The sequence below is a fragment of the Nocardia sp. NPDC049190 genome (assembly GCF_040648115.1).
In the GTDB taxonomy this organism is placed as follows: Bacteria; Actinomycetota; Actinomycetes; order Mycobacteriales; family Mycobacteriaceae; genus Nocardia.
In genome coordinates, this window is the sequence record NZ_JBEZDE010000008.1 from 1 (window position 1) to 57,671 (window position 57,671).

General features: G+C 66.2%; 46 protein-coding genes and 2 pseudogenes (1 of these 48 running past the window's edge). 16 read left to right on the top strand and 32 right to left on the bottom strand.

What is annotated here, in order from left to right; translation table 11 throughout:
* Positions 1-8 precede the first annotated feature (8 nt).
* From AB0B25_RS09540 to dtd, 4 genes are all read right to left on the bottom strand, one after another.
* Complete coding sequence (locus AB0B25_RS09540) at positions 9-533, bottom strand: YbaB/EbfC family nucleoid-associated protein (protein ID WP_357176794.1); 525 nt, start codon at positions 531-533, stop codon at positions 9-11.
* Positions 530-991 (bottom strand): hypothetical protein, encoded by a 462-nt coding sequence (locus tag AB0B25_RS09545; protein ID WP_357071256.1) that lies wholly within the window; start codon positions 989-991, stop codon positions 530-532. Before AB0B25_RS09545 ends, AB0B25_RS09540 begins: the two co-directional genes overlap by 4 nt.
* 197 nt (positions 992-1,188) lie before the next feature.
* On the bottom strand, positions 1,189-2,748 hold the full coding sequence (locus AB0B25_RS09550) for a hypothetical protein (protein WP_357176795.1): 1,560 nt from the start codon (positions 2,746-2,748) through the stop codon (positions 1,189-1,191).
* A gap of 525 nt (positions 2,749-3,273) precedes the next feature.
* A complete protein-coding gene (gene dtd / locus AB0B25_RS09555) occupies positions 3,274-3,717 on the bottom strand; it encodes a D-aminoacyl-tRNA deacylase (RefSeq protein WP_357176796.1) in 444 nt (147 codons plus the stop codon).
* 300 nt (positions 3,718-4,017) lie between these two features.
* Here dtd and AB0B25_RS09560 point away from each other — a divergent pair, with 300 nt between their 5' ends.
* Positions 4,018-5,541, top strand: a complete 1,524-nt coding sequence (locus AB0B25_RS09560) for a hypothetical protein (protein ID WP_357176797.1) — start codon at positions 4,018-4,020, stop codon at positions 5,539-5,541.
* 607 nt (positions 5,542-6,148) lie between these two features.
* Positions 6,149-6,580, top strand: a complete 432-nt coding sequence (locus AB0B25_RS09565) for a DUF4254 domain-containing protein (RefSeq protein ID WP_357176798.1) — start codon at positions 6,149-6,151, stop codon at positions 6,578-6,580.
* Between the two features lie 64 nt (positions 6,581-6,644).
* Here AB0B25_RS09565 and map read toward each other — a convergent pair whose 3' ends face one another.
* The 11 genes from map to AB0B25_RS09620 form a co-directional block, all read right to left on the bottom strand.
* Positions 6,645-7,442, bottom strand: a complete 798-nt coding sequence (map, locus tag AB0B25_RS09570) for a type I methionyl aminopeptidase (protein WP_357176799.1) — start codon at positions 7,440-7,442, stop codon at positions 6,645-6,647.
* Between the two features lie 30 nt (positions 7,443-7,472).
* Positions 7,473-8,018, bottom strand: a complete 546-nt coding sequence (locus AB0B25_RS09575; protein ID WP_357071238.1) for an adenylate kinase — start codon at positions 8,016-8,018, stop codon at positions 7,473-7,475.
* Positions 8,015-9,337 carry a preprotein translocase subunit SecY gene (gene secY / locus AB0B25_RS09580; protein ID WP_357176800.1) on the bottom strand — a complete coding sequence of 441 codons (1,323 nt, stop codon included), beginning with the start codon at positions 9,335-9,337 and terminating at the stop codon, positions 8,015-8,017. Before secY ends, AB0B25_RS09575 begins: the two co-directional genes overlap by 4 nt.
* A gap of 180 nt (positions 9,338-9,517) precedes the next feature.
* The gene (gene rplO, locus AB0B25_RS09585; protein WP_357176801.1) at positions 9,518-9,961 is read right to left on the bottom strand and encodes a 50S ribosomal protein L15; all 444 of its coding nucleotides are present in this window, start codon (positions 9,959-9,961) and stop codon (positions 9,518-9,520) included.
* 3 nt (positions 9,962-9,964) lie between these two features.
* Positions 9,965-10,144, bottom strand: a complete 180-nt coding sequence (rpmD, locus tag AB0B25_RS09590) for a 50S ribosomal protein L30 (protein ID WP_029892543.1) — start codon at positions 10,142-10,144, stop codon at positions 9,965-9,967.
* Entirely contained in the window at positions 10,144-10,803 is a 660-nt protein-coding gene (gene rpsE / locus AB0B25_RS09595) for a 30S ribosomal protein S5 (protein ID WP_357071227.1), read from the bottom strand. Before rpsE ends, rpmD begins: the two co-directional genes overlap by 1 nt.
* 31 nt (positions 10,804-10,834) lie before the next feature.
* Positions 10,835-11,242 (bottom strand): 50S ribosomal protein L18, encoded by a 408-nt coding sequence (rplR, locus tag AB0B25_RS09600; RefSeq protein ID WP_357071224.1) that lies wholly within the window; start codon positions 11,240-11,242, stop codon positions 10,835-10,837.
* Between the two features lie 2 nt (positions 11,243-11,244).
* Complete coding sequence (gene rplF / locus AB0B25_RS09605; protein WP_357176802.1) at positions 11,245-11,784, bottom strand: 50S ribosomal protein L6; 540 nt, start codon at positions 11,782-11,784, stop codon at positions 11,245-11,247.
* Positions 11,785-11,798: 14 nt separating this feature from the next.
* On the bottom strand, positions 11,799-12,197 hold the full coding sequence (gene rpsH, locus AB0B25_RS09610; protein ID WP_357071218.1) for a 30S ribosomal protein S8: 399 nt from the start codon (positions 12,195-12,197) through the stop codon (positions 11,799-11,801).
* A gap of 1,208 nt (positions 12,198-13,405) precedes the next feature.
* On the bottom strand, positions 13,406-13,957 hold the full coding sequence (locus AB0B25_RS09615; protein WP_357176803.1) for a hypothetical protein: 552 nt from the start codon (positions 13,955-13,957) through the stop codon (positions 13,406-13,408).
* Entirely contained in the window at positions 13,954-14,469 is a 516-nt protein-coding gene (locus tag AB0B25_RS09620) for a DNA-directed RNA polymerase subunit beta (protein WP_357176804.1), read from the bottom strand. Before AB0B25_RS09620 ends, AB0B25_RS09615 begins: the two co-directional genes overlap by 4 nt.
* A 298-nt stretch (positions 14,470-14,767) precedes the next feature.
* Between AB0B25_RS09620 and AB0B25_RS09625 the strand changes: the two genes are divergently transcribed.
* The 4 genes from AB0B25_RS09625 to AB0B25_RS09640 all read left to right on the top strand — a co-directional run bounded on the left by AB0B25_RS09625 (position 14,768) and on the right by AB0B25_RS09640 (position 19,254).
* Positions 14,768-15,667, top strand: coding sequence for a helix-turn-helix transcriptional regulator (locus tag AB0B25_RS09625; protein WP_357176805.1), 900 nt, complete (start codon positions 14,768-14,770; stop codon positions 15,665-15,667).
* Positions 15,657-15,863: a DUF397 domain-containing protein gene (locus AB0B25_RS09630; RefSeq protein ID WP_357176806.1), complete on the top strand. Its 207-nt coding sequence runs from the start codon at positions 15,657-15,659 to the stop codon at positions 15,861-15,863. Before AB0B25_RS09625 ends, AB0B25_RS09630 begins: the two co-directional genes overlap by 11 nt.
* Positions 15,864-16,720: 857 nt before the next feature.
* On the top strand, positions 16,721-18,130 hold the full coding sequence (locus AB0B25_RS09635) for an FAD-binding oxidoreductase (protein WP_357176807.1): 1,410 nt from the start codon (positions 16,721-16,723) through the stop codon (positions 18,128-18,130).
* Positions 18,127-19,254, top strand: coding sequence for an FAD-dependent monooxygenase (locus AB0B25_RS09640; protein ID WP_357176808.1), 1,128 nt, complete (start codon positions 18,127-18,129; stop codon positions 19,252-19,254). Before AB0B25_RS09635 ends, AB0B25_RS09640 begins: the two co-directional genes overlap by 4 nt.
* 178 nt (positions 19,255-19,432) lie before the next feature.
* Here the strand turns inward: AB0B25_RS09640 and AB0B25_RS09645 are convergent, their stop codons facing one another.
* From AB0B25_RS09645 to rplN, 4 genes are read right to left on the bottom strand one after another with little or no spacing between them, the layout of a single operon-like run.
* Complete coding sequence (locus tag AB0B25_RS09645) at positions 19,433-19,618, bottom strand: type Z 30S ribosomal protein S14 (RefSeq protein ID WP_153338789.1); 186 nt, start codon at positions 19,616-19,618, stop codon at positions 19,433-19,435.
* Between the two features lie 4 nt (positions 19,619-19,622).
* Positions 19,623-20,186: a 50S ribosomal protein L5 gene (gene rplE, locus AB0B25_RS09650; RefSeq protein ID WP_357176809.1), complete on the bottom strand. Its 564-nt coding sequence runs from the start codon at positions 20,184-20,186 to the stop codon at positions 19,623-19,625.
* Between the two features lies 1 nt (position 20,187).
* Entirely contained in the window at positions 20,188-20,505 is a 318-nt protein-coding gene (gene rplX / locus AB0B25_RS09655) for a 50S ribosomal protein L24 (protein ID WP_357176810.1), read from the bottom strand.
* Position 20,506: 1 nt separating this feature from the next.
* Positions 20,507-20,875 carry a 50S ribosomal protein L14 gene (rplN, locus tag AB0B25_RS09660; protein ID WP_357176811.1) on the bottom strand — a complete coding sequence of 123 codons (369 nt, stop codon included), beginning with the start codon at positions 20,873-20,875 and terminating at the stop codon, positions 20,507-20,509.
* Between the two features lie 360 nt (positions 20,876-21,235).
* Here rplN and AB0B25_RS09665 point away from each other — a divergent pair, with 360 nt between their 5' ends.
* Complete coding sequence (locus tag AB0B25_RS09665; protein ID WP_357176812.1) at positions 21,236-23,284, top strand: M13 family metallopeptidase; 2,049 nt, start codon at positions 21,236-21,238, stop codon at positions 23,282-23,284.
* Positions 23,285-23,418: 134 nt separating this feature from the next.
* Here AB0B25_RS09665 and AB0B25_RS09670 read toward each other — a convergent pair whose 3' ends face one another.
* Entirely contained in the window at positions 23,419-24,297 is an 879-nt protein-coding gene (locus tag AB0B25_RS09670; protein WP_357176813.1) for a type IV toxin-antitoxin system AbiEi family antitoxin domain-containing protein, read from the bottom strand.
* 539 nt (positions 24,298-24,836) lie between these two features.
* Entirely contained in the window at positions 24,837-25,499 is a 663-nt protein-coding gene (locus AB0B25_RS09675; RefSeq protein WP_357176814.1) for a TetR/AcrR family transcriptional regulator, read from the bottom strand.
* A 37-nt stretch (positions 25,500-25,536) separates the two neighbouring features.
* Between AB0B25_RS09675 and AB0B25_RS09680 the strand changes: the two genes are divergently transcribed.
* Positions 25,537-25,740, top strand: coding sequence for a hypothetical protein (locus tag AB0B25_RS09680; RefSeq protein WP_357176815.1), 204 nt, complete (start codon positions 25,537-25,539; stop codon positions 25,738-25,740).
* A 142-nt stretch (positions 25,741-25,882) separates the two neighbouring features.
* Complete coding sequence (locus AB0B25_RS09685) at positions 25,883-26,830, top strand: ABC transporter substrate-binding protein (protein WP_357176917.1); 948 nt, start codon at positions 25,883-25,885, stop codon at positions 26,828-26,830.
* Between the two features lie 31 nt (positions 26,831-26,861).
* On the opposite strand, the gene AB0B25_RS09690 is transcribed toward AB0B25_RS09685, so the two are convergent.
* A complete protein-coding gene (locus tag AB0B25_RS09690) occupies positions 26,862-28,649 on the bottom strand; it encodes an MFS transporter (protein ID WP_357176816.1) in 1,788 nt (595 codons plus the stop codon).
* A 169-nt stretch (positions 28,650-28,818) separates the two neighbouring features.
* On the opposite strand from AB0B25_RS09690, the gene AB0B25_RS09695 reads away from it, so the two are divergent.
* The gene (locus tag AB0B25_RS09695) at positions 28,819-29,799 is read left to right on the top strand and encodes an ABC transporter substrate-binding protein (RefSeq protein WP_357176817.1); all 981 of its coding nucleotides are present in this window, start codon (positions 28,819-28,821) and stop codon (positions 29,797-29,799) included.
* Positions 29,800-29,844: 45 nt separating this feature from the next.
* Positions 29,845-31,224 carry a SagB family peptide dehydrogenase gene (locus AB0B25_RS09700; protein ID WP_357176818.1) on the top strand — a complete coding sequence of 460 codons (1,380 nt, stop codon included), beginning with the start codon at positions 29,845-29,847 and terminating at the stop codon, positions 31,222-31,224.
* A 157-nt stretch (positions 31,225-31,381) separates the two neighbouring features.
* Here the strand turns inward: AB0B25_RS09700 and AB0B25_RS09705 are convergent, their stop codons facing one another.
* From AB0B25_RS09705 to AB0B25_RS09745, 9 genes and pseudogenes are all read right to left on the bottom strand, one after another.
* The gene (locus tag AB0B25_RS09705; protein WP_357176819.1) at positions 31,382-34,879 is read right to left on the bottom strand and encodes an amino acid adenylation domain-containing protein; all 3,498 of its coding nucleotides are present in this window, start codon (positions 34,877-34,879) and stop codon (positions 31,382-31,384) included.
* A 40-nt stretch (positions 34,880-34,919) separates the two neighbouring features.
* Positions 34,920-35,927 (bottom strand): class I SAM-dependent methyltransferase, encoded by a 1,008-nt coding sequence (locus AB0B25_RS09710; RefSeq protein ID WP_357176918.1) that lies wholly within the window; start codon positions 35,925-35,927, stop codon positions 34,920-34,922.
* Positions 35,928-36,140: 213 nt separating this feature from the next.
* Positions 36,141-39,221: pseudogene (gene nbtC, locus AB0B25_RS09715) on the bottom strand (nocobactin polyketide synthase NbtC); the annotation flags it as partial.
* A 34-nt stretch (positions 39,222-39,255) separates the two neighbouring features.
* Positions 39,256-40,578 carry a polyketide synthase gene (locus AB0B25_RS09720; protein ID WP_357176820.1) on the bottom strand — a complete coding sequence of 441 codons (1,323 nt, stop codon included), beginning with the start codon at positions 40,576-40,578 and terminating at the stop codon, positions 39,256-39,258.
* Between the two features lie 15 nt (positions 40,579-40,593).
* Positions 40,594-41,352, bottom strand: coding sequence for an alpha/beta fold hydrolase (locus tag AB0B25_RS09725; RefSeq protein WP_357176821.1), 759 nt, complete (start codon positions 41,350-41,352; stop codon positions 40,594-40,596).
* Between the two features lie 126 nt (positions 41,353-41,478).
* A complete protein-coding gene (locus tag AB0B25_RS09730) occupies positions 41,479-46,041 on the bottom strand; it encodes an amino acid adenylation domain-containing protein (protein ID WP_357176822.1) in 4,563 nt (1,520 codons plus the stop codon).
* The gene (locus AB0B25_RS09735; RefSeq protein ID WP_357176823.1) at positions 46,038-51,092 is read right to left on the bottom strand and encodes an amino acid adenylation domain-containing protein; all 5,055 of its coding nucleotides are present in this window, start codon (positions 51,090-51,092) and stop codon (positions 46,038-46,040) included. The genes AB0B25_RS09730 and AB0B25_RS09735 overlap by 4 nt, the downstream gene beginning before the upstream one ends.
* 70 nt (positions 51,093-51,162) lie before the next feature.
* The gene (locus AB0B25_RS09740; RefSeq protein WP_357176824.1) at positions 51,163-52,098 is read right to left on the bottom strand and encodes a methionyl-tRNA formyltransferase; all 936 of its coding nucleotides are present in this window, start codon (positions 52,096-52,098) and stop codon (positions 51,163-51,165) included.
* Positions 52,099-52,168: 70 nt separating this feature from the next.
* Entirely contained in the window at positions 52,169-53,455 is a 1,287-nt protein-coding gene (locus tag AB0B25_RS09745; protein WP_357176825.1) for a SidA/IucD/PvdA family monooxygenase, read from the bottom strand.
* Between the two features lie 173 nt (positions 53,456-53,628).
* Between AB0B25_RS09745 and AB0B25_RS09750 the strand changes: the two genes are divergently transcribed.
* Together AB0B25_RS09750 and AB0B25_RS09755 are read left to right on the top strand one after the other, a co-directional pair.
* On the top strand, positions 53,629-54,099 hold the full coding sequence (locus AB0B25_RS09750; RefSeq protein ID WP_357176826.1) for a hypothetical protein: 471 nt from the start codon (positions 53,629-53,631) through the stop codon (positions 54,097-54,099).
* Positions 54,100-54,190: 91 nt separating this feature from the next.
* Entirely contained in the window at positions 54,191-54,892 is a 702-nt protein-coding gene (locus AB0B25_RS09755) for a siderophore-interacting protein (RefSeq protein ID WP_357176827.1), read from the top strand.
* 253 nt (positions 54,893-55,145) lie between these two features.
* On the opposite strand, the pseudogene AB0B25_RS09760 reads toward AB0B25_RS09755, so the two are convergent.
* Positions 55,146-55,399: pseudogene (locus AB0B25_RS09760) on the bottom strand (ABC transporter ATP-binding protein); the annotation flags it as partial.
* Positions 55,400-55,519: 120 nt separating this feature from the next.
* Here AB0B25_RS09760 and AB0B25_RS09765 point away from each other — a divergent pair.
* The 3 genes from AB0B25_RS09765 to AB0B25_RS09775 form a co-directional block, all read left to right on the top strand.
* A complete protein-coding gene (locus tag AB0B25_RS09765; protein ID WP_357176828.1) occupies positions 55,520-55,972 on the top strand; it encodes a TIGR03667 family PPOX class F420-dependent oxidoreductase in 453 nt (150 codons plus the stop codon).
* A gap of 297 nt (positions 55,973-56,269) precedes the next feature.
* Positions 56,270-57,199 carry an RluA family pseudouridine synthase gene (locus tag AB0B25_RS09770; RefSeq protein ID WP_357176829.1) on the top strand — a complete coding sequence of 310 codons (930 nt, stop codon included), beginning with the start codon at positions 56,270-56,272 and terminating at the stop codon, positions 57,197-57,199.
* Between the two features lie 264 nt (positions 57,200-57,463).
* On the top strand, positions 57,464-57,671 hold the 5' portion of the coding sequence (locus AB0B25_RS09775; protein ID WP_357176830.1) for a CPBP family intramembrane glutamic endopeptidase. Its footprint extends 536 nt past the window's final position; the window shows 208 of its 744 coding nt (coding positions 1-208); it begins with the start codon at positions 57,464-57,466; its stop codon lies beyond the right edge, outside the window.

Genomic DNA, 57,671 nt, shown 5'->3' on the forward strand with positions numbered 1-57,671 from the left:
CACCATCATCACCAAGACGAATCAGTCACCCCGGACTGCGACACACTACGGCCGGACTGTTCAGTATCAACGAAAACCATCGCCTCCGACTCGGCGGCGAGCCGTTCCGGCGCGTCGGGCGGCGCGAGAGAAACCTGCGGCGCCGCGGGCACCAGGTCGAGCACATCGAGGGCGCCGGGCGCCAGCTCGGAAAGCTTCGGAATTCGAGAACTCTGCTCCTGCAGCGAAGCCGTCAAACCCGCAGTCTTGCGCTGCATTTCGGTCGCGGCATTCTGCGCGGCCTCGGTGACGGCTTTCGCGATCTCCGCATAACTCAAGTCGTCGATATCGTCGGAAAAACGGGTTTCGATGACCGTGCCTTCAGCGTTGATCGACACCGTCACACGCTTGTTCGCCGCCGATCCGGTCGCGGTGAGCAGCACCCACTGCCGCTGCATATTCTCGATCGACTTCATCCCGGCTTGGACGGAATCAACCAGATCCATCAACCGAGCCGCCGACATCTCCTCATCGTTCACGCCTGGCTCGCTCACTTCCGTAGCATGCCCGCGCTCTTGAGTGTTTCCCCCCTGCGCTCGAGCGCTTGCCTGTCGCGCTCGAGTTCAGCCGCGCTCCGAGACGGATTGCGCGCTTGCTCGTTGAATGCCTTTACGGCCTCGTTGTACGCGATCACTTCCCTGTTGTGGGCTTCCGTCGCCAAGAGCTTCTTCTCGGCTTTCCCGTAAGTCGGACCCCACCCATCGGGACCGTTCGCGAAATCCGCAGCGCCAGCGAGGAATGCGACCTGGCTTTTGAATCCCGCGATCAGACCGTCATTGTTCTCGCCGTTGGCGATGACGCGACCGGTCTCGCCTTTGCCCCAGCATCCGTAGTACTCGTCGAAGATCGTCTCCATCTCCGACTTGACCGCGTCGACCATAGCGGCGAGATCCACCATCTCCCCCTGGATCTTCCCCGCATGCTCGCTTTTGAAGTTCAACCCATCGGCCATGGCACCCACCTCATTTCGTCACGCTGAGCTATCCGAACCATCTTGACATGAACCAACCCAGGGCTTTTCCCAGAAGAGGGAACGATCAAACCCGCACCGGGTTCAACGGCCCGTTGCTCCTCGCCGAGCGCTGCCTGAATGTGCCGAATGTCCACTCGGGGTGGCCGACATGCCACATTCAGACAGCTCGGGACAGGTCAGGCGCGGGAACCTTGCCGTTCCTGGTAGCGCTGTTCGAAGCCTTCGACGAAGGTGGTCGGCGCGACCGACGAGGACGAGTGTTCCAGGACGCCGTCGTCGGCGATGTAGAAGATGGCCCGGCCGATCGCGATCTCGCCGCGCGGCACCGGCACGTACACCATCCAGCCGCAGCTGAACCGGTCGGCGACCAACTGGTCCAGCGGATAGCCGGTGGTGTCCAACTGACGCCCCATGATGTAGCTGCGGACCCGGAAGATGGCCTCTTCCTCCGGCATACGCTCCGCCAGCCGCATGACCACGCCGGCCAGCGACAGCTGGTACATAGCGCCGTCGATGTCGTAGCGGCCGTCGTCACCGAAGACGTTGAGCACCGTATCCCTGGTGACCACACCGACTTCCGCGGCCGATATCAGCGCCGCGGCGGCGGCGCGCTGGGCGGCGGTGGGCCGCTGCGCGACCAGTCCCGCGACGATCCCGGCGACCGTGTCGGCGGTCCACACACCGGGCACCGCGGTGGCGCAGTGCTCCGCGGCCGGTGATTCGCCGCGATACCAGCGGCCGGCCTCCCACCAGTAGCAGAACGACATCAACCCGGTGGACGCGCGCGGGTTGAGGACTGGGTTGGCAACCCAATCCGGCGCTCCGGCATAGAAGTTCGGCATATCGGCGCCATCGTTGTAGGTGGCGTTCAGGTTCGGCGACTCCCATACGCCGCCGGACAGCACTGCCCGCCCGTCTGGCAGCGAGTACAGCGTGGACCCGCCGCGGCGTGAGCTTTCGAACCAGCCCATCGACGGCATCACCCGCGGGCCCCAATCGGATCCGGCCGCGACGAACGACGCCGAGATCACCGCCCACCGCGCCCACATCTCCGGGAAGTCCGGAAACTCGTTCTCCGCCAACACCGGCCACACCCGCGCGGCCCGATCGGCGCGCGCGTCCACGGCGGCGTCCTGCGGGGTCCGCGACTGCCGGTTGTTGTGCCCGACATAGGCCGCCAGCCACACCGGCAGGTCGTCGCGCGGATACTGATCCAGGTCCGCCCGGTAGGCCTCCGGCTCGAACAGCTGACCGTCCGGGAACGGCTCGTCACCGAAGTCGTAGTCGACCTCGAAATCGCCGTCGGAGCTGAGCTGCAGCAACAGTCGCCACCACGGCTCGCCGTCCTGTTCGGCCACCAGCGCGCGCTGCTGGCGCACCAATTCCAGTACCGCCGCGGGCGGCTCCACCCGCACCGATCGTTCCCCGTCGGCATAGACGACCTGGGCCACCTCCGTGGCGACGGTCAGCGCGAACACCGCGTCCAACTGCTGCCATCCGGGCGGCCCCACCTCCGCCAGCCCGTCGGCGGCGCGGCGTGCCAGCACCCGCGTCTCGTCGGCTTCGTCTTCCTCGGCGGCTTCGGCTACCTCGGCAGCTTCTTCGACGACGTCCGGCTCGGCGGGCTGGTCGGCAGCGCCCGGGTCGAGGCTGAACCCCACGTCCGGCGACTCGGCCTTGTCCGGCGACTCGGCCTTGTCATCCTGACCCGGGTTTTCCTTGTCTTGATCGCTCACTACTCAGATCCTGACCGCGCGTGTGATGTCTTTACCGGAACCAATATCAGTATGAGAGGGAATTCTCGCGTCTTTCGGCGTCAGGGTGAAATCGACATCCGGCGCCGCGCGGTTCGCTCCGACACTGTCCCGGGTTCTCTGGTATTGATCGCTCACTGTTCGCTTCCACCAGTGATCTTCATCCGCCCCATGCCCTCTCCTACACCTCAGCCGGTGTGCATTGTTACATGACGTCCCGTACGTCTCCACCGATCACTCCCACGAGCGGGAAGCCTCCCGGGTGCGACACGATCGTGCTACGCGGCCGTTGTACAGCGGGTTTTCCTCGGCTCGGTCACCGTAGACGGTCAGGCCACCGCATTGCTACCGATCGAATGCGGGACCAGGGCTTGTCGGCGCCGGTCGAGGTTGCCTGATGTTCACGAGCCGCGGGCCGGATCCCGGATTGCCACGCGAGATCAGCTGCGACACGCAGCAAGCAGAGACGAAGTCGACCGCCGCTGGTCCGAAACACCGCCGACTCGCTCAAATCTCCAGCAGCAGCGTGACCGGCCCGTCATTCACCGACTCGATCCGCATATGCGCGCCGAACCGACCGGTGGCGACCATGGCCCCCAGTTCACGTAGCGCCTGCGCGAAGACATCGACAAGAGGTTCCGCGGCGGCGCCGGGAGCGGCGGCCGACCACGAGGGGCGCCTGCCTTTGGCAGTGTCCGCGTACAAGGTGAACTGACTGACCACCAGAATCGGAGCGCCCAGATCCGCGGCCGAGCGCTCTCCCGCCAGAATTCGCAACCACCACACCTTCTCGGCCAACGCCTTCGCGGTCGCCGCGGTATCGGTGTGCGTCACGCCGACCAGAACGAGCAGGCCGTGCGGGACGCCATGGTCGGCCGGGTCGATGCGACCGACGATCTGGTCGTCGACGGTCACCTGCGCCGAAGTCACACGCTGCAAGAGGGCTCGCACAGCTCTCGATCATGCCTTGCCCCAAAGCCCGGGCAGCGGCATGGGTGCCGGTGCCAGCACACCGTGACCGCCACCGTGGCAGCGCGTGCCGTTCACTCGCAACGCTCGTTCGTCGACCCATCGCGCCGACGCTCGAGCCGTACGTACCAGCGGCGATCCCGTGCTTGTCGTTCGATCGCTACGCTCGCTGCTGAACGGTCTACCGGCCTCGACGGATCCAGGTGCGCGTGGGCGGTAACCGTGAAAGACTTCGGCCCAGAATTGTGCGTTGCGCGGACCGCCGCGCGTTTGCGGAGGATCATGCTTGAAGCGAGGATCGCGATGGATCTGGACGCGCGGGAGCGCCAGATCGCCGCGGATCGGTATGCGGCCCTCGACCGTTCGGTCGAATCCGAGCTACGGCTGGCCACCAGTCTCGGCGAACTCGCCAAGGGTCTGATCGCCACCAAGACCAACGGGTCGAGCCGCGATCGGACCAGGGAAGCGCTGGCGCCCGCCGAGGAGGCGGTGGCGATCCGGCTACGCCTGCTCTCCAGGGGGCAGGTACTGACCGCACGCCTCGCGGGCGAACTGAACGATGCGCTGCGCTCCTTCGAGCAGGCCGCGCGCTACAGCGGTCGCCGGGAACTCGCGACCACGACGATCCGCCGGGCCTGCGACGTCTACCGCCATATGGCGCGGGCACGCCCGGAAGTCGCGGGTCCCTGCGCTGACGGGCTGTCCAAGTGCGGCGTGTGGTTGGGCCGGCTCGACCAGGACGCGGCGGTCGCGGCGACCGCGGAGGCTGCCCGAATCCGCGCCGCGCTGGCCGCCGCCAATCCGGATCTGTCCGGCAAGTACCTCGCGAGCCTGAGTACCCTGCTGCGAACGCTCATGGTCGGTCGCTCACGCAAGCAGGCCATCGCGATGTACCGCGAACGGTATTCGGCGCTGACCTCCACGAGCATGTCGATCCGACTCCGCGCGTGCGGAATCCAGGACCTGGATCTCACGCCCAAATCGCACCGGGCGCTGCTCGAACTGGGCTGCCGCACGCTCGAACAAGCCGGGCGGCTGACCCAGCAACAGGTCATGTTCAAGTCCTCCGGCGACCTGTCGACCGTCGAAGAGATCAACTGGAAGTTGGCCTTGGTCGGCCTGCGGCCGCTCGCGGCGGGCGCCGAGCCGGACCCGCCGTCGATGCCGGTACAGATCGGCACCACCTTCGGCGCGCTGAGCGTGTACTGCCCCGACCGCGACTCCACCGCCCAGGTACGCGCCGCGATCATCGCGGCCTACGCGATCGATGACGCCTACCCCCTCGACCGCGCCACGTACCTCGCGGAGCACGGAGCGAACCTGAAGGTCACCGATCCCGAGGTGAACACCGCGAGCACCCTCGGCGACGACATCGTGCTGATCGATCAGCCATATGGCGGCTGGGTCACCGTCATGAGCCTGAACTGGGAACTCACGCCGGTGGCGAAACATCCGCTGGCACTACGTCTGTCCCAGGACTGGCCGGTCGCGGCCATCACGGTCACCGAGAACGTGGCCTACGAGTTGTGCTGGTACGAGCGCGGCGCCGCCACCCAGTACGCCGCGCTCGGCCGCCCGGCCGGACAGGCTCCGCTCGACAAGCCGCTCGCGCCACTGGACTTCAAAACCCTCGCCGAGTACAACGCCGACCGTGCGACCGAGACGAAGCTCCGTTCGGCGTTCGGCAACACGAAGATGTTCTCGAACCTCACCTACCTGCCCGACAGCGGCTTGCGCCAGATGAGCGTCAGCACGCCGCTGGACGAGCACGGCGACCGGGTGCTGTTCTTCCGGACGACGCCCTGAGACGGGCGGTGCGACACCGTCGCACAAAGTTTGCGGTGTGGTAGCAGGCCGGCTGGACGCGGCGTGAACAAAATGCCACCGGTCTTGACTTCGTCGGTGCGCGTATCATTTGACCAGCGATTACGTACAACCTTGGGGAATACGAGAATTGAGGCTGCACCGCTGCGATCATCGCATCCGCCGGTAACCAGAGCAGCGACGGTTGCCTCGAGAACAAATTGAACGGAATGTTTGTACTATTCCACGGGGTGCTCTACTGAGTCAGCGCACGGATGGTACACGGGATCACCACATCGCCGACCGGGCGGCATGAGATGACTGATGAAGCTAGCCGAGGCCCCATGAACCATATGGCGTTGGCGGATAGACCAACCGCACGATGCGCCTGCTTCCGAAATACTTGCGGTCTGCCGGTCGGGGCGCGTTCGGAGATCGGCCGAATCGTCCCCCGCGCCGGTTTCCTCGGCGCGTACACGATGTCTGTCCTCGCGCCCCCCGATGCCCCTGCCTGGTACCGGCGGCGGAACCTGTCTGCGCCGAGCGAGGTTCGTCCGTCCCGCCGGTCCATTATCGAGACCGTGCACCCCTGCGCGAAAGCTGGGAAACAATGACCACAAGTGCCTCCCTGCCCGCGAAACAACAAGTGCTGCAGGCCTGCCGGGGTGAGCTACCCGAGAACAATCCCATGCTGCGCTGCGCGCACAAGCTGACCACGCTGCATGAGCGCAGACTCGGCGCCGGCCAGGAAGACGTGGACGAGATCGATGCGGCGCGCGCGAACCTGATTCGCGAGATCGACCGCTGGATCACCGTACAACTGCCGCCGGCGCACGGCGCGGCGCACATCCACACCGAGACCCTCGGCGCCGTGATCGACCGCTTGGCCCAATTCACCGCGCGTGCGTACGCGGCGCTGGCCAGCGCGTCGGAATGGGACCTCTGGGATGCCTGGCAGCGCCTCGCCGAACTGGCCGTCGGCTACGACGATCTGGCCGCCGAGGTCAGCGCGGGCGTCCGCCGACTACCTGGCGCATCCTAGGGCGGTCCGCCCCGATCGACATCGGACCTGCGGCCGCACGAGCATGGCGCCCGCGCGGGTAGAGCTACTCCGGGCGCAGGGTGAGGATGCGCGGACCGTCATCGGTGACCGCGACGGTGTGTTCCCAATGTGCCGCACGGCTACCGTCGAGCGTGACCACGGTCCAGTCGTCGTCGAGCACCTTGGTCTGCGTGGTGCCCAGGGTGAGCATCGGCTCGATCGCGAGGACCGAACCGACCACGAGTTGGGGGCCTTTGCCCGGCTCGCCCTCGTTGGCGAGGAAGGGGTCGAGGTGCATCTCCCGTCCGATGGCGTGCCCGCCGTAGCCGTCGACGATGCCGTAGGCGCGACCGTGTTCCCGCTCGGCCGCACGGGTACCCAGCTCGATCGCGTGCGAGACGTCCGTCAACCGATTACCGGGCAGCATCGCCTCGATACCGGCTTCCATGGACAGCTTGGTGGCCTCGCTGAGCAACCGGTCGGCATCGATGATGGCGCCGACGCCGAACGTCCACGCCGAATCACCGTGCCAGCCGTCGAGAATGGCGCCGCAATCGATGGAGACCAGGTCGCCCTCGGTGAGCATCTCCGCCGCAGTCGGAATCCCATGCACCACGCGGTCGTTCACCGACGCGCAGATCGACGCCGGAAAGCCGTGGTAGCCCTTGAAGGACGGCACGGCGCCCGCGTCGCGAATCACCTGCTCGGCGACCTCGTCCAACTCCAGGGTGGACACCCCGGGCTTGGCGGCCGCCCGCACCGCGACCAGAGCGCGGCCGACGACCGCACCCGCCGCTGCCATCGCATCCAGTTCGCCCGCCGTCCGGAACGGCACGACCTTCTTCTTACGGTGAAAGACCATCGCGGCCTCAACGCCCCATCGTGAGCGGCATCAGTGGCCCAGCGCGCGCAGCGCCCGGGCGTTGACGCCATCGACCTCGCCGACGCCGTCCACCGAGACCACCAGGCCGTCGTAGTGCTCGAGCAACGGTTCGGTCTCCTCCCGGTACACCCGAAGCCGGTTGCGGATCACACCCTCGTTGTCATCGGCGCGGCCACGGGAGAGCATCCGCTCCACCACCGTGTCCTCGGGCACGACGAAACACAGCACCGCATCGAGCTTGGTGTCCATGTCCTTGAGGATCTTCTCCAGCGCGTCGGCCTGATCGACCGTGCGCGGGTAGCCGTCGAGCACGAAACCGTTGACGGCATCGGGCTCGTTCACCCGCGCCTCGACCATGCGGTTGGTCACGTCGCTCGGCACGAGGTCGCCCGCGTCCATGTACTTCTGTGCTTCGCGGCCCAGCGGAGTCTGCTGGCTGATATTCGCGCGAAACAGGTCCCCGGTCGAGATGTGCGGGACGCCGAGCTTCTCCGACAACAGGACGGCCTGTGTGCCCTTGCCGGCACCCGGCGGACCGAGCAGTACAACTCTCACTTGAGGAACCCTTCGTAATTTCGATTCATCAGCTGGCTTTCGATCTGCTTCACGGTGTCCAAACCGACGCTCACCATGATCAGCACCGCGGTACCGCCGAACGGAAGGTTCTGGGCGCCACCGGAGGAACCGATGTCGAGGAACAGGTTCGGCAGCACCGCGACCAGACCGAGGTAGATCGAGCCGGGGAGGGTGATACGGCTCAGGACGTAGTTGAGGTAATCGGCGGTCGGCCTACCGGGGCGGAATCCCGGGATGAAGCCGCCGAACTTCTTCATCTCGTCAGCGCGCTCCTCCGGGTTGAAGGTGATCGCGACATAGAAGTAGGTGAAGAACACGATCAGACCGAAGTAGATCGCGATATACACCGGGTTCCCCGGGTTCACCAGGTATTTCTGGATGATCTCCTGCCACCAGCTCGGGTTCGGGTTGTTCTGCGACGAGGTCAACTGCGCCACCAGGTTGGGCAGGTAGAGCAGCGACGACGCGAAGATGACCGGAATCACGCCCGCCTGGTTCACCTTCAACGGCAGGTAGGTCGAAGAACCGCCGTACATCTTCCGTCCCACCACCCGCTTGGCGTACTGGACCGGAATACGGCGCTGGCCCTGCTCGACGAAGATCACCGCGGTGATGATCGCCAGCGCGGCGACACACACCAGGCCGAATACCAGCCCGCCGCGGCTGTCCAGGATGGACTTGCCCTCGGTCGGGATGCGCGCGGCGATACCGGAGAAGATCAGCAGCGACATGCCGTTGCCGACACCGCGCTCGGTCATCTGCTCACCGAACCACATCACCAACGCGGCGCCCGCCGTCATCACCAGAACGATGATGACCATGCCGAAGATGCTGGTGTCGGCGAGGATGTCCTTCTCACAGCCCTGCAGCAGCTGACGGCGCGCTGCCAGCGCGACCAGACCGGTGGCCTGCAAGATCGCCAGGGCGATCGACAGGTACCTGGTGTACTGCGTCATCTTGTTCTGGCCGGATTGGCCTTCCTTGCGCAGTTCCTCGAACCGCGGGATGACGACGGTCAGCAGCTGGATGATGATGCTCGCCGTGATGTAGGGCATGATGCCGATCGCGAACACCGACAGTTGCAGTAGCGCGCCACCGGAGAACAGGTTGATCAGCTGGTAGATGCCGCCGGATTCACCACCGGAGACAATGTCGATACATTCCTGGACGGCCTTGTAGTCGACGCCGGGGGACGGTAGCGCGGCACCCATGCGGTACAGCGCGATCAACCCCAGCGTGAAGAGAATCTTCCGCCGTAAGTCCGGAGTCCGGAAGGCCGATACGAAGGCGGAAAGCACAGATCCTCCTGGCGAACGACATGGTGGTCAGTACATGGCCAATTCAGCGGTGTCCAGTTCCCGGATTCGGCAAAGGGGGACGCTGAAGACCATGACGAGGCTTGGCAGACAACAATCAAACTCTAACAGTGGCACCGGACGAGCCTTCACTCGTCCGGTGCCGCTGCTTGCAGAGTACCGTCAGCCCAGCTCGGTGACGGTGCCACCGGCCGCGGTGATCTTCTCCTTCGCGGCTGCGGTGACCTTATCGACGGTCACCTGGACCGCGACGCCGATCTCACCGTCGCCGAGGACCTTGACCAGCTGGTTCTTGCGAACCGCGCCGGCGGCCACGAGCTCGGCCTTGCCGATCTCGCCACCCTCGGGGAACAGCCTGGCGATCGCGCCGATGTTCACGACCTGGTATTCCGTGCGGAACCGGTTGGTGAAGCCCTTGAGCTTGGGCAGCCGCATGTGCAGCGGCATCTGCCCACCCTCGAAGGCGGCCGGGACGTTCTTGCGCGCCTTGGTGCCCTTGGTACCACGGCCCGCGGTCTTGCCCTTGGAGCCTTCACCGCGACCCACGCGGGTCTTCTCGGTCTTGGCGCCGGGGGCGGGGCGCAGGTGGTGCAACTTGATGGTCATGTGTCAGACCTCCTCAACGGTTACGAGGTGGCGCACGACGTTGATCAGGCCGCGGTTCTGCGGGGTGTCTTCCCGAACCACGGTCTGCCGGATCTTGCGCAGACCCAGCGTGCGCAGGCTCTCACGCTGGTTCTTCTTGGCGCCGATCGTGCTCTTGATCTGGGTCACCTTGAGATCTGCCATTACCGGACGCCTCCCGCAGCCTGAGCGCGCGCACGCAGCATGCCCGCGGGGGCAACATCCTCGAGCGGCAGTCCACGGCGAGCCGCGACCTCTTCCGGACGCTGCAGCATCTTGAGCGCGGCAACGGTCGCGTGCACAACGTTGATGGCGTTGTCGCTACCGAGCGACTTCGCCAGAATGTCATGAATGCCGGCGCATTCGAGCACGGCACGGGCCGCGCCACCGGCGATCACACCGGTACCGGGGGAGGCCGGGCGCAGCATGACCACGCCGGCCGCCGCCTCACCCTGAACCGGGTGGGTGATGGTGGAGCCGATCATCGGGACGCGGAAGAAGCCCTTGCGCGCCTCCTCGACACCCTTCTGAATGGCCGCCGGAACTTCCTTGGCCTTGCCGTAGCCGACGCCGACCAGACCGTTGCCGTCACCGACGATCACGAGGGCGGTGAAGCTGAAGCGACGACCACCCTTCACGACCTTGGACACGCGGTTGATCGCGACGACCCGCTCGAGCTGGTTCTTCTCGGCGGCGTTGTCCCGGCGGTCACCGCCACCACGACGGTCGCCGCCACCACGACGGTTGTCGCGGCCGCCCTCGGGGGCGCTTCCGTTCTGTCCGGCGGGTCCGCTTCCGCCGTCACGCCTCTGACGTCCCGGCATCAGACGTTCCTTCCGTTCATGTTCTTGGTCATCAGAATTTCAACCCACCTTCGCGAGCGGCGTCGGCCAGCGCGGCGATCCGGCCGTGGTAGTCGTGACCACCACGGTCGAACACGACGGCCTCGACACCCGCGGCCTTGGCCCGCTCGGCCAGCAGCGCGCCGACCTTCTTGCTCTTGGCCGACTTGTCGCCGTCCAGCGCGCGCACATCGGCCTCGATGGACGACGCGGCGGCGATGGTCTTGCCGATCGAGTCGTCGACCAGCTGCGCGTGCAGGTGGCGCGAGGAGCGGTTGACCACCAGGCGCGGACGCTCGGTGGTGCCGACGACCTTCTTGCGCAGACGGAAGTGACGGCGGGTCTTCGACAGACGACGCGTCGTCGACACGTCCTGGCCGCGCGGCTTGCGCTTGGCGATCTGGTTTTCGGTTTGCGCCATGATCACTTACCCGTCTTTCCGACCTTGCGGCGAACGACCTCGCCGGCGTAGCGGATGCCCTTGCCCTTGTACGGGTCGGGCTTACGCAGTCCGTGGATCACCGCGGAGATCTGGCCGACCTTCTGCTTGTCGATTCCGGACACAGAGAACTTGGTGGGCGTTTCCACCGCGAAGGTGATGCCTTCGGGGGCCTCGATCGGCACCGGGTGGCTGTAGCCGAGCGCGAACTCGAGGTTCGAGCCCTTGGCCTGCACACGGTAACCGACGCCGAAGATTTCCATCTTCTTCTCGTAGCCCTTGGTCACACCTTCGATCATGTTGGCGACCAGGGTCCGGGTCAGGCCGTGCAGCGAGCGGTTCTGGCGCTCGTCGTTCGGGCGCGCGACCTCGAGCTGGCCGTCCTCGCCCTTGCTGACGACGATCGGCTCGGCGACCGCGTGCGACAGGGTGCCCTTGGGCCCCTTCACCGACACGTTCTGGCCGTCGATGGTCACTTCGACGCCGGTTGGGATGGCGATGGGCTTCTTACCAATACGCGACATTGTCCTGACCTCCCTTACCAGACGTAGGCGAGGACTTCGCCGCCCACGCCCTGCTTGGCCGCCTGACGATCGGTGAGCAGACCGGTCGACGTGGAGATGATCGCCACGCCGAGGCCGCCCAGGACCTTGGGCAGGTTGGTGGACTTCGCGTACACACGCAGACCCGGCTTCGAGACGCGGCGCAGGCCCTGCAGGCTGCGCTCACGGCTGGGGCCGTACTTGAGGTCGACGACGAGGGTCTGGCCCACGGTCGCGTCCTCGGTCCGGTAGTCGGCGATGTAACCCTCACGCTTGAGGATCTCGGCGATGTTCGCCTTGAGCTTCGAGTGCGGAGCCTTCACCTGATCGTGGTACGCCGAGTTGGCGTTGCGCAGACGTGTCAGAAAGTCCGCGATCGGATCAGTCATGGTCATGGTTCGACCTTGACACCTTTCTCGCTGTGGTTCCCATGCAGCGCCGACCCGCGTATCCGCAGGTCAGCCGTGGGCCTACAACAATTCGGATGGTCCGGCCGACACTTGCCGACCGGATGAGGTTCGATCGCCCGAGCCCCGCGCACGAAGACATGCGGGCGCGGAGTTGCCCAGGCAACCGGTCCAGTGTAGGCAATGCCCAGCTAGCCACAAAATCCGGCCTGGCCGACTCGACCTCGACAAACGCGGCCGCGCCCATTCGACGGTCACACCGATCCGCCATTCGGGTGGGACCGATCAGCAGACTACTGGGACCGATCAGCAGACTACATGGCCATACCTGGCCGAACGGAGATCCCGACAAGCTGCGCAGGTTTGCAAGAGCGTGGCGAGACGCGGCCGCCGGGCCGCGCAGCGCCAGCGACGGAACCGAACAGGCGTGGCTGAAACCCGAACAAATCGCCCCGGACGAGCTACCACAAGTTCTCGCACAGATAGCTCCGGTATTCACCCGGCATCGAGACCGTCGCGACGCGACATATGCCGAATCCGGACAGTGCCCGCGCACCGAATAGCAGATGCACCGGGAGCGCTTCCCCCGGCCCACAGGCCCACCGAGCAGCCAACTCCAGCCCCCACCTCTCTCGCGCGGGCAGGAACGGCGAGCCACGGTAATGAAATGGCGGCTCGCCGGACGCTCGACGAACACCATCTCACTACCGCCGACGAAAGTAGCGACGGGAAGGCCGAGCGCATGCGCACACCGAGTGGCTCGCCCGGCGCGCCACCTCACGCATCGGCGGGCATAGGAGCCGCGGTAGTGAAAAGGCGGCTCGCCGGACGCTCGACGAACACCATCTCACTACCGTCGACGGAAGTAGCGACGGGAAGAGCGGGCGCGGGGCGGTGATGGTTACGGATGGTGCGGGCGCGACTTCGGATGAATGTGTTCGGCAATGGCTCACGGAATTCGCAGCCGCACGCTCCCCGGTTGCCACCGCTTCCACCACGGCGTCGAACCGGCCACCAGGCGCGCGGCCACACCGAACAGCCAATCTCCAGCGCGCCCACCTCACACACGGGTGGTGACGCGCACCGCGGTAGTGAAAAGGCGGCTCGAAGGACGCTCGACGAACACCATCTCACTACCGTCGACGGAAGTAGCGACGGGAAGAGCGGGCGCATGCGCGGGCGCGGGGCGGTGATGGTTACGGATGGTGCGGGCGCGACTTCGGATGAATGCGTTCGGCAATAGTTCGCGGAGTTCGCAGTCGCACGCTTCCGGTTGCCACCGCTTGCACCACGGCGTTGAAGGCGTCCCAGTGCCGCACGTGGTGCAGCACTCGGTCTTCGGTGATTCCGCCGGGCTGCCGCTCTTCACGACGGCATTGCACGAAATCGGCGGTGAGCAGGCTCACCATCTCGCCGTAGGAATAGGGCACCTCGTCGGCATCCGGATCGCGCAGGTACCCGCGTTCGCAGGCCGCCGCCAGCGCGTCCTCGACGTGCCGGTCGACAGCCCAGATATGCAGGTCCATCAGATAGGCGAGTCGACGGCTCATCGGTCGTCCCGGCCTGCCGTTCTCGAAGTGCTCAACCCAGACGCCGAGCAGTCCCACGGCGGACACCATCATCGCGTCGGCGGGCTCGGTACGAGCGTTGAAGAGGTCGAAGAAGGCGCGCGTGCCCGGCAGGCGCAGTTCAGCTTGCGCGGAAGCGGAACGGTTCGACTGCGACCGTGTTCGGATTTCCTCTGTCATCGCGCCCGCCGGGCCTGGGCGCAACCCCCGGCGGCGGCGCCGAGCAAGGACAGATCGATCGCCCGCGCAGGCAGGCACCGGCTGATCGCGGCAATCACTGCCGCCGCCGAGGGCCGGAAACTGCCCCGCGGCTGCTCAACCCAATGACGCATCGCAGGGGGACGATCGGCGGGAGACGGCAAGGCGATCACCCGGCCGTGCCCGTAAGCCGCGACACCCGCGCGGTAAAGCTGGGCGAACAAGGCGGGCGAGTCCGGAAGATCGGGTCGAACCAGGAAAGTCCATGTGCGCGATCGCGGATACGACACGATCGGTCCCGACGCGTATCGATGGCGGCGGAGTTCTTCGCGAACCTGGTGCCCGAAATGTGCGGGCATCCCCAATCCCCATACGCTTCCGGCCAGAACTGTGATCCGTCCGGTGTTCGGGTCCACTCCCGCGGCGAGGCCGGCGATGCGGCGATAGAACGCGCACCGGCTTGCGGGAGTGTCTCGAAATGGACCGGTCTGCATGGTGATCCCCTGCCGTCGAATGGATTCGGAAGTGCGTCGAATCGAGGAATGCTCGGGTGCGGTGCCTGCGCGGATATCCGTGAGCGTTTTGCCCACACGGGGTTTTGCCGAGCGAGACGGAGCGGGACCGCTCAGCTGCCCGGCGCAGGCACAGCACACCAGCCTCACGTCAGCCCTTTCGGCCAGATGTGGATATTCGGGCCAACTTCCCCGAAAGCCCATGGCAGGATCGAGATCTGCGGCATCGATGGATGCACATCACACAAGGGGCTGGATTCAATTGTCTGGGGGAAAGACGATGGCCGAGCATGAGTCTCCGACACTGCTGCGCCGTCAACTCGGCAGATTTCTGCGTGAAGCACGCGAAGGCCGAGGATTGACGATCGCGATAGCAGCGGAGGAAGTTCAACTCAGCTTCAACGGGCTGCAACGCCTGGAAACCGGTCGGGCGGTGAAGCCGCGTCGTCAGGATGTGCGCGAGCTGTGCATGTTGTATGAGGTGAACGCCGAACAGACCGAGCAGGCGGTCGGTTTGGCCTCGCGTGCGGCGACGGCCAGGGACGAAGACGGCATCACACCACTCGGCGGGCTGTTCTCCGATGCCTTCAATATGTATGTCGGCATGGAGCGATCGGCGCGACGGCTCATGTCCTATGCGGTGCAGGTACCTGGATTGCTACAAACCGACGACTACGCGCGCGCATTGATCGGCGCATTTCTGTACGACGGTTCAGCCGAAGAGATCGAACAACGCGTGCGGGTGCGCCGGAGCAGACAGGTGGTCGTCACGCGCAAGACCAGCCCGGTGGACCTGCAGCTGCTTCTCGATGAATCCGCGCTGCACCGGATGGTCGGGCGGCCGAAGGTGATGGCCGAGCAGCTTCGCTATCTGGCCGATGTCAGCACCCGGCCGAACGTCACGCTGCGTATTCACCCGTGGTCGGCTGGATACACCCGTGGAATCCTGCACGGTTCGTTCGTCATCCTGGACTTCGGCACCGACAGCAAGGGCAAGCCGATCGAACCGCCAGTGGTCTACCTCGACGGCGGGATGAGCAGCGATCTCTATCTGGAAAGGCCCGAAATGGTGCAGCGTTACACTGAAATGGTCGACGCCATCCGACAAACCGCAATGGACGAGAAGACCACGCGAGACCTGCTTCGCCGGGTAGCAAGGAGTTATGACGGTGACCGTTGACCTATCCGGGGCACGTTGGTTCAAAAGCAGCTTCAGCGAGTCCAACGGCCAGTGCGTGGAGGTAGCACACATCGATAGCGGCATGGTCGGCGTCCGCGACTCCAAGAACCCGACCGGCCCAGCGCTGACGTTCACCCCCGCCGAATGGGACGCCTTCCTCGCAGGAGCCAAGAACGGCGAATTCAGCTGCGGCTGAGGCGCAAGCCCTCGCGCCCCATCGCGTCGGACAGCGAGATGCTCTGATTCGGCTGTCGATCTATCCAAGCGCGCCGGTTCACGGCAGTCGTAGCCAACCAGCGGTTGGTGGGACGTCTTGCCGGACGATGAGCGGCGAGAGGGGCGCTGAAAACGTTCGTGCGCGTGGGGCCGCCGCGCTTGGGTATGAGTTTTGGCGAAGTGATCGGAGACGCTGGGTGGCGACTCCTCCTTCGCCGGAGTCCATCGCGTCCCAGTTGATTCATATGTACCCGCCCGCCGACCGGGCCGAGCGGCGAAGCATGGCGACACGACGGCCGCGCCGACCGCTGCTCGATCACTCACCCGCACACGTGAACACGCGCCGATCGTCACGACTCGACGAATGGTGGACCGAAGCGTCGGACAACAGTAGATCTACAGGCGCGCTCCGGAGCGAAATTAGCAGTTCGCGAAATACAGCACGTCCGGACCAGCAATAACGCCGCCGTACCGGCGATCGAAAACTACCCGAAATAGACGCTTCCTGTTTTAGGCCGCAGCGTAGACGAATCTACGATTCGCCTATAGAAGCGTCAACCGCGCACCCGTAGCGCACCATTCCGAAGCGGATGGATTCGACGGGTTCCCGAAAAGCACCTGCCGACGATCATCACCTCGACCGCACTGCAGGCAGCCACGTCGCGAACAAAAATAAAGTTCTGTGTCGCAACATAATTGGCTCGCAAACACCGAATGCGCGTGCAATGCCGGAATATAGGGATTTCCCTACTAACCGCCGCCATCGAGCGAGCGCGAGACTGGATATCCAAAGCAATCGAACAGCAATTCGAGCGGATTAATACACAGGCAGCGCAAATGACAGTAGAATTCGTCGAGCAGGACGTCTCGACTCCAGACCTCGGCAACCATCGAGCACGCGAATTTCGGGGCACCTATTACCCGACCGACATCGAAGAGGTCCGCCAGCACGTGATGCTTGCCGCACGCGCTGGGACTCCGATATATCCTCTGAGCACCGGACGGAATTGGGGCATGGGCTCGCGCTCTCCTGTCGTCGACGGCTGCGCGATCCTCGATCTCAGCAGGATGACCACCATCCGAACTCTCGATCTCGACCAGGGCTACGCCGTCGTGGAGCCGGGGGTGACCCAGCGGCAGCTCACGGAACTGCTCGCGGAAACACCGTGGATGTTGAACGTCACCGCGGGCTGCGCCGACGCCAGCATCGTCGGGAACACCCTCGAGCGCGGCGACGGCACCATTCGGGCGCGCCTGGAGGACCTGCTCGGCCTCGAGGTCGTCCTCGGCACCGGCGAGGTCATCACCACCGGCGGTCTCGACCGCAACGGTGTGCGGCCCGGCGCCGTCGCCGGGCCCGACCTGACCAAGGCTTTCGTACAGAGCAACCTCGGGGTTGTCACCGCGATGGCGATAGCCCTCGTGCCGCGACCGAGCGCAATCACACTCGTGCACACGACTTTCGACAGATCCGCACTCGACGAAGCCATCGACATCACGATCCGGCTCTGCCGAACTCGGGTCGCCACCCACGGCATGCTGCGGCTCAAAGAGCTTTTCGTAGTGCCGGAGACCGCTCGCGCCGCCGTGCCGGAAGGCGCCGACACCTCCACAATGACGATAGAAGTGCCGCTGCTCGGCTCCCATCAAGCTGTGCGCCTCGCCGAACGCGAGATCCACGACATGTTCTCCAGTGCAGCCGGACTCGTGTCGTATCGATCACTCGACACCGCGGATACCCCGGCCGACGACCCGCTCTACCCGCGGACGTTGTTCGCCCGCGGAATCCCCTCCTGTGCCAACGTCCATCGCAGGCTCGACGTCGACTCGTGCTCGCAGGTCGACGAGAGTCCAGCCGGTTGGCTGATGTTCCTGCCCGTCGTTCCGCTCGGGCAGACGAGTTGGCACAAGGCCGTCGAGCTCTTCGATTCCGAGGCGCAGCGACACAGCGCCGCGGCCATGCTGGAACTCAACGTTATTTCACAGCATTCCGCCAATATGGTTGCGCAGATCCCGTTCCGGCGGGAGCCGGGCGCCGTCGAGCGCGCGCACGCATTGCGCGCCGCGGCACGCCGATCGTTTTTACGCGCGGGATTTCCCCCCTACCGCTCCAATATCGATCACGCACCATCGGAACTGGCCGCTCGGTCGGCGGCTTACCGCGATGGACCGCTCACCGAGCTGAAACGGCTCTTCGATCCGGCCGGGATCATCGCACCGGGCCGCTACCTGGCGGCCGACCGATGAACACCACGCAGACCAACTCATGCGAGTTCGATTGCCTCATCCTCGGCGCTGGTGTCGGCGGCGCATTACTAGCCCTTCTGCTCGGCCGCCAGGGCCGCCGAGTGCTGGTGATTTCGAATAAACCGAAGTCAGCGACCCGGGGCGCCGAAATCCTCAAGCCTCGCGGCATCCGCATCCTCGCCGAACACGGTCTGCTGTCCGAACTGGTGAGCCGGGGAGCCATGGAACGCGAGGTGATCGACTTCCATCATGATGGGAGTCTGCTGTTGTCCTACGACTTCGCGCAGCACACCATGCTCGGGCATTTCCTGATCGTCCCCTACGCCGCGACGGTCGGGACAATCCTCGATGCGTGCGCTGAACTGCCGAATGTCGATATTCGCTTCAACCGACGCATGGTCGAGGCGCACACCGCGAACTCTCGCGTCATCGGCGGGACACTGGACGACGGCACGGTCTTACGGGCGCGCGCACTCGTCGATTCGAGCGGATCCGCCTCGCCGCTTCGAGACTACGTCGGATCCGAACGGGAAGTCAGCAAACACGACCACATCCTCAGAATGACCACGATTCCGGTCACGGCGAGCGTGCTGTCGCGCAACCGAATGTACTTCAGTTCGACCGGCTGGTTCGCCTATTTCTATCCGGTGAGCACCAAATTGGCACGGGTATTCATCGGTCTTCCGCAGGAGCAGGATTCGCAGGTATTCGACCAGCGCAGCGCCGACTTGTCGGCACGGCTCGGCGAATTCGTCAGCCGTAGCGGTGATGCGCTCGCGCTCGTGGACGCCAGCCGGTTCGTACGTGCACCCGTGTCGGCCTACAGCAGCAAGCCATACCACCGCGACAACGTTGTTCTCCTCGGCAGTACTGCCTTCTCACCGCATCCGATGACCGGCCAGGGGATGAGCTACATCATGGAGGACGCGACAATACTTGCGAGTATTCTCGTCGCCGCACAGGATGATCGCGACCTGAGGCTGCTGCTGCACCAGCGGTACGAGGAGCGCCGCACAATGCACACCGAACTGGTGGCTTACGGTGATGCCCTTGCCCGCTCATATCCCGATCGCGACGCTTATCTGAAAGCGCACCGAGCCGGACTTCACGGCGGGGACCGATGAACGCGCAGGCATGATCGGCGTCCGCCGCGCAAGACTTGTCACCCTGAGACCGACCGCAGCCTACCTGGTCCGTCGTGACGAGAAGGCGCGACCGTCAACACGAAACAGGGCACGGACTCCGGTGGAGTCCGTGCCCTCGTTCGGGTTCAGTATGGGGACGCTCCGAGGAGCGTCCGGCTCACCAGGAACTCTTGTGCACGCCGGGCAGTTCGCCCCGGTGCGCCATCTCGCGCAAGCAGACGCGGCACAGCCCGAACTTGCGGTACACCGCGTGCGGACGGCCGCAGCGCTGGCAGCGGGTGTAGCCGCGGACCGCGAACTTCGGCTTGGCGTTGGCCTTGTTGACCAGTGCTTTCTTAGCCATATGCTCAGTTCTCCTTGAACGGGAAGCCGAGGTGCTTGAGCAGGGCACGGCCTTCTTCGTTGTTGGTCGCGGTGGTCACCACGGTGATGTCCATACCGCGCGGGCGGTCGATCGAGTCCACGTCGATCTCGTGGAACATCGACTGCTCACTCAGGCCGAACGTGTAGTTGCCGTTTCCGTCGAACTGCTTCGGCGACAGGCCACGGAAGTCGCGGATACGGGGCAGCGCGATGGAGACCAGACGGTCGAGGAATTCCCACATCCGGTCGCCACGCAGGGTGACCTTGGCGCCGATCGGCATACCTTCACGCAGCTTGAACTGCGCGATGGACTTGGTCGCCTTGCGGATCTCCGGCTTTTGGCCGGTGATCAGGGCGAGGTCGTTGACCGCGCCGTTGATCAGCTTCGCGTCGCGGGCGGCGTCACCGACACCCATGTTGACGACGACCTTCACCACGCCCGGGATCTGCATCACGTTGGCGTAGTCGAATTCCTTGTTCAGCGCGTCCTTGATCTCTTCGCGGTAGCGCTGCTTCAGCCGGGGCTGAACTTTCTCGGAGGTGGTCATATCAGATGTCCTTCCCGTTGTTACGGGAGATCCGGACCCGCTTGCCGGTCTCTTCATCGGTCCGGTAGCCGATACGAGTCGGCTTGCCGTCGGAATCGATGACCATCACGTTCGAGACGTGGATGGGGGCTTCCTGGGTCACGATGCCGCCCGAGGAGGCGCCACGCTGGTCAGCCGAGTGCGCGACGTGCTTCTTGATCCGGTTCACGCCCTCGACCAAGACCCGGTTGCGCTGCGGGTAGGCCTGGATGACCTTGCCCTTCGCGCCCTTGTCCTTACCCGAGATGACGAGCACGGTGTCGCCTTTGTGCACCTTCATGTCAGAGCACCTCCGGAGCCAGCGAGACAATCTTCATGAACTTCTTGTCGCGCAGCTCGCGGCCGACCGGGCCGAAGATGCGAGTGCCGCGCGGGTCGTTGTCCGCCTTGATGAGCACCGCCGCGTTCTCGTCGAACTTGATGTACGAGCCATCGGCGCGCCGACGCTCCTTGGTGGTGCGCACGACGACGGCCTTGACGACGTCACCCCGCTTGACGTTGCCGCCGGGGATGGCGTCCTTCACGGTAGCGACGATGATGTCGCCGATACCTGCATAGCGACGCGACGAACCACCGAGAACGCGGATGCAGAGAATCTCCTTCGCACCCGTGTTGTCGGCGACGCGCAGTCGCGACTCCTGCTGAATCACTTCAGCGTCCTCCTTGACCTGGACGTATTAGCACGCCGGATTGCCGACCCGACGGGCATGGTCAGTCGCCCTCCAGACGCGCGCCTGCCAGCGGTTTTCTGGGTCCGAGCGAGAAAACGCGGAACCAACCACTGGGGGTTCACTGCCGGATTGCGGGCATAGCTCCCGCAGGCAACCGCTCTAGTGTAGGGGAATCCGCAGGTCGCCCCAAATCGGGGTGCGCACTGTGCGGCGCGCGGTGCGGCCCGAGGTTACCGGCGACGAATTCGGGCTCGACAGCCGCCGCACCGGTAGCCTCGATCCGAGCAGAGGTTGCCAAGACGTTCATGTGCGGCACGCCGCGTCGGGGAGAGGATTCTCGTGACATCAACCAGTCGTCCGGTCCAGCTGGGCCGCCGTGGCTTCTTGATCGCACTCGGGGCGGTTCCGGCCGCCGCGGCGCTGGTCGCCTGCTCGAACGAGGCCGCACCGGCGAGCAAGACGCTCATCGGGGTCGACCTGGGCGGAGCGGACGAGACGATCCGACCACAGGACGATCTGTACCGGCACGTCAACGGCAAGTGGCTGCGGGAGTACCAGTTGCCGCCGGACAAGGTCGCCTACGGCTCGACCAGCGAGGCGGCCGAACGGACGCAGCAGCAGTTGCGGGCGATCATCGACGGTATTCGTGATCCGAAACCCGGCTCGGAAGAACAGCAGATCAGGGACCTCTACGACGCGCGGGTCGACTGGGATGAGATCGAACGGCTCGGGATGACCCCGCTGGCGGGCCTGTTCGCCAAGGTCGACGGCGCGGTGACGAAGGCGGACCTGGCCAAGGTGATGGCCGAGCTGCCGATCGGCGGGCTGATCGGCATCGGCATCGGCATCGACCGGAAGAACTCGAACGCCTACATTCCCTCGGTCGGCCAGTCCGGGCTGGGGCTCGGCGAGCAGTACTACCGGAAGCCGGAATACGCCGGGGTGCTCGCGCAGTATCGGATCTTCCTCGAGCGCATAGCCAGCGGCGCCGGTTTCACCGATCCGTCGGGTATGGCCCAGCGGGTGTTCGATCTGGAGAAGCGGATCGCCCCCGCTCACTGGGACAACGTCCGCAACCGCGACACCGATGCGACGTACAACGTCTACAGCTGGGCGGATATGACGGCCCTCGCGCCCGGCTTCGATTGGGACCCGTGGATGACGGGAAACACCGACCGCCCGCGTGAACTGTTCAAGACGATGGTGGTCAATCAGCCGTCCTACCTCACGGCGGCGGGCCAGCTGTGGACCGAAGTGGATATCGCCGTCTGGCGTGACTACCTGAAGTTGGCTGTCCTGCGGGAGTTCGCGGCCTACCTGCCCAGGGCCGTCAACGACGCGAATTTCGACTTCAACGGCAAGGTGCTCAACGGGCAAGACGAGCGACCGGAGCGCTGGAAGTACGGCGTCTCCATGGTCGACAACAGCCTCGGCGAGCAGCTCGGGAAACTCTATGTGGCCAAACACTTTCCGCCCGAGGCCAAGCAGCGCGCCAAAGAAATGCTCGACGACGTTCTGGCCGCCTACCGCGAGAATTTCACCAACTCGTCGTGGATGTCTCCCGCGACCAGGGCAGCCTCCCTCGCGAAACTGGACAAGATCGATCCCAAAATCGGTTACCCGGACAAGTGGGTCGACTATTCCAAGCTCACGATCACCAGGGGCAAGTTGGTCGAGTCGCTGATCGCCATCAACCAGTTCGAGAGCAAGCGGGCGTTCGCCCGCCTCGGCACCCCGGTGGACAAGTCCGAATGGGGGATGTCGCCCCAGACGGTGAATGCCTACTACTCGGCGACCTCCAACCAGATCGTGTTCCCCGCCGCCTACCTGCAGGCGCCGTTTTTCGACAAGGACGCCGAGCCCGCCGTCAACTTCGGTGCGGTCGGGTCGACCATCGGCCACGAGATCGGCCACGGCTTCGACGACCAAGGTTCCAAATACGACGGCGACGGAAACCGTCGCGATTGGTGGACACCGGAAGACCGAGCCGCGTTCGACGCGAAAACCAAGCAACTCATCGACCAATACAACGTACTGGTGCCCGAGGGCCTCGACCCGAGCCAGCACGTCAACGGCCAACTCACGGTCGGCGAAAACCTCGCGGACCTGCGCGGACTCCAGATCACCCTGGCCGCGTTCCGCATCGCCGAAAAGCGTCGGGGAATCGACAACCCCGACTACCGCACGATGTTTCTGTCCTGGGCCCGCAGCTGGCGCGAAAAGCAGACCGAGGAACTCACCATCCGCTACCTCGCCGGCGACACCCACTCCCCCGCCGAATTCCGCTGCAATCAAGTAGTACGAAACCTCGAAGAGTTCTACAAAACCTTCGAACTCAAAGAAGGCGACAAATTGTTCATGCCCGCCGACCAGCGCGTCACCCTGTAAAGCCCCCACAACATTTCGGGCGCGTCACCCGCCACCTCGCACTCCAACCTGGCCCCGGCAACTTCTCACCCAAGAGGCCTCAGCCGAGCACAGTCCTATGGCGGCTGAGCAAGGGTCGTACGACCGCCATGTCACTACGCTCGAGCGATCGCGCGGTGGATTGGTGCTGTGAAGTGGTGCGGGTGGTGGTAGACGTCGGTTGCGGTGGCGTAGTAGATGGTCCAGCCTTCGGCGGTCAGCCAGTTGTGACGGGGGTTGTCGCGTTGCGTGGCGGCTTGACCGGAATGCCATTCGGCGCTGTCATATTCCAGGCCGACTCGCCAACGGCGCCAGCCCAAGTCGATGCGGCGCAGTCCGTTTCGGGTCTGGATGGGTATTTGCGGCTCCGGGGGCGGTAGGCCGGCGTCGATACAGCGCAGCCGGGTGCGCGATTCCATCGGCGACTCGGCGCGGGCGTCGGCCAGGCCGATCAGCTGGCCGGCTTGTCGGCGACCGCGACGGCCGGCTTGCTTGTCGAGTTCGGTGGTGAGCGCGGCGGACGAGACTCCCGCGCGGAGTGCGGCATCCAAGGTTGCCAGGGCGTCCATTCGAGTCAGAGTGCGCGCGACATCCACCGCGGTGCGGGCGGGACGTGTGGTCATCGTGCCGCGGACCAGCTCCAATTCCGCCGGGTCGACCCGATCGCGATGCACGACAAGTCGATGGGATCGCGTCGCTTGAATGCCGAGGACATCGGTCGGCTGATCCGCGAGAACAGAGAACCCGTGTAACTCGGCGGCGGTGTTGTAGGCGGCCGCCAGCACTGTGAGCCCCATCGACAGCCGCGCGGCCTCGACCCTCAGTTCGGGTGAAGGCGAGGTGGTCGCCGCACGGTAAACGCCGTGGAAAACCCGCACCCACTCCCCGCGGTCGACCCGAGCGCGCAACTCTGCGCGGGTGTACTCCCGCAGTACCTGTCGCACAGTGAACACACCGAACTGCTCACTGCGCACCTGCTCCAAGCCGAGTCGCATCCCCCCAGCCTGATTGCTCCCCCACCTGCACCCCTGACCCAACCAGCCACTTCCGCACCCCCTGTGCACAACCCGCCAGGTGTGGATACATCAGCGAGCGCAGTGAAATGGCGGCTCGGACCTACAACAGAGGCGCCAACCAACTCCGCTCACGGAGCGAATCGCGGCCCAGAACAACCGACTCCGCCCACAGATCGAATGGATGCTCGGAGCGACAGCGGAGACACCAACCAACCCCGCGAGTGGAGTCGAGTGGCGACTCGGAACAGACAGGGAGGCACCACTCGACTCCGGTCACGGAAAAGTCGCGACCCGAAGCCGCCACGGAGACACCAACCCGACTCCACTCACGATGCCGAAGGGCGACGCGAAGCAACGGCGAAGGCACACCATCCGACTCCGTCCTAGGGACAAGTAGCGACTCCAAGCGACAACCAACTCCGCTCACGGGGATAAGTAGCGGTTCGAAGCAACGGCGACTTCGCGAGTGGAGTCGAGTGGCGGCTCGGAGCAGACAGGGAGGCGCCGTTCGACTGCGGTCATGGGGTGGAGAGCAGGCCGGCTACCAGGGCTCGGAGGCCGTGGGTGTAGGTGTTCTGGGTGGTGAGGGTGAGGTAGCGGGGGCCTAGGGATGCCAGGCGAGGGAAGGTGTCGGGGTTCAGGTCGGTGAAGATCTGTGCGCGAACGGCGGGGCGATTCTCGGCCGCACGACGCGCGGATCGGTAGCGGACGATCAAGTTGCCCGCGGTGTAATGCCAGATGATGCGGTAGGCGTGGGTAGCCTGGTCGACGGTGTGGCCGGCCGCGACGAAACCGTCGATGATCGACTCACCGACCCAGAGCGCCGAGGCGCCGAAAAGGTTATCGGCGGTAAGTATTTCGATGATCCACGGGTGGGCGGCGAGCACATCGTACATGGCGTGCGCCGTGGTGAGTATCCGCTCTTTCGGGTCCTCCGGCAGGTCCGGCCAGACCACCTGGTCCGCGTAGTCGTTGAGCAGCAGCCGGAGCAGGTCTTCCTTGTCGCGAACATGGTGGTAGAGCGCCATCGGCGTGCATCCGAGCTCGCCGGCCAGACGACGCATCGTCAGCTTGTCGACGCCCTCGGCGTCGATCACCGCATGCGCGGCGGCGACGATCTCGGAGCGGCAGATACGTGCGGGCCTTCCGGTGCGTTTGTCCTGCGGCGACGAGGTTGGCATGAATCCATCATGCCGATCGCCGAATGTGCGCGTGGACATGGGATCCCCAGCCGTTCGTTTCCCGAACCCCGAGAAATCGGGGCGCTTTCGTCCGACCGCGCGGGTCGGCGCGCCGTTCATGGTTGCCTTGGGGGTCGCAGTGGTGAACGTCGCGATCCGCACGGATCCACTGTTCGCGCTGGTGGATCCGTTCTCGGTCGCATATCGACGCTCTGACTGCGCCGACGCCGAAAATGCCTGACCACATCGTCTACCGCCGCATCGCGGAGGGGCACCCGTTCCACGCGGATACCGCCGTCGTGGCGACGCCCCACGACAGACAAGGCGGCATAGGCTGGCGCGTGTCGAGACCTGGTGCGGCCGGAAATACTGGGAAGGTGGCGATGAAAGCTGTTCGCGTGGCCCTGGTCACGGCACTCGCCTGCGCGCTTGCCTTCGGTTCAACCGGCTGCACGCTGCCTACCAGACAGTCGCGGGCGCACAACGAGCCGGTCACCGTCCGCCATGCCTTCGGTACGACGACCATTACCGGCACGCCGCACCGGGTGATCGCGTTGGGCGATCGGTGGCTGGATTCGATTGCGGCACTGGGTGTCACACCGATCGGGCGGCTCATGCCGCGTCCCGACGAGCCGTCGCCGTGGGCTTCCGACTCGCTGGGTTCGGCGACACCACTGGACCCGAGGGGGAATCTGGTCGAGCAGATCGCCGCGCTGCACCCGGATCTGATCCTGCTGGACGAGGTGTCCGCCGACCGAAAGACCTACGACGAGCTGGCCGAGGTGGCGGCGACAGTGCCCGTCGATCCGCGTGCAGATGCGTCGTGGCGCGACCGGATCAACACTCTGAGCAGGCTTTTGCGCAGGGTGGACGACGCCGATCAGTTCGTCGCCGCTGTCGATGCGAAGATCGCGACCGCCGTCGCAGCCAACCCGCGACTCTCCGGCAAGACCTACTCTGCCGCCTGGCTGGCGGGTGACGAACAGTTGATCGTGCACACCCAACCCAGCGCTGCCTCCGGTGAGCTGTTCACTCGGCTGGGATTGCGCGTACCCGCTGACCTGGCAGCATTGCCCGCCACTCGAGGCCACGTCGTTCTCGCACCCGAGCGTATCGACGAACTCGGCGCCGATGTCCTTCTCGCCGGCTACTCCCCCGGCTTCGACGCGAAGTATCGGCTGCTACCGGGTTACGCCGATCTGCCTGCGACGAAGGCAGGCGCCGTGGTGTTCCTGACCACCACCGAGTTCGCCGCGCTCGAGCAGCCCACCGCCCTGTCGATCCGCTACCTCCTCGACAAACTGACGCCTGTCCTGCCCACGGTGCGGTAGGCGCCCGGAAGCTCGGACCCGAATCGGCGGATCACCGGACCGGGACCGCAGTGGCGTCCAGCGCGAGTTCGTCGGCCTCGGTGAGTTCGGCCTCCTCGTCGAGGACGTACTTGTCGCCCGCGAACCAGGAGGCCACCGCGGCGAGGAACATCATGACGGCCGCCGAGAGGAACACGACGACCAGGCCGGCGTGAAACGGGCCGGTGAGCAGGTGTGGGAAGAACTCTTGGCCGGTGAGCGTGTCGGCGTTGACGCCGGGCTTGCTCAATTCGCCCGAGGGGCCGAGCAGTTCCTGAATCGGGTTGAAGCCGAGGAACGCGGCGAACATGCTGGCCACCGGAGGCATTCCGGCGAGTTCGGCGGCCGCACCCGCGGAAACGCCCTGCGCCCGCAGACCCGAGTCGAGTGCGGTGGGCAGACTGGCGGCGAGGCCGACGACCATGAGCGAGAAGAAGATGCCCATGGACAGGGCATTGCCACCGTTGAACAGGGTGCCGCGCATACCCGATGCCGCGCCGCGCTGGGCGGCGGGGACGCTGGACATGATGGCCGCGGTGTTCGGTGAGAAGAACAACCCGCAGCCGATCCCGTTGAGCAGGATGACCAGCGCGAACAGCCAGTAGTCGAAGTCGACCGGCAGGATCAGCAACAGCACGAACGTTGCGCCCGCGAGCACCGCGCCGCCGGTGGTGAACGGCCGCGAGCCATAGCGGTCCGACAGCCAGCCCGACACCGGCCCCGCCGCGAGGAATCCGACGGTCAGCGGAAGCAGGTAAATGCCGGCCCAGAGCGGGGTGGACTCGAAGTCGTACCCGTGCAGCGGAAGCCAGATGCCCTGTAACCAGATGATCAGCATGAACTGCATACCGCCGCGGCCGATCGAGACCATCAGGTTGGCGAAATTGCCGAGTCCGAACGCGCGATTGCGGAACAGACCGAGGTGGAACATCGGGTCGGCGATCTTGCTCTCCACCACGCAGAACACACCGAGCAACACAATGCCGCCGATCACCGACGTCAGCACCCATGGGCTGAACCATCCGGTGGCGTGCCCGCCGTAGGGCTGAATGCCGTAGGTGATACCCGTGAGCAGCGCGGTGAGGCCGAGACCGAAGGTAATGGTGCCCACCCAGTCCACCTTGCCCGCGGACCGGATGCCGACCTCGTGCAGCGAGCGATAGGACCAGACCGCGCCGAGGATGCCGATCGGGACGCTCACCCAGAACACCGCGCGCCAATCCCATTCCGACAGCACGCCGCCGATGAGCAGCCCGAAGAATGATCCTGCCACGGCCGCGACCATGTTGATGCCGAGCGCGGTGCCGCGCTGGTTCGCGGGGAACGCGTCGGTGAGGATCGCCGACGAGTTGGCGGTCAGCATCGCGCCGCCAACGCCCTGGATGACGCGCCAGGCGATGATCCACATCGCTCCCGCACCGCCGTGGCACGGGTCGACGGACAGCGCGACCGCCGAGAGCGCGAACACCGTGAAGCCGAGGTTGTAGACCCGCACCCGCCCGAAGATGTCGCCGAGTCGCCCGAACATGACCACCAGGACCGCGGTCGCCAACAGGTATCCCATCAGCATCCACAGCAGGTATCCGACATTGCCCGCCTCGAGCGGGTCCAGCCCGACGCCACGAAAGATCGCGGGCAGCGAGATCAGCACGATCGACGAATTGATCGCCGTGAGCAGCACGCCCAGCGTGGTATTGGTCAGAACGATCCATTTGTACCGCGGATGGTCCCGGTCGTAGCGCAACCTGCGGCGGATGGTCCGGACATCGTCGGGGTCGAGATCGGTGGATGAGTTCGTCACGACAGCCTCTCGCCAGATAGTTACCTCCGCAAACTATATAGTTAGCGGATGTAACCATCAAATGCAGTCGCTCACACCTGCGCCGCGGTCGACTTTTCCAGCGCACGATACCGGCCACGATACGACGTAGGTTAGCCTTGGCTGACTTGCTCGAAGGAAGGTGCGGCAGATGAAATCTGTGCGGATGCGCGGCAGTTGGCCGCGGGCGGCGCTGATGATGGTGTCCGGAGTGCTCGCCCTCACCGTCGCCGGGTGCGGATCCCCGCAGGACGATTCATCGTCCGGCGGTGAGAAGGTGACCATCACGCACGCTCGCGGTGAGACGACTATCGCGGGAACTCCGCAGAAAATCGTCGCCCTCGGCAATCAGTGGCTGGACACCACGCTCGCGCTCGGCGTCGTTCCGGTCGGGTACATCGACAATCTCGCGGCGCTCTCCAAGAGCACACCGCCATGGCAGCCCACGGGCCTCGAGTCGGCCAAGGCGCTCAGCACTGGCGGGAACATCGCCGAACAGGTCGCGGCGCTGGCGCCGGATCTGATCCTGGCCGACCCGTTCCTCGCCGACCAGAAGACCTACGACGAACTGTCCCACGTCGCGCCGACCCTGCCCGGCCTGAGTACAGCGGCGGTGGCGCCGTGGCAGGACCAGGTCATCGCGCTCGGCAAGGTGCTGCGCAAATCGGACGAAGCGAGCAAGGCGATCGCGGCAGTGGACGACAAGATCGCCGCCATCGCCGCCGCGAACCCCGGCCTGAACGGCAAGACGTTCGTCAGCACCTGGCTGGCTGGGCCGACACAGCTCATGGTGTTGACCGACCCTGCCGACGGGTCGGCGAAGATGTTCACCCACCTGGGTCTCGGCATTCCGAAGAACCTCACCGACCTGCCCGCCACCCAGGGCCGACTGGCGCTGTCCCCGGAACGAGTGGACGAGTTGACCGCCGATCTGCTACTGGCCGGCTATGCCCCCGGCCTGGACGAGAAGTACCGGCAGCTACCGGGATACGCCGATCTGCCCGCGGTCAAGAAGGGCTCGGTCTTGTTCCTGACCACCCAGGAGATCAGCGCCGTGAACCAACCGACGGCGCTGTCGGTGCCCTACATCCTGAACAAACTCGAGCCGGTCTTCGCCGCCGCGGCGAAATAGCCGGCGCACCCGACGACTCGGACCCACAAGCGGAGGTACGCGGTCTTGCCCACCGCCACATATCCACAGCAGACCAGATTCGCGTTGCGGGACGGCATCACCTGCCGGACCGGTCCGGCCGACGCGATTCTGCTCGATCCGCCGCGCGAGGCGAAACTGACCGGCCTGGACGCCGGTCAGCTGCACGCGCTGGCCACGCTGAACCAGGGACCCGCGACCGTGTCGGAGCTGTCGGCTGCCGCGGGCGGCGACGATGTCGCCGAACTGATGGGCCGGCTCGCCGACGGCGGCTGGCTGTCGGTCACGGTCCGCGACCGCGGACGCGACCTCTACACCCTCCGCCCGTTCGGGCCGCCCGCCCCGCGACCGGACGCCCCGCTCCCCTGGTCGGCGACCCTGTCGAAATTCGCCGTGCTGCACCGTGACTCGGAAGGATTCGTGCTCCAGCACCCGCGAGCGTGGTGCGATCTGCGCATCCACGATCCGCGCCTGCTGGCGTTGCTCGACGGGCTCGGCGCGGCCGACGTCGACCTGCCGATCGACGTCAAGTCACAGTTCACCGACGACCTGCACTGGTGCGGATTCCTGGTGCCGGACGCGGACGCGGAGGACCGCGAAAGCACCACGCGCGGTGGAAGTCTGCCCGAGCTGTGGTTCCACCGCCGCAGCGCCCTCGGCGCGCACACCCTCACCCACAACCACTTCGATCCGACCACGGAGGCGAAACGGCGATTCCCGCAGCTGCCCGCACGGAACGCAAGTCACCCGGGCGACGCGATCGACCTACACGTTCCCGACCTGTCTGCCAAGCGGGCCGAAGACCCCACCCTGACGGCCGTCCTGGAGGACCGGGTGTCGACCCGGAGTTTCGACGACGCGCATCCGATCACGCTCGACCAGCTGGCGGAATTGCTGTATCGCACAGCGCGATCCCGTGGCACGCGACTGTCGGACAGGGGCGAGGAGTTCGACTCGCGTCCCTACCCGTCGTGCGGCAGCGGGTACGAACTCGAGCTCTATCCGGTGGTGCGCAAGGTCGGAGGACTGTCGCCGGGCATGTACCACTACGACTCGTTCGAGCACGTACTGCGCCCCGTCGTCGACGCGGATTCGCCAGTGGTGACGGAGGTGTCGCAGCCGACATCGTCGACGCTGCCAGAGGGAGCCGAGCCCCAGGTACTGCTGGTCATGGCAGCTCGCGCGGGTCGGGTGATGGGGACCTCCGAGCAGGCCGGCTACGCCGCCATCCGCGAGCACGTCGGCGTCCTGATGCAGACGATCTACCTGGCGGCGACCGCGATGGGCCTGGGCGCGTGCGCCCAGACGTACCCCGACACAGCGCCCTTTGCGACTGCCGCCGGTGTCGACGAACCCGAGGCGTGCGCTGTCGGCGGCATGATCATCGGTTCGCCTGCGCGGCGCTGAACTGGCGCGAGCCTGAGCGGAGCAGCGGGTCGCGGCGCGTCCGGCCACGGAGCCGCCATCGCCAGCAGGTAGCGCGTCCCCGCTCGCGGCTGACGGTGGCTCCGACGGAGGACAGCGGCACCGACCACCGGCCCGAGCGATACCGCCGGCCCTGCCCTCACGCCTCGGCCAGGATCTCCTCGTCGCTCATCGCCGCGACCTCGAGATAGAGGCGCGCGACCGCCGACAACCGCTCCGGTGCGCCACGCTCGGCTTCCCGCCGGCCCAGCCGCTCGGCCAAACCCGCGACGGTTCGCGTCGCGAAAATGTCCGCCACCAGCGCGTGGTCGGCCTCCAGCCATTCCCGGACCCGCGCGATGACGGTGGTTGCCAGCACGGAATCGCCACCGAGACCGAAGAAATCGTCGTGCACACCGACGGCGGCCACTCCGAGCACCCCGGCCACGATATCGGCGAGTGCGGCCTCGACGTCGTTGCGCGGTGCGCTGTTCTCGGCCTCTCCCGGGCCCGGTTCGAGCAGCGCGACGACGGCCCGCCGGTCCAGTTTGCCGTTGTCGGTCAGCGGCATCCGCTCGAGGAATTCGATCCGGCCCGGAATCATGTAGCTGGGCAACAGATCAGCGACCACGGCCGTGATATCGCCGATATCACCCCGATCACCCGCGATTGCCGCCACCAGTTCAGCGGCGCCGGCGCGGACGACCGCCGCGACGGCATGCCGCACGCCGGGTACCGTGCGCAACGCGCTCTCCACCTCGCCGAGTTCGACTCGGTAGCCCCTGATCTGCACCTGATGGTCGGCGCGACCGAGGAATTCGACGGTACCGTCGGGCCAGAACCGAGCCATATCGCCTGTCTTGTACCACCGGATGCCCTCATATTCCACGAATCGCTCAGCCGTACGCTCCGGGTCGTTTCGATAGCCCGCGGCGACACCGGCACCGCCGACCCAGAGTTCACCGGGCACCCAGTCGGGACAGTCCCGACCGGCCGAGGAGACCACTCGGCAGCGAACATTGCGCAGCGGAACACCGAACGGCACAGTCGCCCACTCCGCAGGCGGCTCGCCTACCACTTCGCAGATGGTGCTGTGGATGGCGGCCTCGGTCGCTCCGCCCAATCCGGAGAAACGGCAGCCGGGCACCTGTGCGGCCAGCCTGCGCGCCAGATCCGCGCCGACCCAGTCGCCTCCGAGGGCGACCGCGCGCAGCGAATCGCCCAGTCGATCGCCGCCGATCTCCAGAATAATGTCGAGCATGCTCGGTACACAGTTCAGGATCGAAACCCGATGATGGCGAAGCAGCTCCACCCAGGTCGTGGCTTCTGCGCGCTGTTCGGCGTCGACCGCGACCACCGAGCCGCCGACGGAGAACATGCCGAAGATGTCGTAGACCGAAAGGTCGAACTCCACAGCGGACAACGCCAGTACGCGATCGGCACTGCCGACCTCGAACCACTCGTTCACCGCATCGATGGTGTTCATCGCACCACGGTGCGGCACGTCGACGCCTTTGGGCACGCCAGTCGAACCAGAGGTGAAAAGGACATAGGCGATAGCCGACGTGTCGGGAATGATCGGTGCGGCCAGCGGGCTCGGATGCGCCCGCGCCACATCGATGGAAATGCACGGGATCGGCACGCCCATATCCGCGCCGGGAACGGTCACCGCCGCCACTATCGCGCCGGTGCGCAGGATCTCGGCTCGCCTGCCGACCGGCTGATCGAATCCGATGGGCACGTAGGTCGCGCCCGCGGCGAGTACACCGAGTACGGCGAGGATCTGGTCCGGCCCCTTGGGCAGCTGGACCGCCACGGCGTCACCGGGCCGCACCCCGTCATGCCGCAGCGCACCGGCGACGGCGAGCGCGCGTGCCGCGAGTTCGCCGTAACTCCATACCCCCGCGGCCATGTCGCGTCCCCACACCACGGCGGGCGCCGTGGGATTCGCGGCGGCGTGGTCGAAGAATCCCTGGTGTAGGCAGCGACCGGTGACCGGTCCGTCGGTGGCGTTGACCGCCGTGCGCACCTCGGCCTGCGCGAGCGGCAGCCGCACGGCCGCCGCGGCGTTCCAGCCGGCGTCGCCGTCACCGAGGCGACCGATCGCCTGGGTGTAGTGGGCGAACATGGCGTCGATCATGCCCGCGGGAAATGCCGACGCACGCACGTCCCAGTTCAGCAGCAGTCCGCCGCGCACCTCGGTGACCTGCGCGTCCAGCAGCACCTGCGGGCCCTGGGAGATGATCCACACCGGCTCGCCGAAAGTTTCGGTGACCCGGTCGGCGAACAACTCGCCCAGGTTCAGCGCACTGGTATAGACCACCGGAGCGAGCACCGGCTCACCGCGATGCCTCCCCAAGTCGCGCAGCACCTCGAGTCCGGAATAGGCGGTGTGCGCGCCACTCTCGTGCATCCCGCGCTGCAGGGCGCGGGCCCGATCGGCCACCGACATGTCTTCGGTGACGTCCACCTCGAGCATGATCGAGGAGGTGAAATCGCCGATCACCCGATCGATGTCGGGATGGACCGGTTCACGATGGAACAGCGGAACGTTCAGCAGGAACCGGCTCTGCGCCGACCAGCCCCCGATGGTTTCGGCGAACACCGCCGCCAGCGCCATGGCCGGCGTGATGCCGCGCTGATGGGCCGCGGCGAGCAGCCGCTGTTTGGCCTCCGGCGCCAGCCAGTGGTCGTAACGCACGGTGCGGTGTGGTGCGCTGCGCTCACCGACCGGGACGGTCGGGAGTTCCGGCGCTCCGGGCAGTTCGGGCAATCGCTGCTGCCACCACCACCGGTCACGCTCACGGGCACCGGTGTCTGCTCGACGCTCGGTCCGGTATTGCCGATAGGTGTATGCGGGGGCGGACACGGTCGCCCCGTGGTAGAGCTCGGCGAGTTCGGCGATCAGCGCCCGGTAGCTCATCGCGTCACCGGCCAGCATGTCGACGTCGAGATGCAGGCGGGTGCTGTTCTCGTCGCGCAGCGTGAGCGTGACGTCGATGACCTGCCCCACTTCGATGGCCAGGCGTTGATGGGTCTTGCGGTCGCGCAGTTCGGCCAGCGCGGCATCGGCCGCGGTCGGCTCGTGCGACCGCAGATCGACCACGGCGAAGACCGGCCTGCCGGGTTCGGGCATGGTCTGCTGGGTGCCGTCGGGCAGGAATCGAGTGCGCAGCATCGGATGGGCGGCCACCAGTTGGGTCACCGCGCGTTCGAGTCGCCCGGGTTCGATTCGGCCACCATCGAATTCGACGTAGAGGTGGGCGGCGACGCCGCCGAGTTCCTGCTCGTCGGAGCGGCCGATCCAGTAGGCGTGCTGCATGGTGGCGAGTGGAAACGGCGCGTCGTCGGCATTCGGCTCGGCACGGGCCGGTTCGACCGGCTCCGGCTGGGGTCGGTCTTCCTCAGCGCCGAGCAGACCGTGCCACGAATCCACCGTCGGGCTGGCCGCGAGCTGGGCGAAATTGATATCGACGCCGCGTTTGCGCCAGCCACCGGCCAGTTTCATCGTGCGAATCGAGTCCAGACCCAACTGGATGAGATCGTCGCTATCGCCGACCTCGCCCGCGGCGATACCGAGCTGGCCGGCCACCGCGGTCCTGATCTCTTCTCGGGTGATGCCGACCCGGCCGTCACCCGGCTGCTGCGCCGACGCCATTCCGCTGTCACTCCTTGCCTGATCCGACATGATCGGTCCGTTACCCCTGGCCGCGCACGGCGATGAATACTCGCTGGTCGAGCCCGGCGACCGGATGGTCGCCCGCGGGCAGGACCAGTTCGGGTGTCAGACCCGCAGCGCGCAGTTGATCCCGCCATTCGCTCTCGGTCAGGAAGATCCGGTCGGTGCCCGCCCGCACATCGGTCAGACCGGCGTGCGGCTGATCCTCGCGCGGCGACATCAGGAAGTGCACGGAGGTCAGTTGCGCACAGTGCGCGTGGCAGGTCTCGATGATCACCACCGCCCCGCCGGGGTTCAGCAGAGCGTGCAGCTGCCCGAGGGTCACCGCGATGTCATAGGCGTTGTGCAGCACATTGGCGGCGATGACGATGTCGTAACGCGGTTGATTCCCCAGATCCGCGTTCATATCGACGATTCCGTACCGCATCCACGGATAGTCGGCGAACCGCCGCTTCGCGGCGTCGAGGAAGAAGGTGGACACGTCGGTGAAGTGATATTCCACCGGCAGTCCGGCCAGCGCCGCCGTGACATCGTCGGTGGTGCCGCCGATTCCGGCACCCAGTTCCAGCACACGCACCGGCGACCGGTCACCGCGCAGGCCGTCGACCAGATCGGCGACCGCTCTGCCCGCAGCGAGATTGAGGTAGCGGCTGCTCAAATTGTCCCGATACGCGGCCTCGGCCGTGGCCATATCCCCATTGGGGAACAGCAACTCCTGTACGCGGATGCGGTCCTGGGCGAGTTCGGTCAGGCGGTCGCCGCAGGCCTGCAGGAAGGTCGCGAGCGGACGCGAATAGCCCAGATCCGCACAGACGTCGACCAGGTTCGGCCTGGTCGGGGCCGGGACCGGGCGCACGTACCGATAGCCGCGATCCACCTCGCCCTCGACGCAACCGCTCGCGGCGAGTGCCTGCAACCATTGCCGCAGCAACCACCGATGCCGCGGCGCGAATCGCAGGCGCGCCGCGATATCGTCCACGCCGCGAACCTCAGTGTCGGACAACGCCGGTTGTAGCGCGGCCAGCATGGCGCGCAGTCCGAAGAGATCGATATCGGCGCGCGCGGAACGGAATCGGTCGGCGTCGAAGTCGCTGGCAACGGCGTGCTGCGCAGCCTCTCTCGCCCTGGTGACCCGCTGCGCGACGGTCGCCGCCACTCCGGGGGGCAGACTGTGCACCACCGGCGCCGACCGCGTCGGTCGCGCGATCTCGGTGATGGTGGACTGCGTCGCCGCACCACCGGTTTCGGCGCCGACAAGCCTGATGACGTCGTCGAGCGAGGCGCCGCCGATGAGATCGGCCACCGGCACGTCGGCGCGGAATTCGCTCTGGACGCGCCGGCGCAGTTCCAGTGCCTGCAGCGAATCCAGGCCGAGGGCGACCAACGGCTTGGTGCTGTCGATCGTGTCGACGTCGTCCGCGCCGATGATCTCGGCGAGCAGCCGCACCATGCGACCCGGCAGATCAGCGACCACCACCGCCGCACGAGTCAGCTCCGCACCATCGACGACGGAGGCCGCACCCACGATCGGTGCGGGGACGGCCACCGGTGTTTTCAGCTCGGACAGGACCGGGCCGTAGCCGAACGCGCCGAGCACGGTGCGCCCACGATCCCAGTCGAAAGCGGCGACCACCGCGTTGCCGCGCAGACCACCGAGGCCGAGCGCGATCGCGTCCCGCGAAGCCATCGGAAGGTAGCCGACCTCGGCCAGATTCGCGAGGTCGGCGGCGCCCCTGCCTTCGAAGACGGCCCACTGGCCCCACTGCACCGAGACACACCGCAGACCGTCGGCGAGACGGCGTCGGGCGATCGCGTCGACCATCCGGTTCCCCGCCGCGTAGAGGACGGTGCCACGGCCGCCGAGGGTGCCGGCGAGCGAGGAACACAGCACGATTTCGCAATCATCGGACTTGGTGAGCGCATCGAGGATATTCGCGATACCCACCACCTTCCCGGACAGCGCCTGTTCGACCTGACCGTGGGTGATCTCGGTGAGTTCGCCGATGACCGCATTGTCCGCCGCCGCATGGACGACGAGATCCGTGGGCGTGTCCCGAAGCCGGTCGGCCACCCGCGCGACCGCCGAACTGTCACCGACGTCGCAGGATACGACCGTGATCTCGGCCGACCCGAGCGCGCGAACGGCACGCAGTCGCCGGGTGAGGGCCTCGGTTTCCCCTGATCTACTCACCAGCGTCACCCGCCGGGCCCCGGCGCGTACGACGTGCTCGCAGAACTCGAGTCCCAGACTGCCGGTCCCACCGGTGATGACGACATTCTCCGGCGTCGATGGCCGCCGCAGCAGCGCCGATCGGTCCGCTTCGACAAGTCGCTTGGCGTACAGATTGCCCTCGCGCAGCGCGAGTTCGGTTTCCTCGGCCGTATGCAGCGCGGTGACGATCGAGGCGACGGCCTGCCCAGTCGCCTGATCGGGAGCGAGATCCAGATGTCGGAACGCCACCCCCGGATACTCGGCACCGACCGAACGGAATCCGCCGCTCGCGGCGGCGGGTACCGGATGCGGTGGCGCATCACCGGCGACGACTGCCTCGCCACCGATGGTGATCAGCCAGTATTCGGTCACTCCCGCATCGGGCGCGGACCACCAGCGCCGTGCGCCGAGGAACTCCGCGACCTGCGCGACGGCGGCGGCACCGTCCAGATCGGGCAGGGCGGGCAGCAACACCACGAGGGTGTCGATATCGCCGTCGGCGCTGCCCGTTTCGATGTCGAGCAGTCGCCCGCCCAGTCCCTGATTCGCCGTGTAATCGACCAGTGCGGCCGCGAGGTCGGCGCAGCGGCCGGTGTGATCGATGATGCCGAGCGCGCGCGGGGCGGTCATCGAACGGCGGACGAGCCGCACCCACTCTTCCACGAGCAGTTGCGGTTTCGGCGCGGGCGTGGCCACCGCTGCGGGCTCTGTGCGCGCGGGCGTAGCCTGCGGACGCACCGCCGCCGGGGCGCCGGGTCTGGCGTGCCCGATGGTGGCGTCATAGGGAAGCCACAGCGCCATCTCGTTCATCCGCACATTCGGGAAGTCCGACAGCGGCAGCCGAACGGGCGCATCGGAATCGACGCGTAGGCTCTCCCACCGGTAATTCAGGTCGTTGACCGCGAGGACCGCCAGATTTCTGGTGAATTCGGAGAGGTCGGTCGCCGTCCGGCTCGACGTACCACGCACCGTGGTGGCGCGCTCGGCCGCGAACTCGGCCAAGCTCTCCTCGACGGCCAACTGCACTGTCGGATGTTCGGCGAGTTCGACAAAGGTGTCGACCTCGCGCGCGACCGCGGTGGCGATCGCGCGGTCGAATCGCACGGGGTTACGCAGATTCCAGAACCAGTACTCGTCCACCGGAAGGTCCGGCGTGATCGCTTCGCCGAGGGTAGCTCCGATGCAGTCGATCTCGGCGTCGAGGAAGTGGGTGTGGTCCAGCCTGTCGTGCACGGTGTCGCGAATCACGTCGCGGAACTCGTTGAGCAGACTGGTGTGCGCCGGATAGCGCACCCGGATAACGCGCGCGAACCGCCCACGCGCGGCAAGCGCGTCCACGACCGCCTGCACCGTCTCCCGCTCGCCCGAAATCCCCACCATGCGCGGCGAATTCACCACCGACACCTGGGCCCAGCCGGACTGACGCGCCAGCAATACTTCACACTCGTCCCGGTCTGCGGCGACGACAGCCATGGCGTATCGATCGGAGGCGATCTTGTCGACCGCACGCGCTCGGGTGCCCACGACGACGATCGCATCGGCGAGGGTCATCGCTCCGGACAGGTAGGCCGCGGCGATCTCGCCCTGACTGTGGCCGACGGTGGCAGCGGCCTCGATCCCGACCGAACGCCACATGGCGCCGAGTCCGACCATCTGCATGAACAGCGCCGGCTGGACGATTCTGGCCTCGTCCGCCTCGGCTTCGGCGTCGAGCAGATAGGACAGCGGGGATTCGCCGAACAGGTCATGGAAGATCGCGTCGCAGCGATCGACCTCGGCGCGGAACGACGCCACCCGATCATAGAAAAGCTTTCCCATGCCAGGTCGCTGACTGCCCTGGCCGGGCAGCACGAAGGCGAGCCGACGGGCCGCGGCGGGTTCGCCGGTGCCGATCACCGCCGGGTGGTCGGATCCGTCGCGCACCGCGGTCAGTGCCGCGTCGAGATCGTCGCGACCGGTCACCATCAGCAGGGCGCGGTGCCGCCGGGCGACCCGCGTGCGAAACAGCATCTCCGCCACCCGGTCCGCGGGAACGGCGGGGCGATCCTTGACGTAGGAGAGGATGGCCGCTGCCTCCGCACGCAGCGTTACGGGGTTATCCGCCGACAGGAGAACCGGAATGGAGCCGTCGGGCAGTCGATAGCTAGAAATCGTCGCTCTCCTCACGAACGGGCATCGCGATGATCGCGTGCGCGTTGGATCCCCCCGCACCGAACGAGGACACCGCGCCGTAGCGGACGCCGTCCTTCGCATCCCAAGGTTGCAGTTCCGTGGCCAGTCGCAGACTCGACCGGTCCCAATCAACGCGGGTGGTCGGCTTGTCGGCGAACAAGGTCGGGGGAATCTGTCCGTACCTGCCCGCGAGGAGCAGCTTGACCAGGCCGAGCATTCCCGCGGCGGCTTGCGCGTGACCGGCGTTGGATTTCACCGAACCGAGCAGGGGGCCCGAACCCGCGGCGCCGTAGGTGTTCTGCAGTGCGATCAGTTCGACCGGATCGCCCGCGCGGGTGGCGGTGCCGTGTCCTTCGATCATGCCGACGTCGGCCGGATCGATACCGGCCTTCGCGATGGTCTTGCGGATCAGCCGCTCCTGAGCATCGGTGCGCGGCACCAGGATCGGTTTGCCCTTGCCGTTGTGGTTGTGGTGGGAGCCGAGCAGTCGGCCGTAGATCCGGTGCCCGAGTCGTCGGGCGCGCGACTCGCGCTCGACGATGACGATGCCCGCGCCCTCGCCCCACAGTGTGCCGGTGGCGTCGTCGGCGTAGGACCGGCAGTGACCGTCGGTCGAGAGCGCGTTGAGCTTGGAGAATTCGAAGAACGCCCCGGGCGATCCCATGACGCAGACCGCACCGGCGAGCGCCCATTCGCAATCCCGGTCGCGCACGGCGGCGGCGGCGAGATGAACCGCGGTCAGGGAGGAGGCGCAGGCGGCATCGACGGCCATCGACGGGCCGATCAGCCCGAGGCAGTGCGACACGCGCGCCGCGGCGCTCAACAATCCCGCGCCGATGGTCCGAAACCCGCTGTATTCATTGACTTCCGCGCCCGCCGGACCGTATTCCATCGGCGAACATCCGATGAAGCATCCGGCGTCCTCGCCCGCGAGCGCGCCCGGATTCACTCCCGCATTCTCCAGCGCCCGCCAGGCGACGCGCAGCGCGACCCGCTGCTGCGGATCCGTCACGAGCGCGTCGCGCTGACCTATTCCGAAGAAAGCAGGGTCGAATTCGGCGGCGTCATCGAGGAATCCACCCGCATCGCAAACCTTGGTCCAGCCTTCGATCTCGGATACCGACAGCAGTTCTTCGATCGGCCAGCCGCGGTCGCGCGGAAAAGATCCGACCAACTCCTTCGCCGTCTCGAGCGCGGACCAGAACGATCCGGGACTGTCGATTCCCCCCGGAGCCTCGACAGCCATTCCGGAAATGACGATGTGATCGACGTCCTGCGCCGTTGCTGATGTCACCGCTGATCCTTTATTTCATGCCGCCGGTGCGGGATGCGCCTGTTCGGCGAGCAATTCCGCGATGGCATCGATGTGCTGGTGCAGATAGAAATGTCCGCCCTCGAACAGCGTGACCTCGACGTCGTCGCCGTGCTGATGCCAGCCGTGCAGATCCGCCATCGAGACGATCGGGTCCCGATCTCCGCCGATCGCGTGAATTCTGGTGGCGACCCGCGCCGTCCGCGCGCACCGGTATGCCTCGGAGGCCTTGTGATCCGCCTTGATGGCAGGCAGCGACAGCCGCATGATCTCTCGGCTGGCGAGCACATCGGAACTGATTCCCTCGAGCATGATGAGGTGGTCGAGCAGCTCGTCGTCGTCCTCCGGTGTCGGCTTGCGATATTCGCCGCGCGACGGTGCCACCGCCGCCGAAACCGTCAGTTGACGGACATCGATGCCGACCGCGAGGGCGAGCCCGACGAATTCGAACGAGACGAGTGCGCCCATACTGTGCCCGAATACGACAATCGGTGCAGCGCGGTTGTATTCGGATGTGCGGAATTCAGCGAATGCACCCGAAGCAATATCTTGCAGCGAGGTCAGCGCCGGTTCTTTCACGCGGTCTTGACGTCCGGGATATTGAAAGACGATGACGTCGTAGTGTTCGCTCAACGCTTTGGAGAGCGCGCGGTACGCGGACGCTCCGGCGCCGGCGTGTGGAAAGATCAGCAGCGGCAGCCGCTCGGGCGAATCCGGCTTGTGGAACTTCCTTATCCAGCCCGGTTTGTGCTGCATCAGTGCTACTCACTTTCGAGAATCCCGCCGACAATCAACAGCGGAAGCGCATCGCGACCCTTCGATACGTGGTGCACCGCAGCGGATATCAGCATCCCTAACTTAGGTAAGGCTACCATAAGCAATTTACCGTTGATCCACCATCGCCGCCAGCACCGCCACGCTCCGATCCCAGAGTTCGACCAGGTGGTCGATCTCGACCGCCGTGAACAAGGAGTCGCTCCAGCGCCAGTTGGTTACCAACTGCGGCCCCGCGGCGGAAGACCCGACCATCGCAACAACATCGAGGGCATAGCGCAATGGCAGATCCGGCTCCGGAACCAGCGTCATGGCCTCGGCGAGGGCTGGATCAGTAATCACCGACCACGCCGATTTACCGGTCCCGATCAGGTCTACCCGGCCCAGATAGTTGAATTCCACTTGGGGTTCGTGCACATCGACCAGTTCCGGGACACCAGCCGTCTGCTGCAGCACCCCGAAGTCGAGCCCCTGTTCGGGTATCGACGCGATATGCGCCGCAACGGAATCCAGTAGCGCCCGAGCCGCCTGCGGATCTGCCTCGGCGCGTTCGATGTCGACGCCGGACGAATCGGCGCCGAGCCGGACCGGGAAGACGGTGGTGAACCAGCCGACGGTGCTCGACGTATCGGCGCCGACGACCGAATCGGCCCGGCCATGACTCTCCAGCGCGATGAGCGCTCCGGCGGTGTGGTCGGCGCCGCGCTCGCGCCGCCACGAATTCAACGTCAGCGTCAGCGCTGCCAACAGGAATTCGCGGATACCGTCCTCCTTCGACAGCGCGCTCAGAATGCGCGCGGTCGTCGCGACCGGCGTCGGCGCCGGAGTGACCCGCAATGATGCCCAGGTATCGATCGCCGGATCTGGTTTACGGCGCCCGATCGCGGGGTCTTGGCCGCTGACCTGCACGGCCCAGTAGTCCGATTGCGCCAACACCTCAGCAGCGTCGGCTCGCTCTCGGACGAGCCGAGACCACGTGCGATAAGAGGTGAACTCGGCCATCACCTTCGGCGAAATACCCGAGCGCATCTGCTCCCACGCCTCGGCCAGATCCGCTATAAGAATGCGCCAGGACACCACATCGACCGCCAGGTGGTGGATGGTCAGCAACAGCATGTCGCCGTCGGGCGCACCACGGAACCAGACCGCGCGGACCATGTTCCCGACACTCGGATCGATGGCGTCGGTCGCCACCCGGGCGGCCGATCCCAGCTGCGCGGGGAGCGCGTGTGTCGCACCGTCGACGACGACCTGCGAGAGCACATCCGTCGCCTGGACGCTACCGGGCACGCGCAACATCAAACGCGGACCGTCCAGCGTCTCGGCCAACTGTGCGCGCAGCAAATCATGTCCATCGAGGACTGCCTGCAGGAGTATCTCGAGATCTGCCTGCGAAATACCTTCGGGCACAGCGAGTAGGACACTCTGCGTGAACCGGCGAAAGTTTCCGTGTTCGTACGTCCACGACACAATCGGCAGCGGCTGCACTTCGGCGTCGCCGCTGTCGTCGGCCACCAGCGCGGTATCGGCCTCGCCCCGATCGATCGCGGCCGCGAGATGACGAATTGTCGGTGCGGCCAACACCATTCGAACGGAGATCGATAGGTCGCGCCGACGTGCCTTGTTCACCAATGAGATCGCCACGATGCTGTCCATGCCGAAAGCGAAAAAGTCATCATCGACGCCGGGCGTGCGGCCGTCGAACACCTCGGCGAGCACCGCGGCAAGGGCTCGCTCCGACTCCGTCGTCGGCTCGTCGGCCGCGCCGGCACTGGACCCGACAAGCGAACGCTCGGCCAGAACGGCCAGCTCGCGAACGTCGAGTTTGCCGTTGGCGTTCACCGGAAGCCGCGGCAGCACGACCAGCCGGGCCGGAATCATGTACGCGGGCAACCGCTCGGCGAGCGTCGACCGCAGGGCGATCGGATCGGCGGCGCCACCGGGTTCGCACACCACGAACCCCACCAAGGTAACCGCGTCACCGCGGCGCACCACGGTCGCGGCGGCGGCGGCGATGCCGGGCAAGGTGCGCAAGGCCGTTTCGACCTCGCCGATCTCGATGCGATACCCACGGATCTTCACTTGATCATCGGCACGCCCCAGGTAGCCGAGGTTGCCGCCGGGCAGTCGGCGCACCAGATCACCGGTGCGATACATCCGCCGGCCGGCGACGACAGGGTCTGCGACGAAACGACCTGCCGTGCCAGCGGAGCGGCCGACATAGCCGCGAGCCAACTGCGGCCCGGCGAGATACAGCTCTCCCACCACACCGAACGCCACCGGACGGAGTCTGGAATCCAGGACGTAGGCCGACATTCCCGCGGTCGGCCGACCGATCGTCGGCGCCGTCGAACCCACGGCCCCTGGCCCGGTGACATCGGCGACGACCGCTTCGACGGTCGTCTCGGTGGGCCCGTAGCAATTGTGCACGGCGACATCGGGTAGAGCACGCAGGCGATCCCACAGCTGCGTATCGATGGCCTCGCCGCCGAGTGCGAGGACGGCGGGCGGACGGTCGAGCAGTCCAGCCGCGACCAATTGCCGGAACATCGACGGCGTGGTGTCGATCATGTCGATTCCGTGCCCGCGCATCCCGTCCACCAGGCGCTGCGCATCACGCATTGCGGCGTCGTCGAACAAGTGGATCGCGTGGCCGTCGAGCAATCCGACCATCGGCTGCCACGAGGCGTCGAAGCTCAGTGACCAGGCGTGCGCGATTCGCAGCGGACGCCCCAGCCGTGCCATCGCGGGGCGGTACACCCGTTCGCGGTGGTCGGCGAAATACGAGACCAGAGCCGCATGAGTATTGACCACCCCCTTGGGTTCGCCGGTCGAGCCCGAAGTGAAGATGACATAGGCGCTGTCGGCCGGATTTCGTGCCACCGTGGGCAACTCGGCGCCGGCGCGCTCGGCGATTCCGGGATCATCGATGTCGAGCACGACCGCCGGATCGAGATCGGCGCCGTCGCCGCCCGAGACCAGAACAAACTTCGAACATGACTGCCGCAGAATGGATTCGATGCGGACCGTGGGAAGCGCGACGTCGACGGGTACGTAGGCCGCGCCCGCCGCGAGGATGGACAGGATCGCGACGATCGCACGTTCACCGCGTGGCAGCGCGACCGCCACCACATCCTCCCGTCCGACACCGCGGTCCAGCAACGCGGCGGCCAGTCCCTTCGCTTGCTCGGACAATTGGCGGTAGGTGAGCACGGAACTGTCCGTGCTGAGCGCGACCGCGTCGGGTGTCGCCCGCACTTGGCGCTCGAAGAGTTCGACAATCGTTGCGTGTCGATCCGGATCGGACACTGCCGGTGTGGATTCGACGGCGCGTGCCTGGGCACGCGCAGTATCGGGCAGCACATCCAAGTCGTCGCTGCGCAGGTCCGCCGACTCGGGCAGCCGACGCAAGACGGCCAACATCGCCGCACCGATATCTTGCGGCTGATACGGAATAGCCGCGCGGACCGCCTCCACCGCGACGATCAGTTCGTCGTCGTAGACGTGGGCGACCACGGTGAGCGGATAGTGCGTGAGGTTGTTGCTCAGCACCGGCCGAAAGGTGACGTCACCGACCGAACTCGACCCGACCGCGTCCTCCATGGGCGCGTTCTGGAAGACGAACAACGTGTCGAACAGCGAGCCGTATCCGGCGGCGCGCTGCACCGTCGACAAGCTCAGATACCCCACGTCGCGCATCGCCGCCGATTCACGTTGCAAGCGAGCGCATTCGGCGGCGACCGTGGCCTCGGGGTCGAGGTGGAACACCACCGGGATCGTGTTCAAGAACAGGCCGATCATTCGTTCCACGCCCGCGATCTGTTCCGGACGCCCGGTGACGATCGTGCCGTACACGACGTCGCGGCGGTCGGTCAACCGCGACAGCAGCAGCGTCCAGCCGAACTGCACCGCCGAGTTCAGCGTCAGCCCGTGCGCGCGTGCCCAGTTGTGCAGCAGCGCGGTCTCCGCGGCGGTGAGCACGAATCGCGTCACCTCGGCCGTGGATCCGGTGCTGCTCATACTCGTGCTGCCGTCCGCGATCATCAGCGGCCCGCTCAGTCCGGCGAGCCGTGTGGTCCACCACTGCCGCTGCGCCGGGACATCCCTGGTACCGAGCCAGCCGATGTAATCGCGATAGGGCCGCACCGGTGGCAGCGCGTCCGCGCGTCCTTCGGCGTCGTACAGCGCGCGCAACTCACCGAACAGCAGCCCCAGCGACCACCCGTCCACCAGGATGTGGTGGATGGTGACAACCAATCGCCACTGTGCGCACCCGTCGGTGTCGGGCGGCAGACTCATCAGCATCGCCCGCAGAGCGGGCCCTTTGCTCAAGTCGAACGACCGACGCAGTTCCTCCTCGGTACACGCGTCCCGGTCGGTAAGCGCCGCGGCGCACTCGGTCCACGGCAGTTCGACTCGACGCGGAACGATCTGCACCGGCCGCGGAATATCTTTGTCCCAAAACGAGACGCGCAGATTCGGGTGCCGCTCGAGCAATGCCGTGAAACTGCGCCGCAGCAGCGGCACATCCAGCGGCCCCTCGATATCGACAACGAACGGAATCGTGTAGACATCGGGTCCCGCGCCGGTGAGCCGCGACAGCGAGAACAACCCCTCCTGCAATGGACTCAGTGCGAGCACATCCTCGATCTGCGAGGTCTGCCCGCTCATGAGTGTCCCTGCCAAGACGCCGTCAGCGCGTCCAGCGCGGCGACGTCGAGCCCGGATGCGCTCATCGGCGCGTAGGCCTGCTCTTCGGGTGATACTTGCGAATTATCCTGTGCGACACATTCATTGGAAGCCCTGTCGACAGCGTCAGCCAGCTCCGCGATGGTGAAATGCTCGAAAACGAGTTGGGGTGTCAGCGGCACACCGACGGCATTGGCCCGCGCGGCCCACTGAATCGAGATGACGCTGTCTCCGCCCAGGGCGAAGAAACCGTCCTCTGGTCCGACGTCGGTGATCTCGAGCAACTCCTCGAGAATCGTGATCAACGTCCGCATCGTGTCGGTGATCGGACCGTCCGACACCGCGGCGACCACCGACGCCGCCGCAGCGCCCGGCGACTGATTCGCCAGCGCCGCGCGCTGATCCGCGTTCAACACCTCGAGCTCGGAGAGCCTGGCATCCGGTGTCGACGCGAAGGCGGCCAGCACCGCTGCGGTCGCATCGGTGATGAGCTGAGCGGTCGCGGGGTCGTAGAGGTCCGAGCTGACGACGACCCGTACATCCAGTCCGGCATCCGCGCGCACAGCGAAGATCAGGTTCAGATCGAGTACCGAGAAGGTGAAGTCGGTCGGCAGCGCGGTCACCGTGGTCGCACCGGTGCCGAGCAGGTCCAGCGGTTCGGGTGTCCAGTCCTCGCCGCGGAAGTGCAGCAAGGTCTGATACAGCGGACTACGTGAGCGGATCCGCGCCGGCCGCAGCGTATCGACCAGGCGCTCGATCGGGAGATCCTGATGCGCATAGGCATCCAAGGCATTGTCGCGAGCACGCGCTACCACCGTGCGTAACGTCGGATCGGCCGCCAGATCTACCCGGATCACCGTCACGTTCGCGAACATTCCGACCAGATCGGCGGTTGCCGCGCCGCGACCCTCGACCGGTGTGCCGAGCGCGATGTCGGTGCCGCCACCGAGAACGTGCAGTGTGGTGGCCACGGCCGCCTGGTACAGCATGAATTCACTGGCCGCGCAGCCGTCGGCGATCGCTTTCAGCGCGGCACGCTGCGCTGCCGACAGCGTGAACACGCCGAGTTCGCCGCGTTTGCTCGCTACCGGCGGACGGTTCCGGTCCCGCGCGACGACTATCTCGTCCGGGAGACCGTCCAACTTTTGCCGCCAGTGCTCGACGAGCTCGCTCGCATACGGCTGCCCGCCCTGGTCGAGTGCGGGATCGAAGATGTCCCGTTGCCACAGTGCGAAATCGGCGTACTCGATCGGCAGCGGCGCCCAGGTAGGTGCGGTACCGAGGGTCGAACGGGATCTGTATGCCGTGACGAGGTCGCTCAGTAATACCCGCAGCGAGGCATGGTCGGCGACAAGATGGTGAGCGAGCAGCAACAGCACATGGGACTGCTCATCCAAGGCGAACAACTGGGGCCGCAGTAGTGGTTCGGCCTCCAGGGTGAAGCGGTATCGCACCGCTTCGGCCAACTCGTCGGACAGACGCTCGGCAGTGGTCGCGGTGACCGGCAGGTCGATCTCGACCGGGGGTGCGACCACCTGGTACGCCAGACCGTCTTGCTCCGGGAAGGTGGTGCGCAGCGCCTCGTGCCGGGCGATGACGTCACCGAGCGCCGCCGTCAGCACCTGGTGGTCGAGCGGGCCGTCGAACCGGACGACGAACGTGATGTTGCCGATGTCGCCCAGACCCTCCATTCGCTCCTGGAACCACAGATATCGCTGCGGATAGGACAGTGGAACACGTTCCGGTCGTGGCTGTTTCACCAGTGCGGGCGCCCTCGTCCCCGGCTCGGGACGCGGATCGATCCCGTCGACGGCGCGCGTCGTGCCGTGACCGGCAGGTGGTTCGGCGCGGAGCTCGCCGACCAGATATCCGGCAAGCCCGGCCACGGTCGGGTGGTCGAAGGGTGCGCGAATCCCGAGTTCGATACCGAATTCGGCGCGAATCATGGTGATCAGCCGTGCCGCGAGCAGCGAATGACCGCCCAGTTCGAAGAATGAATCGTCGGCGCCGACCCGTTCGCGGTGGAACAGGGTGGCGAACAATCCGGCGATACGGACCTCGGCGGGCGTCTGCGGTTTCCGGTACGCGCGCTCGGCGAACGCCGGCGCGGGCAGCGCCCGCTTGTCCAGTTTGCCGTGGGCGGTGAGCGGTATCTCGTCGATCACGGCGAATGCCGAAGGAACCATGTATTCCGGCAGCGTCGCCGCGACATGCGCGCGGATCTCGTCGAGGTCGATGTCGACGCCGGGCGCGGGGACGACGTACGCGGCGAGCACCGGGCCGAGCATCTCGTGCTCGGCGACGATCACCACGCAGTGCGCGGCGGCGGCGTGGTCGGTGACCGTGGCCTCGACCTCACCGAGTTCGATCCGGTGTCCGCGCACCTTGACCTGCTCGTCGGCGCGACCGATGAATTCGATGTCCCCCTCGTCGTCGCGGCGGGCCAGATCGCCGGTGCGGTAGAGCCGACCGCCCGCGCGGAACGGATCGGCGACGAAACGTTCCGCGGTCAGGCCGGGCCGGTTCAGATATCCGCGGGCCAGCTGCCGTCCGCCGAGGTAGATCTCCCCCACCACACCCGATGGCACCAGCTGCATGGCGTCGTCGAGCAGGTACAGGTGGACGTTGCGATTCGGCCGGCCGATCGACACGATCCCGGTGCCTTGCGGGCCTTCGACCTCCCGGTGCGCCGAACACACCACCGCCTCGGTGGGACCGTAGTGGTTGCGCAGCTCGGCGTCGAACCGGTCGGCGAACCGGTCGGCCACCTCACCGGCAAGCGCCTCGCCGCCGACCGGAACGCGGCGCAACGTGCGCCAGTCGTTCACCTCGGGCAGCACCAGGAACGTGGCCAGCATGGACGGCACCATATGCAGAACCGTTACTGCGTGGCGGGTGACCAGGTCGGCGACGTAGGGGATGTCACGGTAGGCATTCGGCTTCGGAATCACCACGCGCGCACCGGCGGTCAGCGTGACGAAGATGTCCAGCAGGGAAGCATCGAAACTCACCGAGGTCGACTGCAGTACCCGATCCTCCGGAGTGAGATCCCATTCCGCGTTGAAGCCCGCCAAGTGCTCGGCGATGGCGTCGTGCGGCACCGGAACACCTTTCGGTTTCCCGGTGGAGCCGGAGGTGTAGATGACGTAGGCGATGTTCGACGGCTGCAGCGCCGCCGTGCGGTCGGCATCGACCGGATCGCGGTCGGGCAGGTCCGCCGCGTCCCGTTCGGCCGCGATCACAGCTGGCACATCGAAACTCAGGGTGGGACGCGCATCGTCGAGCAGGTATTCGGTGCGCTCGGCCGGGTAGGCGGGGTCGATAGGCAGGTAGGCTGCGCCCGCCTTCTGCACGGCCAGGACCGCGACAACGAACTCGACCGAGGTGGCCAGGCGTAGCGCGACGAGGTCCTCGGGGCCGACACCCGCACGGATCAGCCAGTGCGCCAACCGGTTCGCGCGCTGGTTGAGCGCACGGTAGGAGAGTTCGATTTCGTCGGAGACCAGCGCGATGTGCTCGGGTGTCGCGCCGACCTGCCGCTCGAACATTCCGATCATGGTGGTCGGCGGCTCGTCGACGAGGGGGCCGTGCGAGATCGCGAGCAGTTGTCTCCGGTCGGCGGCACCGAGCAGATCCAGAGCGCGAATCAGCTCCGCGGGATCGCGCAGCGCGCTGTCGAGCAGCTGCACATAGTGGTCGAGCAGTCGCACGACGAGTGGATATTCGAGTTCATCGACCTGATAGGTGGCTTCCACCCTGGCACCGGAGCCGTCCTCGACAACCATCAAGCCGAGCGGTTCCTTGGCGACCGCACTGCCCAGCGCGAGCTCGCTCGCTTCGATTCCAGGAAGGTCGAATCCGTTGGCCTGGCCGCGCACGCTGAAACTGAGCTGGACCAGTTGTTCCATCGCGTCACTGCCGGTCACCCGTTCCGGGCTGACCGCCGCGATCACGCGATCGACGCCGATGTCCTGATGGGTGAAGGCCGCCGCCACGGCCTGCTTCGTCCGGTCCAGCAGCGCGGCGAACGATTCCCGGCCCTGCGGCGTCGCGCGGATCAGCACTACGTTGCCGAAGTAGCCGATCAGCGCTTCCGCATTCCCCCCGCGACGGTTGATCACCGGCACAGAGACCAGGAAATCGGTTGCTGCGGTGTAACGATGGATCAGCGCCTGAAAACCCGCGAGCAGAACCATGTACGGAGTCGCCGCATGCGCGCGGGCGGTCGAAGCGACCAGTTCCATCAGCTCCGGCGGCAGCGCACGCACCACGCGGTCGGCATTCTTGGAGCGCACGCCGCCCACGCGTCGATTCGGGAGTTCCAGCCGCTCGGGTAGCGGCGTCAGCGCATCACGCCAGAACTCGAGACCGGCGCTCTCGTCGACCACGGGACGACCGAGCACCTCGGCATCGATGTATTGCGCACCGACCTCCGGCAGAGCCTGCTCACCACGGTAGGCCGCGTTGAGTTCGGTGAAGAACACCGGCCACGAGTCGTCGTCCCAGCTGATGTGGTGCACAACCAGGACGAGCACATAGGACCGCTCACCCAGCCGGATCAGCGTCGGCCGCAACGGCAGATCGGTGGACAAGTCGAACGGCCGCGCACATTCGCGACGCGCGAGAACTTCGACCCGTCGAGGCGCGACAGCGTCCGGCAGATCGGTGAGATCGTGTCGCTGCCAAGCGATTTCGACATCGTCGCGCGAGACCTGGTATGGTGCGCCATTGTCGCCGACATGGTAGGTGGTTCGCAGCACCTCGTGCCTGGCGACGACGGTCGCGAACGCATCCCGCAAGCGCTGGGGATCATCGAGTCCGTCGAGCCGGTAGGCCACGCAGATGTTCAGTGTGGTGTCGCTCGGATCCAGTCGCTGTAGGAACCACATTCGTTGCTGGGCCGCCGACAGCGCACTCGGCTCGCCCGCCCGCCGTGCGGGCGCCGGCCGCGCCTGCGGCGGCGACTGCACACCCTGTTCCCGCAGACGTCTGCGTAATAACTGTTTGCGGCGCTCGAGAATGTCGTCTGCCATGTCTATCCTTCGAATCATCAGTCGGGCTCGATGTCCGGACACGCCGAACCGCGGTGGTCGAGCGATCAGGTCACTGATCGGTGAGATAGCCACCGCGCGCGAAGAATTCGGCTCCGTCGTATTCGACCCCCGCCGAGGTGCGTACCCGGGTCACCACCAGTGCGTGGTTACCCCCGTGGTGGGCGTCGGCGCCTGTCACGACCGCGCCGCCGCCCTCCTGCACGATGACGCGCCCCGGCGTACCGCCATAGCGCGCCTCGGAGACCCGGGCGGCCAGCACCTCGATGCGCTCGCCGCGGTAGTGGGTGAACGCGCGAGGGTAAGGCGCGGACAGCGCACGCACGAACCGCTCGAGATCCGAAGCCGACCAACTCCAATCGATCCGGCTGTCCCGCTCGGAGCGCTTGTGGAAATAGGTGCGTTCGGCCTTGTTCTGCGGCCGCCACACCGCGGCGCCGGAATCCAGCGCGGCCAGTGCCTCACCGATCGCGTCGGGAATCAACTCCATGCCGCGCAGCACCAGCTCGGTGCCGGTGTCGGTAGGCCCGATGGGAATCGAACGCTGCACGAGAATGTCGCCGGTGTCCAGTCCTTCGTCCATGCGGTGCACGGTCAGGCCGGTTTCGGAAGCGCCGCTGATCAGCGCCCACAGGACCGGAGAGAAGCCGGTGAACTTCGGCAGCAGCGAATCATGCAGGTTCAGGGTGCCGTGCGGCGGCAGGTTGTACAGCTCCGCGGGCATCCAGGTGTACCAGCTGTTCACCACGATGACGTCCGGTTCGAACCGCTTGACGAGATCGATGGTCTCCGCGTCCGCCCGTTCGGTGAGGTGCACCGGGATCCCGTGTTCGCGCGCCAGTTCCTCGACCGAATCCGAGAAAATCGCCTTGTAGGAATGCTCACTCGCCGGATGGGTGACCGCGAGGACCACCTCGTGTTCCGAGTCGATCAGGGCTTGCAGAGTTTTGCGTCCCCAGGTCTGGAAACCGAACGACACGATACGCATGAACCGAAAACCTTCCCTCGAAACAGAGGTTAGCCTAGCCTACTTCGATTCGGTTCGTGCGCCGACCTGATCAATCGACCGACAAGGCCGGATTCCGGTGACGCGCGGCGGCCGGGCCGACGGTCACCGTCTGCAGCACCCGATCCGACAGCGCGCCCAGGCAACTGAGGTTCGGGAATCCGGGCCCCTGGGCGAGCGCCGCCAGATTCGGCAGGTACAACTTGCTGTCCAGGCCCGACACCGCGAGGTCGTAGCCGATGGCGGCTTCGATCCGCGCCTGCGTCAGTTCGCCGCCGACCGCGAGTTCGAGTAGATCCGCCGCATTCGCGTCGAACAGCTCGAGGAACCACAGCGGTCGGCCGCCGGTCGCGTCGATCACCAGGTCGACAGCGTGCACCTGATCCGGGCGCATCTCGTTGCGCAGGGTCAGGGCGACGACACCGTCCTGATCCGCCACCCGGACCACCCGGCCCTGTATGTGATGAACACGATTGTCGGCGAGCAGACTCTCCTGCACCCGGACCGAGAACACGCCGCGATCGGTGCGCCTGATGACATCCCTGCGCTCGTCGATACTCAGCGAGCCCCATTTGATCGGATCACTGAACAGCGAGTTCTCGAAATAGCTTTCACCGCGGGTATAGATCGTCGCCATCGGCGAGATCACCGAAATCGACAGCATGCCGTGGCGGATCAGCTCGTCCAGCGCCGATCCGGCGGTCTCGCCGCCGCCGATTACGGCCACCCGGGAGGAGACGGGAAGACTGCGCTTACCCGCCAGATCCCAGAATTCCGCGATGCTGAGCACCTTGGGATGTTTGGCCAGCACCTTCTCGCTGCGGCCCGGCCCGGTGATCATGAGGCCGTCTGCCTCGATCCCGATCGGCCGGCCATCGCCGTCGACCGCGGTGACCCGCCATCCGTCGCTGTCGGCCGCGATGGACTGCACTGTGCCGTAAACGAGTTCGAGATCGATCGCCCGAGCGACCCACTGCAGGTACTTCGCCCAGACATGATGCTGCGGACTCGGCCTACCCCGATCGATCCACTCGGCGTAGGTGCCCTGGTCGACCAGGAACGAGGTCCAGCTATAGGCCATCATGGCCTCGTTGATCGCCCGATTGCGGCCGCGAGCCGACGTGGAGTGGTACGGGAAGCCGATATCCTTCTCCGGACTGGTGCCGAGCCGATGCCGCCCATCGGTCCAGCCACCGCTCGGCAGCCAATTGCCGCCCACGGCCTGCGCTTCGACGACGATCACACGCGGAGCCGGCACGTTCAATTCCCGCAAGACATGCGCTTTCGCCGCCACCGCAAGGGCTTTCGGGCCGGCCCCGATCACCAGAAGCGTCTGCATCGGTTCTCCACTCTCTCCGCCGTCCCGCGGCTTCCCGCCGGGTGCACGGGTCCGCTCCCGTGCTGACAACCAGAACCCATCCGGATCATGTTTGCATAGGCTTACCTTATATTGCACACTCATACCGAGCCAGAGCGGTGGCGATACACCCCCCGCGAACGATTGGACGACACATGATCAGGACTTCGAACACAGCGCTGACCCGACTCGGCGCGACGGCGGTCGCGCTCACCGCCGCACTCGTCGGCACGGCGACTACCGCCGCGCCCGCGATCGCGGCACCCTTGATCGCGCCCCTGCACGCCCAGGCTCCCGGCGCCGGTGAGCTCACCGCCAAACTACGCATCGCGATCAACACCGGCGCGGCGCGCGGAACGCGTGCGGCAGAACTGGAATCGGGCGAGGCCGGCGTCGCCACGATGGACAAGATCGCGGGCCTGCTCGCTGCCGCCCCGCCCAGCCTGCGCTACACCGTGATCAACCCGTCCACCTCCGGCGACCGGATCGATGCGCAACTGCTGGTCACCACCGAGGGCTACCCGAACGTCACTTACGACGTCTCGTGGAAGCAGATCGACGGCGCCTGGAAGCTGACGCGCGCGGCCGAGTGCGGCATCGCCTCGGCGCTCGCTCTGTCCTGCTGACTCGACCCCTTCCACACTTCGTCGGACGCTTGTCGCGCGGTCGGACAGCAACCGCGCGACATTCAACTTTCGTTAGGCTAACCTTATCCTCATGGGCAAAGGCTTGAATGGTCTGATCGTCAAGGCATGGGGCGGCAACGACTACCGGCTCACGGTCACCTCGACCGAATACGTCACCGACCGGTACGTGCGACTCGGCTTCACCGCGGGCGGTATCCTCGCCGAGCACCCGGTTCATCCCACGCAGTGGATCCGCTGCTGGTTCCCCGCCGGCGACAAGCTGCAACAACGCGGCTACACCCTGGTCGACCCCGATCCGGACGGTGACCGCTTCTCGCTCGAGTTCGCGCTGCACGAGGGGCTGGCCGCCCGGTGGGCGCAAAACGCCGCGGTGGGCGACGAACTCGACGTGTCGGTGCTCGGCTCGAATTTCCAGCTGCCAGAGTCAACTCCCAGCGAATACCTCCTCTTCGGCGACACCGCCTCCGTGCCGGCGATCAACTCACTGCTGGACGCCATCGGCGACACCCCGGCGCGGGTCTGGCTGGAGTGGCAGCACGAATCCGACACCACGATCCCGCTGCGCAACAAACCGCACCACGAGGTGACGTGGCTGCAGCGGATCGATGACGGCAGACTGCTGCGGGAAGCGGCGCTCGAACTCACCTGCCCGACCGACGCGTTCGCCTGGGTCGCCTGCGACGGGCACACCACTCGCTCGATCGTGAAAAGCCTCAAGACGACGCACAATCTGCCCAAGACCGCGATCAAATCCCAGGCCTACTGGAAGTAGATTCTTTCCACGCCGCACCGCTCCCCACGCGGTGCGGCGTTTTTCGCGGTGTCTGTCAGGCCCGAATCGGCAACGGCGACGAATGGCTGATTCGTCGCAGGCAGAGCGCGGACCGCGCCGCGAGAACCACAACCCGCTTCGGCGTCCTGCTCTGATCACGAGACGAGCCGGCCGGGGACGTGCTGACCGCGGCCACCGAATGTTGCGGCGCCCCCAGTGATCTCGTCCGCCGATCGGCTCGACGGGTGAAACGTCAAGGAACTACCGGTTCCGGATGCCAGCCCGCCGCACGCGATCGCTCATGCCAGAACGCGGCGTATCGGCCGTCGAGCGCAAGCAACTCGGCGTGCGTACCGCGCTCAACGATGCGACCGCCATCCACAAACAGGATCTGGTCCGCGTGGACGATCGTGGCCAACCGGTGCGCGACGACAATCACCGTTTTGTCCTGGTGATGTCGTGCATCCCGCGCACCACGAGCGCTTCGCTGTGCGGATCCAGCGCTGTCCAATGACCCACCGCGGTCGTGCCAGCGGTCGCTGATTCGGCTGCTTCGCACTCTCCGTACCGGGCGCGGATTCGGTCATCGAGCGGAATCCTTACGACCGCCGTAGCGTTCCCCCTGCCATGACCACAACGGCATCCGATCGATCCGCCGCTCCCATCGTCGACACCGAGACCGAATTCGGCGCGAAGGTCGCCGAGCGACTCACCCACGAGTCCGTCCTCTGGCTGACCACTGTCGGCCCCACCGGGACACCACAGCCGAATCCCGTCTGGTTCCGATGGCGCGATGGCGAATTCCTGATCTTCAGCCAGCCCGGCACCCCGAAAGTGCGCAATATCCAGCGCAATCCCCGGGTCGCGCTGAACCTGAACAGCACGGCGACCGGCGGCGACGTCGTCGTGCTCACCGGCACCGCGCGCGTCGTCGACCAGCGACCGACCGAAGCCGAAATCGCATCCTTCACAGCGAAATACGTCGACGGACTGCGCTCCATTCCGATGACCGACGAGCAGTTCTACACCGAGTACTCCGCGGTCGTGCGGATCACGCCGGATCGGCTGCGCGGGTTCTGATCCCGACGACATGCCCGCCACGGCCGTCCACCGCTCGGTGGCATGGGAACGCCGCGAAGGATTCGAGGTGGCCGTTTGCCAGGTATCTAGCAGGGACCCGCTCATCGACGGGCGCACCCGAGTACCCGGCACGGGTGGTGGACTGATCGCGCGGGACGGCATACCCGGGCTTCGCGGTCCACGACCGCTCGGCCCACGCCTGGTCGGCCCGACGAGTGGCGGGCCGGCGGGCCGGCCGCGCGCGGCCATGCCGGCCTCGGGTATCGCGGATCCGGCCTGCGACTAGGGTCGACACCGATGAGAAGGCGGCAACAACCGCCGTTGCCGAAGCGGCACGGCTTGGACCCGGCCCGGCTGCGGCTACCGGAGCAGGGCGACTGGGCGACGATCCGAGACCATCTGGTGGACCGGCTGCCCCGGGTACCCGCGGCACGGATCGATGAACTGCTGCACGTGGGCGGCATCGTCGACCTGGACGGGCCGATCGCCCCCGACGCCGCGTACGTGCCGGGCGGCGCGGTCTGGTTCCATCGCGATCTGCCCGATGAGACGGTGGTCCCGTTCGAGATCCCCGTCGTGCATCGTGACGACGACCTGCTGGTGGTCGACAAGCCGCACTTCCTGGCCACGATCCCGCGCGGTCAGCACATTCTGCAGACCGCGCTGGTACGGCTGCGCCGGGAGCTGGACCTCCCCGACCTGGTCCCGGCCCATCGACTCGACCGTGTCACCGCCGGCCTGGTGCTGTTCGTGATCAATCCGGTCCGACGTGGCGCGTACCAAACCATGTTCCACCAGCGCACCGTGCGCAAGGAGTACGAGGCGATCGCCGGGTTCGATCCCGACCTCACCCTCCCCCGTGTCGTGCGCAGCCGGATCATCAAGGAGAAGCAGGTGCTGGCGGCGCGGGAGGTGCCCGGCGAGCCCAACGCGGAAACCGAGATCGAACTGCTCGAGCACCGCGACGGGCTCGGTCGCTACCGGCTGCGCCCGCACACCGGCCGGACCCACCAGTTGCGCCTGCACATGAACAGCCTCGGCATCCCGATCCTCGGCGACGATTTCTATCCCGCGCTCACCGACAAGCCCGTCGACGACTTCACCAGGCCACTCCAGTTGCTCGCCACCTCGCTCGAGTTCACCGATCCGGTCACCCGCGAGGCGCGCCGCTTCGAGACCACTCGCACCCTGCAAGCCTGGACCGATCCGCACGGGTGGGCCGGCTGACAGTGCCCCGATCGGGCCGGCGCAACCGCTGTGGACCAGGGTCGAGGTGGCCGGTCCCCGCTATCCGCACGGCCATGTCGCACCGGCGCCGGGATCCGGAACCGGATGCGCGGGTCCCGATGGCCGGTGTCCGAAATCGCGCATGATCGTCCGCTGCCACTGCCGAGACCTGGGCAGACCGGCACGGCGCAGCGAAGTGACCTAGCCATCAGTCCAACCATGGGCGCACCGCGAACTTGTGACAGATCCGTACACTGGTCCGGGATGTCACAGCCGGACCCAGCAGCACCGACCCACCCCCGCCACAAAGTGCACGCCTACATCGACGTCGCCGTCGTCGCGGTCGTTCTGGCGGGCACCAATCTGATCGCGCACTTCACCACCGAATGGGCGAGCATCCTGACCGTGCCGGTCGCGGCACTGGTACTGCTCGCGCTGGTACGCGGACGCGGCCTCGGCTGGTCGGAACTCG

Coding starts and splice junctions, on each gene's coding strand:
- AB0B25_RS09545 (WP_357071256.1), bottom strand. CDS start 991: ATGGCCGATGGGTTGAACTTCAAAAGCGAGCATGCGGGGAAGATCCAG.
- AB0B25_RS09560 (WP_357176797.1), top strand. CDS start 4,018: ATGCTTGAAGCGAGGATCGCGATGGATCTGGACGCGCGGGAGCGCCAG.
- AB0B25_RS09565 (WP_357176798.1), top strand. CDS start 6,149: ATGACCACAAGTGCCTCCCTGCCCGCGAAACAACAAGTGCTGCAGGCC.
- map (WP_357176799.1), bottom strand. CDS start 7,442: ATGGTCTTTCACCGTAAGAAGAAGGTCGTGCCGTTCCGGACGGCGGGC.
- rplO (WP_357176801.1), bottom strand. CDS start 9,961: ATGACCATCAAGTTGCACCACCTGCGCCCCGCCCCCGGCGCCAAGACC.
- rpmD (WP_029892543.1), bottom strand. CDS start 10,144: ATGGCAGATCTCAAGGTGACCCAGATCAAGAGCACGATCGGCGCCAAG.
- rpsE (WP_357071227.1), bottom strand. CDS start 10,803: ATGCCGGGACGTCAGAGGCGTGACGGCGGAAGCGGACCCGCCGGACAG.
- rplR (WP_357071224.1), bottom strand. CDS start 11,242: ATGGCGCAAACCGAAAACCAGATCGCCAAGCGCAAGCCGCGCGGCCAG.
- rplF (WP_357176802.1), bottom strand. CDS start 11,784: ATGTCGCGTATTGGTAAGAAGCCCATCGCCATCCCAACCGGCGTCGAA.
- rpsH (WP_357071218.1), bottom strand. CDS start 12,197: ATGACCATGACTGATCCGATCGCGGACTTTCTGACACGTCTGCGCAAC.
- AB0B25_RS09615 (WP_357176803.1), bottom strand. CDS start 13,957: ATGACAGAGGAAATCCGAACACGGTCGCAGTCGAACCGTTCCGCTTCC.
- AB0B25_RS09620 (WP_357176804.1), bottom strand. CDS start 14,469: ATGCAGACCGGTCCATTTCGAGACACTCCCGCAAGCCGGTGCGCGTTC.
- AB0B25_RS09625 (WP_357176805.1), top strand. CDS start 14,768: ATGGCCGAGCATGAGTCTCCGACACTGCTGCGCCGTCAACTCGGCAGA.
- AB0B25_RS09635 (WP_357176807.1), top strand. CDS start 16,721: ATGACAGTAGAATTCGTCGAGCAGGACGTCTCGACTCCAGACCTCGGC.
- AB0B25_RS09640 (WP_357176808.1), top strand. CDS start 18,127: ATGAACACCACGCAGACCAACTCATGCGAGTTCGATTGCCTCATCCTC.
- AB0B25_RS09645 (WP_153338789.1), bottom strand. CDS start 19,618: ATGGCTAAGAAAGCACTGGTCAACAAGGCCAACGCCAAGCCGAAGTTC.
- rplE (WP_357176809.1), bottom strand. CDS start 20,186: ATGACCACCTCCGAGAAAGTTCAGCCCCGGCTGAAGCAGCGCTACCGC.
- rplX (WP_357176810.1), bottom strand. CDS start 20,505: ATGAAGGTGCACAAAGGCGACACCGTGCTCGTCATCTCGGGTAAGGAC.
- AB0B25_RS09670 (WP_357176813.1), bottom strand. CDS start 24,297: ATGCGACTCGGCTTGGAGCAGGTGCGCAGTGAGCAGTTCGGTGTGTTC.
- AB0B25_RS09675 (WP_357176814.1), bottom strand. CDS start 25,499: ATGCCAACCTCGTCGCCGCAGGACAAACGCACCGGAAGGCCCGCACGT.
- AB0B25_RS09680 (WP_357176815.1), top strand. CDS start 25,537: ATGGGATCCCCAGCCGTTCGTTTCCCGAACCCCGAGAAATCGGGGCGC.
- AB0B25_RS09685 (WP_357176917.1), top strand. CDS start 25,883: ATGAAAGCTGTTCGCGTGGCCCTGGTCACGGCACTCGCCTGCGCGCTT.
- AB0B25_RS09695 (WP_357176817.1), top strand. CDS start 28,819: ATGAAATCTGTGCGGATGCGCGGCAGTTGGCCGCGGGCGGCGCTGATG.
- AB0B25_RS09705 (WP_357176819.1), bottom strand. CDS start 34,879: ATGGCGTCGGCGCAGCAGCCGGGTGACGGCCGGGTCGGCATCACCCGA.
- AB0B25_RS09710 (WP_357176918.1), bottom strand. CDS start 35,927: ATGCTGGCCGCGCTACAACCGGCGTTGTCCGACACTGAGGTTCGCGGC.
- AB0B25_RS09725 (WP_357176821.1), bottom strand. CDS start 41,352: ATGCAGCACAAACCGGGCTGGATAAGGAAGTTCCACAAGCCGGATTCG.
- AB0B25_RS09730 (WP_357176822.1), bottom strand. CDS start 46,041: ATGAGCGGGCAGACCTCGCAGATCGAGGATGTGCTCGCACTGAGTCCA.
- AB0B25_RS09735 (WP_357176823.1), bottom strand. CDS start 51,092: ATGGCAGACGACATTCTCGAGCGCCGCAAACAGTTATTACGCAGACGT.
- AB0B25_RS09740 (WP_357176824.1), bottom strand. CDS start 52,098: ATGCGTATCGTGTCGTTCGGTTTCCAGACCTGGGGACGCAAAACTCTG.
- AB0B25_RS09745 (WP_357176825.1), bottom strand. CDS start 53,455: ATGCAGACGCTTCTGGTGATCGGGGCCGGCCCGAAAGCCCTTGCGGTG.
- AB0B25_RS09750 (WP_357176826.1), top strand. CDS start 53,629: ATGATCAGGACTTCGAACACAGCGCTGACCCGACTCGGCGCGACGGCG.
- AB0B25_RS09755 (WP_357176827.1), top strand. CDS start 54,191: ATGGGCAAAGGCTTGAATGGTCTGATCGTCAAGGCATGGGGCGGCAAC.
- AB0B25_RS09765 (WP_357176828.1), top strand. CDS start 55,520: ATGACCACAACGGCATCCGATCGATCCGCCGCTCCCATCGTCGACACC.
- AB0B25_RS09770 (WP_357176829.1), top strand. CDS start 56,270: ATGAGAAGGCGGCAACAACCGCCGTTGCCGAAGCGGCACGGCTTGGAC.